50 protein-coding genes and 1 tRNA gene (1 of these 51 running past the window's edge) are annotated in these 57,671 nt (G+C 37.0%); 5 read left to right on the top strand and 46 right to left on the bottom strand.

What is annotated here, in order from left to right; translation table 11 throughout:
• The 13 genes from CBF33_RS01960 to rpoN all read right to left on the bottom strand — a co-directional run.
• Positions 1-449 carry the 5' end (the start) of a carboxylate--amine ligase gene (locus CBF33_RS01960; RefSeq protein ID WP_126761104.1) on the bottom strand. It extends 796 nt beyond the left edge of the window, so 449 of the gene's 1,245 nt are visible here — the first part of the coding sequence; it begins with the start codon at positions 447-449; the stop codon falls past the left edge of the window.
• Positions 446-1,963, bottom strand: a complete 1,518-nt coding sequence (murE, locus tag CBF33_RS01955; RefSeq protein WP_126761102.1) for a UDP-N-acetylmuramyl-tripeptide synthetase — start codon at positions 1,961-1,963, stop codon at positions 446-448. Before murE ends, CBF33_RS01960 begins: the two co-directional genes overlap by 4 nt.
• A gap of 81 nt (positions 1,964-2,044) precedes the next feature.
• Positions 2,045-3,928: an asparagine synthase (glutamine-hydrolyzing) gene (gene asnB / locus CBF33_RS01950; protein WP_126761100.1), complete on the bottom strand. Its 1,884-nt coding sequence runs from the start codon at positions 3,926-3,928 to the stop codon at positions 2,045-2,047.
• Between the two features lie 209 nt (positions 3,929-4,137).
• Positions 4,138-4,632 (bottom strand): dihydrofolate reductase, encoded by a 495-nt coding sequence (locus CBF33_RS01945; protein WP_126761098.1) that lies wholly within the window; start codon positions 4,630-4,632, stop codon positions 4,138-4,140.
• A 30-nt stretch (positions 4,633-4,662) separates the two neighbouring features.
• On the bottom strand, positions 4,663-5,610 hold the full coding sequence (locus CBF33_RS01940) for a thymidylate synthase (protein WP_126761095.1): 948 nt from the start codon (positions 5,608-5,610) through the stop codon (positions 4,663-4,665).
• A 31-nt stretch (positions 5,611-5,641) separates the two neighbouring features.
• Entirely contained in the window at positions 5,642-7,540 is a 1,899-nt protein-coding gene (locus tag CBF33_RS01935) for an ABC-F family ATP-binding cassette domain-containing protein (RefSeq protein WP_126761093.1), read from the bottom strand.
• A 111-nt stretch (positions 7,541-7,651) separates the two neighbouring features.
• On the bottom strand, positions 7,652-9,274 hold the full coding sequence (locus CBF33_RS01930; protein WP_126761091.1) for a glycoside hydrolase family 13 protein: 1,623 nt from the start codon (positions 9,272-9,274) through the stop codon (positions 7,652-7,654).
• 19 nt (positions 9,275-9,293) lie between these two features.
• Positions 9,294-10,925, bottom strand: coding sequence for an alpha-glucosidase (locus tag CBF33_RS01925; RefSeq protein WP_126761089.1), 1,632 nt, complete (start codon positions 10,923-10,925; stop codon positions 9,294-9,296).
• Positions 10,926-11,081: 156 nt separating this feature from the next.
• On the bottom strand, positions 11,082-11,537 hold the full coding sequence (locus tag CBF33_RS01920; protein ID WP_023606207.1) for a hypothetical protein: 456 nt from the start codon (positions 11,535-11,537) through the stop codon (positions 11,082-11,084).
• Between the two features lie 80 nt (positions 11,538-11,617).
• Positions 11,618-11,968, bottom strand: a complete 351-nt coding sequence (locus tag CBF33_RS01915) for a thioesterase family protein (protein ID WP_126761087.1) — start codon at positions 11,966-11,968, stop codon at positions 11,618-11,620.
• A 1-nt stretch (position 11,969) separates the two neighbouring features.
• The gene (locus tag CBF33_RS01910; protein ID WP_126761084.1) at positions 11,970-13,178 is read right to left on the bottom strand and encodes a CCA tRNA nucleotidyltransferase; all 1,209 of its coding nucleotides are present in this window, start codon (positions 13,176-13,178) and stop codon (positions 11,970-11,972) included.
• 13 nt (positions 13,179-13,191) lie between these two features.
• A complete protein-coding gene (locus CBF33_RS01905; protein WP_126761082.1) occupies positions 13,192-13,551 on the bottom strand; it encodes a nucleotide pyrophosphohydrolase in 360 nt (119 codons plus the stop codon).
• Positions 13,552-13,578: 27 nt separating this feature from the next.
• Positions 13,579-14,913 (bottom strand): RNA polymerase factor sigma-54, encoded by a 1,335-nt coding sequence (rpoN, locus tag CBF33_RS01900; protein WP_126761080.1) that lies wholly within the window; start codon positions 14,911-14,913, stop codon positions 13,579-13,581.
• Between the two features lie 84 nt (positions 14,914-14,997).
• Between rpoN and CBF33_RS01895 the strand changes: the two genes are divergently transcribed.
• Positions 14,998-15,069, top strand: a tRNA-Arg gene (locus CBF33_RS01895).
• 169 nt (positions 15,070-15,238) lie between these two features.
• On the top strand, positions 15,239-15,757 hold the full coding sequence (locus CBF33_RS01890) for an outer membrane protein assembly factor BamD (RefSeq protein ID WP_126761078.1): 519 nt from the start codon (positions 15,239-15,241) through the stop codon (positions 15,755-15,757).
• Positions 15,758-15,789: 32 nt separating this feature from the next.
• On the opposite strand, the gene CBF33_RS01885 is transcribed toward CBF33_RS01890, so the two are convergent.
• The 17 genes from CBF33_RS01885 to trxB form a co-directional block, all read right to left on the bottom strand.
• Positions 15,790-15,993 carry a CsbD family protein gene (locus CBF33_RS01885; RefSeq protein ID WP_023606201.1) on the bottom strand — a complete coding sequence of 68 codons (204 nt, stop codon included), beginning with the start codon at positions 15,991-15,993 and terminating at the stop codon, positions 15,790-15,792.
• A gap of 82 nt (positions 15,994-16,075) precedes the next feature.
• Complete coding sequence (locus CBF33_RS01880) at positions 16,076-16,687, bottom strand: DUF5052 family protein (protein WP_126761076.1); 612 nt, start codon at positions 16,685-16,687, stop codon at positions 16,076-16,078.
• A gap of 131 nt (positions 16,688-16,818) precedes the next feature.
• The gene (locus CBF33_RS01875; RefSeq protein ID WP_023606199.1) at positions 16,819-17,283 is read right to left on the bottom strand and encodes a MarR family winged helix-turn-helix transcriptional regulator; all 465 of its coding nucleotides are present in this window, start codon (positions 17,281-17,283) and stop codon (positions 16,819-16,821) included.
• Positions 17,284-17,411: 128 nt separating this feature from the next.
• Positions 17,412-19,232 carry an FtsX-like permease family protein gene (locus tag CBF33_RS01870; RefSeq protein WP_126761074.1) on the bottom strand — a complete coding sequence of 607 codons (1,821 nt, stop codon included), beginning with the start codon at positions 19,230-19,232 and terminating at the stop codon, positions 17,412-17,414.
• Positions 19,232-19,999: an ABC transporter ATP-binding protein gene (locus CBF33_RS01865; protein ID WP_126761069.1), complete on the bottom strand. Its 768-nt coding sequence runs from the start codon at positions 19,997-19,999 to the stop codon at positions 19,232-19,234. The genes CBF33_RS01870 and CBF33_RS01865 overlap by 1 nt, the downstream gene beginning before the upstream one ends.
• A 107-nt stretch (positions 20,000-20,106) precedes the next feature.
• Positions 20,107-21,489: an aldehyde dehydrogenase family protein gene (locus tag CBF33_RS01860; protein WP_170167729.1), complete on the bottom strand. Its 1,383-nt coding sequence runs from the start codon at positions 21,487-21,489 to the stop codon at positions 20,107-20,109.
• Positions 21,490-21,544: 55 nt separating this feature from the next.
• Positions 21,545-22,219 carry a beta-phosphoglucomutase gene (gene pgmB, locus CBF33_RS01855; RefSeq protein WP_126761063.1) on the bottom strand — a complete coding sequence of 225 codons (675 nt, stop codon included), beginning with the start codon at positions 22,217-22,219 and terminating at the stop codon, positions 21,545-21,547.
• Between the two features lies 1 nt (position 22,220).
• On the bottom strand, positions 22,221-24,524 hold the full coding sequence (locus CBF33_RS01850) for a glycoside hydrolase family 65 protein (protein ID WP_126761061.1): 2,304 nt from the start codon (positions 24,522-24,524) through the stop codon (positions 22,221-22,223).
• 7 nt (positions 24,525-24,531) lie between these two features.
• Positions 24,532-25,335, bottom strand: coding sequence for a hypothetical protein (locus CBF33_RS01845; RefSeq protein WP_126761059.1), 804 nt, complete (start codon positions 25,333-25,335; stop codon positions 24,532-24,534).
• A gap of 12 nt (positions 25,336-25,347) precedes the next feature.
• Complete coding sequence (locus tag CBF33_RS01840; RefSeq protein WP_126761056.1) at positions 25,348-26,196, bottom strand: sugar ABC transporter permease; 849 nt, start codon at positions 26,194-26,196, stop codon at positions 25,348-25,350.
• Position 26,197: 1 nt separating this feature from the next.
• Complete coding sequence (locus tag CBF33_RS01835) at positions 26,198-27,502, bottom strand: sugar ABC transporter permease (protein ID WP_126761054.1); 1,305 nt, start codon at positions 27,500-27,502, stop codon at positions 26,198-26,200.
• A 71-nt stretch (positions 27,503-27,573) separates the two neighbouring features.
• A complete protein-coding gene (locus CBF33_RS01830) occupies positions 27,574-28,842 on the bottom strand; it encodes an extracellular solute-binding protein (protein ID WP_126761052.1) in 1,269 nt (422 codons plus the stop codon).
• A 107-nt stretch (positions 28,843-28,949) separates the two neighbouring features.
• The gene (locus CBF33_RS01825; protein ID WP_126761049.1) at positions 28,950-30,722 is read right to left on the bottom strand and encodes a glycoside hydrolase family 13 protein; all 1,773 of its coding nucleotides are present in this window, start codon (positions 30,720-30,722) and stop codon (positions 28,950-28,952) included.
• A 128-nt stretch (positions 30,723-30,850) separates the two neighbouring features.
• Entirely contained in the window at positions 30,851-32,200 is a 1,350-nt protein-coding gene (locus CBF33_RS01820) for a Sapep family Mn(2+)-dependent dipeptidase (protein ID WP_126761047.1), read from the bottom strand.
• 80 nt (positions 32,201-32,280) lie between these two features.
• Entirely contained in the window at positions 32,281-32,616 is a 336-nt protein-coding gene (locus CBF33_RS01815) for a thioredoxin family protein (protein WP_126761044.1), read from the bottom strand.
• A gap of 7 nt (positions 32,617-32,623) precedes the next feature.
• Positions 32,624-33,799, bottom strand: coding sequence for a nucleotidyltransferase (locus CBF33_RS01810; protein WP_126761042.1), 1,176 nt, complete (start codon positions 33,797-33,799; stop codon positions 32,624-32,626).
• A gap of 77 nt (positions 33,800-33,876) precedes the next feature.
• Positions 33,877-34,794, bottom strand: a complete 918-nt coding sequence (gene trxB, locus CBF33_RS01805; protein WP_126761403.1) for a thioredoxin-disulfide reductase — start codon at positions 34,792-34,794, stop codon at positions 33,877-33,879.
• Positions 34,795-35,003: 209 nt separating this feature from the next.
• Here trxB and CBF33_RS01800 point away from each other — a divergent pair, with 209 nt between their 5' ends.
• Positions 35,004-36,362, top strand: a complete 1,359-nt coding sequence (locus CBF33_RS01800; protein WP_126761040.1) for an MATE family efflux transporter — start codon at positions 35,004-35,006, stop codon at positions 36,360-36,362.
• Positions 36,363-36,400: 38 nt separating this feature from the next.
• Here the strand turns inward: CBF33_RS01800 and CBF33_RS01795 are convergent, their stop codons facing one another.
• The 5 genes from CBF33_RS01795 to tyrS all read right to left on the bottom strand — a co-directional run bounded on the left by CBF33_RS01795 (position 36,401) and on the right by tyrS (position 42,631).
• A complete protein-coding gene (locus CBF33_RS01795) occupies positions 36,401-38,191 on the bottom strand; it encodes an ABC transporter ATP-binding protein (RefSeq protein ID WP_126761038.1) in 1,791 nt (596 codons plus the stop codon).
• Complete coding sequence (locus tag CBF33_RS01790) at positions 38,191-39,939, bottom strand: ABC transporter ATP-binding protein (protein WP_126761036.1); 1,749 nt, start codon at positions 39,937-39,939, stop codon at positions 38,191-38,193. Before CBF33_RS01790 ends, CBF33_RS01795 begins: the two co-directional genes overlap by 1 nt.
• 79 nt (positions 39,940-40,018) lie before the next feature.
• A complete protein-coding gene (locus CBF33_RS01785) occupies positions 40,019-40,243 on the bottom strand; it encodes a YneF family protein (protein WP_023606181.1) in 225 nt (74 codons plus the stop codon).
• A 108-nt stretch (positions 40,244-40,351) separates the two neighbouring features.
• Entirely contained in the window at positions 40,352-41,239 is an 888-nt protein-coding gene (locus CBF33_RS01780) for a deoxyribonuclease IV (RefSeq protein ID WP_126761034.1), read from the bottom strand.
• 129 nt (positions 41,240-41,368) lie between these two features.
• Complete coding sequence (tyrS, locus tag CBF33_RS01775; RefSeq protein ID WP_126761031.1) at positions 41,369-42,631, bottom strand: tyrosine--tRNA ligase; 1,263 nt, start codon at positions 42,629-42,631, stop codon at positions 41,369-41,371.
• 190 nt (positions 42,632-42,821) lie between these two features.
• Here tyrS and CBF33_RS01770 point away from each other — a divergent pair, with 190 nt between their 5' ends.
• Positions 42,822-45,194 carry a transglycosylase domain-containing protein gene (locus CBF33_RS01770; protein ID WP_126761029.1) on the top strand — a complete coding sequence of 791 codons (2,373 nt, stop codon included), beginning with the start codon at positions 42,822-42,824 and terminating at the stop codon, positions 45,192-45,194.
• Positions 45,195-45,253: 59 nt separating this feature from the next.
• Here the strand turns inward: CBF33_RS01770 and ccpA are convergent, their stop codons facing one another.
• Positions 45,254-46,255: a catabolite control protein A gene (ccpA, locus tag CBF33_RS01765; protein ID WP_126761027.1), complete on the bottom strand. Its 1,002-nt coding sequence runs from the start codon at positions 46,253-46,255 to the stop codon at positions 45,254-45,256.
• A 202-nt stretch (positions 46,256-46,457) separates the two neighbouring features.
• On the opposite strand from ccpA, the gene CBF33_RS01760 reads away from it, so the two are divergent.
• On the top strand, positions 46,458-47,561 hold the full coding sequence (locus CBF33_RS01760; protein WP_126761025.1) for a M24 family metallopeptidase: 1,104 nt from the start codon (positions 46,458-46,460) through the stop codon (positions 47,559-47,561).
• An 88-nt stretch (positions 47,562-47,649) separates the two neighbouring features.
• Here CBF33_RS01760 and CBF33_RS01755 read toward each other — a convergent pair whose 3' ends face one another.
• The 10 genes from CBF33_RS01755 to CBF33_RS01710 form a co-directional block, all read right to left on the bottom strand.
• Positions 47,650-48,183, bottom strand: coding sequence for a DUF2179 domain-containing protein (locus CBF33_RS01755; RefSeq protein ID WP_126761023.1), 534 nt, complete (start codon positions 48,181-48,183; stop codon positions 47,650-47,652).
• Between the two features lie 56 nt (positions 48,184-48,239).
• A complete protein-coding gene (locus CBF33_RS01750; RefSeq protein ID WP_126761021.1) occupies positions 48,240-49,175 on the bottom strand; it encodes a metal ABC transporter substrate-binding protein in 936 nt (311 codons plus the stop codon).
• Positions 49,176-49,282: 107 nt separating this feature from the next.
• On the bottom strand, positions 49,283-50,428 hold the full coding sequence (dnaJ, locus tag CBF33_RS01745; RefSeq protein WP_126761019.1) for a molecular chaperone DnaJ: 1,146 nt from the start codon (positions 50,426-50,428) through the stop codon (positions 49,283-49,285).
• Positions 50,429-50,570: 142 nt separating this feature from the next.
• Positions 50,571-52,397, bottom strand: a complete 1,827-nt coding sequence (gene dnaK / locus CBF33_RS01740; protein WP_126761401.1) for a molecular chaperone DnaK — start codon at positions 52,395-52,397, stop codon at positions 50,571-50,573.
• Positions 52,398-52,430: 33 nt separating this feature from the next.
• Positions 52,431-52,988, bottom strand: coding sequence for a nucleotide exchange factor GrpE (grpE, locus tag CBF33_RS01735; RefSeq protein ID WP_126761017.1), 558 nt, complete (start codon positions 52,986-52,988; stop codon positions 52,431-52,433).
• Positions 52,989-53,008: 20 nt separating this feature from the next.
• Positions 53,009-54,055 (bottom strand): heat-inducible transcriptional repressor HrcA, encoded by a 1,047-nt coding sequence (hrcA, locus tag CBF33_RS01730; RefSeq protein WP_126761015.1) that lies wholly within the window; start codon positions 54,053-54,055, stop codon positions 53,009-53,011.
• Between the two features lie 146 nt (positions 54,056-54,201).
• Entirely contained in the window at positions 54,202-55,341 is a 1,140-nt protein-coding gene (hemW, locus tag CBF33_RS01725) for a radical SAM family heme chaperone HemW (RefSeq protein ID WP_126761013.1), read from the bottom strand.
• Between the two features lie 3 nt (positions 55,342-55,344).
• Positions 55,345-56,292, bottom strand: a complete 948-nt coding sequence (ribF, locus tag CBF33_RS01720) for a riboflavin biosynthesis protein RibF (RefSeq protein ID WP_126761011.1) — start codon at positions 56,290-56,292, stop codon at positions 55,345-55,347.
• 12 nt (positions 56,293-56,304) lie between these two features.
• Complete coding sequence (gene truB / locus CBF33_RS01715; RefSeq protein WP_126761004.1) at positions 56,305-57,222, bottom strand: tRNA pseudouridine(55) synthase TruB; 918 nt, start codon at positions 57,220-57,222, stop codon at positions 56,305-56,307.
• Between the two features lie 170 nt (positions 57,223-57,392).
• Positions 57,393-57,671 (bottom strand): transposase (locus CBF33_RS01710; RefSeq protein WP_148112232.1); only part of this gene is annotated, 279 nt, incomplete at its 5' end.

The raw sequence follows: 57,671 nt of genomic DNA, 5'->3' as shown, positions 1-57,671 counted from the left end.
TCCATCATGTCCTTAGTAATAACCATTGTTTTAGGATAAGGTAAACCGTACTTCTCACACGTTTCATAGAATGACACCTTATTGGACAATGTCTGCTGTAATTCAGTGTCAATCGTCGGACAAACAAACCAAGATGTCAATTCATCTTTATGTCGTGCTAAAAGCTCCGTATAACCATCTCCACATGGAATTAACATTAGAATACGATGATCATTTTCATATTCCTTTGCTACTTTACGCATTGTTTCGATAAATGTAGGATCTTCATTAAAATGTGAAACCACATGTAAATTAACAATCTTACTATATTTCGTTGCCGCTAATTCAGCTGCGCCATACGCTTCAGAAACCATACCATAGGCTTCATAAAAAGAACGTGCCATTCCATAAACGTTAATATCACTACCAAGTAATATCGGCACAAATTTTTCTGTTAGTGACGTGTTCATTTTAATCCTTCTTTCTCTATCCATTTTTCTACGACAGTTTGGTCACCTAAGTAAGGAATGTGTTCGCCGTTAATAATTTGATAACGGTCTGAACCTTTCCCTGCAATAACTAAAACATCATGTTCGCTCATTTCCGATAACGCCATATTTATTGCTTTTTCTCGGTCTAATTCAATCACCATATCCACCGAACTCGTCACATTTTGTTTTATCGTTTCGGCAATATCAAGCGCTGACTCGCTACCAGGGTCATCCGTTGTAAGATAGGCTTTGTTAATGGACTCTGAGATAACTCTAGCAAAATCGTAACGTCGTGACTGCGCCTTATCTCCCGTACTGCCAATTACCAAATGCACTCGTTTTTCTGGATACTCACTTTTAACAAACCCGACCAGTGTTGCCAAGCTCAAATAATTATGCGCATAGTCGATATAAACCGGACTATTGTTAGGTAACATCAGTTTTTTCATGCGTCCATCAATCTGTGCGACCGCCAAACCTTCTTTTTGAGAACTAGCTTGCGCTCCGACTAAACTTGTTGCAATTAAGGCACTTGTGGCATTGCTATGATTAAAGTAACCTTCCATTGCTAGTTGATACGTGGTCGATTCAATCGGTAAAGAGGAATGGTTATCTATAGAAAATGAATGAGCATTGATTGATTGCCAATTAACATCGACATCCTCTTGTTCCCCAAACGTTATGATATCGGATGTATACTGTTTTGCGTATTCATATAAAAAGTCAGCATAGTCACTGTCAGCGTTTAAAATAATTTGGCGACTATTCGCTAATAATTGTCGCTTACAATAAAAGTAATCATCAAATGTTGGATGTTCGATATCACTAATGTGGTCTGGCGAAATGTTCAGAAAAACTCCGACGTCAAACGTAAGATTATATACGCGCTCTAATTTATAAGCTTGCGAAGAAACTTCCATGACTAGATGGGTCATACCATTTGTCACTGCTTGACGCATCATCCGATAAAGGTCAAGGGATTCCGGCGTAGTTAGCTTAGATTTAAACGTTTCACCCGCACCTAAATTGGTTTCCAACGTAGAGAAAAACGCGACATGTCCTTGCGTTTCTCTTTTTAAAATTTCATAACATAAATATGTGGAAGTCGTTTTGCCTTTCGTACCAGTATATGCCACAATTTTTAGTTCTTTTTCAGGATGATTGTAAAAGAGTTGACTAACGACAGCCATGGCTTTTTTAACATCTGTGACAATAATACCCAGCACGTTCTCATCTACTTCATAAGGTGTTTCGCTTATATAACAAGTTGCACCATCTTTAATTGCTTGTTCTAAATAAGAGAGATGAAAGTTCGCCCCTTTGCAAAAGAAGAGCGTATTTTCTTTTATATCACGCGAATCATATGTAATATGCTGGATTTCTGCCAATACATTGTCTACAGGTACGTTCGTATACCATTGATTATGAAAGATGATTTCTTTTAAAAGATTGTGCTTTTTTATTTCTTCCACCCAAGTGTTTAATTGTGTCATATTTTTACCACCTTTTTTTATACTATCTGAGTCATATATACAAAAAACTGGTAAGCATTTGCTTCCAGCTTTTTGTTTTGCTTACGCTACCGGGATAGCTTGTGGTTTTTCTTCATCGATAAAGTAAATCTTATACCATACTAAGAAAGTATAAATCGTCCAAATCTTACGACGATCATCATTTTCACCACGGAAGTTTCCGTCTAATAACGCCACAATTTTATCTTGCTCGAAGAACTCATTTACAAAATCTTCTAAGAAAAGTTGACGAATGTGAAGGTAGAAACGTTCTTCACGTAACCAGTCTTTTATCGGCACAGGGAAACCGAGTTTTTCACGGTCTGCCCATTCATCTGGCAGGTGACGATTCGCTGCTTTTCTAAAAGCATATTTTGTGTTTTCAGCATTGATAAGATGTTTCGTCGGGATGCGCTCAGCAAGCTCCATCATTTTAATATCGAGTAAAGGCACACGTATTTCTAGTGAATGAGCCATACTTAGTTTGTCGGCTTTTAATAAAATATCTTTTGGCATCCATTGATGGACATCCAGATATTGCATTTTTTTAACTTCAGGTAAATGTGGCACACGTTTGTATACGTCCATTACAATATCTTTCACCGTCTGACTCTTTTGATAATCTGATTTCAAGTAGTTATCCGCTTCTGCTTCTTTAAAGACTTCCGCTTGACCGATAAAGAATTCTTCTGCCGGTGCCAGTGACGTATATAAATGCAAACTACCTTTAAACGTTGGCATTTTATCAATTGTGCGTGCAATATTATAACGTGCTTTTTTAGGTAATTTCTTTAGTCCTTCAGCGACAACGCGGACCATTTTGGAGCCACTATTAAATCCATAGTTTTGATAACCCGCAAATAATTCATCGGCACCTTCACCTGACAAAACTACTGTTACTTTCTCACTGGCCATTTCTGACAAGAAGTATAAAGGCACACATGATGGATTAGAATCAGGCTCGTCTAAATGATATTGAATTAATGGGAAGTATTGAAATGCTTCTTCTCCTGTAACAAGTTTAGAATAATTTTTAAGTCCCAATTTGTCGGTTAAACGTTTCGCTTCGTGAGATTCATTATATGTTTTATCTCCAAATCCAATCGAGAATGTATAATCAGGACGTAGCGTCGCTGTCACATAACTTGAGTCGACACCACTTGATAGAAATGATCCGACTTTGACATCGCTAATAGCGTGAACTTCAACAGATTCTTTAACAGCTGCTTCGATTTCATCAACCGCTTGTTCTAAGGTCATATCTTCTTCTCTAAACTCTGGATCCCAATAACGCTCTATATTCAACTGACCGTTATGGTATGTATAGTAATGACCTTCTGGTATACGGTAGACATTCTTGAAGAAAGTCTCACTTAAAGCGGAATATTGGAACGTCATATAAGGTTTTAATGCTTCTTTATTTAATTCTTTTTTAAAATCTGGATGAGCCATTAGACTTTTAATCTCAGAACCAAACATAAATGTCCCGTTCATCTCTGTGTAGTAATATGGTTTGATACCAAAGTGGTCACGCGCGCCAAATAATTCGCCAGTAACCGTATCCCAAATCGCAAACGCAAACATACCACGTAAACGGTGTAAGATATCTTTTCCAAATTCTTCATAACCATGAAGAATAACTTCTGTATCCGTTTTTGTTGTAAAGATATGTCCTTTTTCTATAAGCTCATTTCTTAAGTTTTGAAAATTATAAATTTCACCATTAAAAATAATGACTTTTGTTTTATCTTCGTTATATAAAGGTTGTGAACCGCCCTCTAAATCAATAATACTTAATCTACGAAAACCTAGTGCTACTTGTTCATCTACAAAGTGACCCGAACTATTAGGACCACGATGAACAATCGTTTCCATCATATTATTAATTACGGTTGTTTTTTCATCGATAGTTTGAGTTGTGTTAACGAATCCTACAATACCACACATGTTGTCCTCACTCCAAAAAAACATCGCTAGACGATGCTTGTTTATTTTCACGCGATGATTTAATTATCTCACGATGAATCTAACTTATAGTAACACACCAAGTCACTATTTTAAAGTATTTCTACAACTTTCACGCGTCATCTTAACTTTTATATAATAAAATAAAAAAACTTAAAGCAGCTATCTTTCGGCTACTTTAAGTTAAAAATCTAATTGTTTTTTCGTTTATATGTTTCAAAGGTATGGGCATAACGATTTTCAGCATCCATCGTTCCTTCGCTTATATCAATCATACTCCAGTCATCCCAGTTAGGTTCTGGAATATAAGTATCCCCTTCAAAGATTTCATGAATGACTGTACGATAAAGAATATCCGCATGAGGAAAAAATTGTCGATAGACATTTGCCCCACCTGTAATAAAAACAATACCGTCATACGACTCAGCATAGGCAAGAACTTCCTCAACAGTATGCATAACTTGAATGCCTTCCGCTTGATAGGAAGTATCAGAAGTTAACACAATCGTGTGACGATTAGGCAACGGTCGCTTGTTCATTCCTTCAAAGGTCTTACGTCCCATCACAATCGTATTATTTTCTGTGGTATTCCGGAAAAAAGATAAATCGTTTGGTAGACGCCACGGTAACGCATCGTCCTTCCCTATCAACCCCTCTTCATCTTGTGCCCAAATAGCTGCTAACATAATAAAAATCCTCCTAAAATCTCTCGTTCTTTAAACCGCAATCGGTGCTTTTATAGCTGGATGCGGATGATAATGCTCAATCTGTATATCGGTCATATCAAAATCAAAAACTGACTGTTTATCTGGATTTAACCATAATGTTGGTTTTTCTTTTGGCTCGCGCGCTAACAATTCTTCTACTTGGCCGTAGTGGTTTGCATAAATATGAGCATCGCCAAGCGTATGAACAAACTCGCCTACTTCCAATCCTGTCTCATGTGCGATTAAATGCGTTAGCAACGCATAACTCGCGATATTAAATGGAACACCCAAAAAGATATCTCCACTTCTTTGATATAACTGACAACTTAGTTTACCATTTGCAACATAAAATTGGAAGAGTGTATGACAAGGTGGCAACGCCATTGACGGAACATCTTCAGGATTCCAAGCGGAAACTATTAAACGACGGGAATCAGGATTGGTTTTAATCATTTCAATAACATCTTTTAGCTGGTCGATTGTTTCACCTTTTTTCGTTTGCCAGTGACGCCATTGTGACCCGTAAACGTTGCCTAAATCACCAAATTGTTCGGCAAACTTTTCATCGTTTAAAATACGGTCACAAAACTGTTGTTTCTCTTTTTGATAAACAGTATTGAATTCGGCATCCTTTAACGCACGACGTCCAAAATCGGTCATATCTGGTCCTTTATATGACTCACTTTTAACGTAGCGTTCAAAAGCCCACTCATCCCAAATGTGGTTATTATGTTCTAATAGATAGCGGATATTGGTATCTCCTTTAATAAACCATAATAATTCACTTTTGATTAAACTAAAGGGGACACGTTTAGTTGTCAAAAGAGGAAAACCTTCACTTAAATCAAAGCGCATTTGATAGCCAAATATACTCTTCGTTCCGGTTCCTGTCCGATCTGTCTTTTCAATTCCTTCGTCTAAAACTTTTTGACATAAGTCCATATATGCACGTGTCACCTGTTACTCCTCCTTAAATTTTAACAAATTATCACTCTTCAGCAATTTCACTCAAATATTCCCAACGCTCCATCTTTTCAAGCAGTGCCTCTTCCGCTTCTTCTAAGGCGGTCTGTAAATTTTGTAACGCAGTAAAGTCAGAGCTTTGTTCCACCATCTCTTGTTGAATCTCTTCTATTTGTGTTTCTAACTTATCAATATCCGTAAGAATCGTTTCCCACTCTTTTTTCTCGTGATAAGACAGGCGTTTTTTCTTCGGCTTTTCTGGCACGATAGATTGAATGGCTTCTTTTTCAGATTTTACTTCTTTTCTTTTTTCTTTTTCTTGCTCTTTTTGATAGATCAAATAATCACTCATTGTACCATAATAAGAAGTGATGTTTCCATGCCCTTTAAAAACTAATAAACGTTTCATTATTTTGTCTAAAAAGTAACGGTCATGACTGACAGCAATCACTGCCCCATTGAATGTCGCCAAGTAGTCTTCTAAGACGGTTAATGTGTCAATATCTAAGTCATTAGTTGGTTCATCGAGTAATAGCACATTAGGTTGACTAATTAATAATTTTAATAAGTACAAACGACGTTGTTCGCCACCTGACAATTTATGCACGAGTGTTCCATGAGTGGCTCTAGGGAATAGAAAACGTTCTAACATTTCTGTCACACTGATAGCCTCTCCTGACTGTGTTGTGACTCTTTCCGCTGCTTCTTGTAAGTATTCAATCATTCTGACGTTGTCACTAATAGGCTCATTGTTTTGCGTATAGTACGCCATTCGCACAGTCTCACCGATTTCTAAAACACCACTGTCGAGCGGCAATTGTTGAGCGAGAACATTTAGTAAGGAAGATTTTCCTGCACCGTTCTTTCCAGTAATTCCCAAGCGCTCATTGGATTGAATCAATAAATCAACCTCTTTTAAAATCGGTTGATTATTTAAGTTTAAAGAAGCATTTTTTAATTCTAACACTTTTTTACCTAATCGTTTCGTCGCAATATCTATTTCAACGTTATCATCGTTTAGTCCTGGTTGCTTAACTTGATGTTCCAAATCTTTAAAACGATCGATACGTGCTTGCTGTTTCGTTCCACGTGCTTTAACACCTGCACGCATCCAAGCTAATTCTTGCTTGTATAACTGTTTTTGTTTATGTTGTTGCTTAACCGCTTGTTCTTCTCGTTCACTTTTTTGTTCTAAATACGTTTGATAATTCCCTTGATATTCGTGTATCCGTCCTCCAGATAACTCAAATATGCGATTAGTTACTTTATCTAAAAAGTAGCGGTCATGCGTGACCATGACAAGCGCACCACGATATTGGTTTAAATATTTTTCTAGCCATTCAATCGCTGCATAATCTAAGTGGTTCGTCGGTTCATCTAGTAAAAGTAAATCCGGTTCTTGAATTAACACTTGAGCTAACGCCACACGTTTTTGCTGTCCTCCAGATAAATCACACACGCGACGGTCTAACTCGCTAATGCCTAGTTGTTGTAAAATAATCTTGGCATTTGTATCTGCTTCCCAAGCGTCTTGTTTATTCATCATTTCTTCTGCTTGCGCATACGCTTTTTGAGCCTGAGCAGATTCCCCGTCTAGAGCTAATTGATTTAACGCGTGTTCATACTGTCTGACTGCTTTAAAAATAGGAGACTCCCCTTCAAATACTAATTCTAAAATCGAACGTTCATCTTGAAAAACAGTATCTTGACGTAAATAACTGACAGTATAATCATGTGGTTTTTCCAATTGACCACTATCAGCAACATCGACTTCTGCTAATATTTTTAACAAGCTACTTTTACCTGTCCCATTGATCCCGATTAAACCTATTTTATCTTTTGAATGAATTAAAAAAGAGATGTTATCAAACAACATCTTATCACCGTACGTTTTTGTTAATGTATCGACACGCAACTCTTTCATATTGTTACACCTGTCTTCCTTTTAATCATCCATTCATTTTAACAGAATGAACTATATTTTTCAAAAGTTCATTTTATTCAAAAAAAAGCTGCCTTGATAGACAGCTTTTTACTAGTTACGATATAGACGTGCTTCAAATGGTTCTAACGTCGTTAAGTTGTGACTTGATTGATTAGATAAAATCAAGTTATCCTCTTGATAATCTGATAGCCATGTTTCATGACATACTTTTTGACTTAAATTGACTACTATCGTAAAACATTCCTTGTCATCGAAACGTTGATAAGCAAAGACAACCTCATTATCCGTAGATAAGTCCAAAAACTTCCCGTCAATAAAGGCCGCGTGCGTTTTGCGTAATTGAATCAATGTTTGGTAAAAATGAAACAGTGAATCTGGTTGAGATAGGGCATCTGCCACATTAATCCAGTCTTTACTTTGATTGACGGCTAACCAAGGCGTCGTTTCTGAAAAACCTGCATAATGACTGTCATTCCACTGCATCGGTGTACGAGCATTATCACGTGTCGTTTCTGAAACAACACTCATTGCTTCAGCTTCAGATAGTCCTTCTTCACGTAATCGGTAATATAGATGACGCGAGTCAACAGCGTCAATATCCTCAATCGTTCGAAACTCGTTGTTAATCATCCCGATTTCTTGACCTTGATAAATAAAGGGGGTTCCTTGTAACAGCATATAAGCCATTGCTAATGCTTTCCCGGATTTTTCTCGCCATTCAGGCGCATCATTTCCAAACGCTGAGATGCTACGAGGCACGTCATGATTTTCCATATAAAGAGCATTCCAACCCTTATCATCTGCTACCGCGTGTTGCCAGCGGATTAACGCATCTTTAAATGGCTTAATCGCCACCCCTTCATCTGTTTTATCCCGCCATAGATTAATATGTTCAAATTCAAAAATCATATCAAAATAGCCATCATCTCCAACCCAAATCGGTGCTTCTGCAGCTGTCACACCTGAGGCTTCCCCTACAGACATCATCCCATGTTTTCTTAACAAAGCACTCAATTCATTGAGATACTTATCAATTCCTGTGACGTTTTGATAAGGAGCACTGACATTCGTCGGGTCAATCGGTGTATCCCAACTCGCTTTCTTAACGTGTGATATAGCATCAATACGGAAACCGTCTATTCCTTGAGCAATCCACCATTCAATCATTTCAAAAATATCTTGTTTCATTTGTTCGGATTCCCAATTTAGGTCAGGCTGTTCTTTTGCGAATGCATGGAAGTAGTATTCTCCCCTACCTTCATGATATTCCCATACAGAACCACCGAAAATAGATTGCCAATCATTCGGTTCTTTGCCATTTACAGGAGGATGCCATATGTAGTAATCACTATAAGGATTATCTTTTCCAAGACATGATTGTTTAAACCATTCATGCTGATTGGACGTATGATTAATCACTAAATCCAAAATGAGCTTGATGCCTAGCGCCTTTGCTTCCTTCACTAACTCATGAAAATCAGCCATCGTCCCAAATTCTGGCGCAATTGCTTGATAATCAGAGATATCATAACCATTATCAACATTGGGCGAGGCAAAAATGGGCGTTAGCCATATAAAATCTATACCTAACTCTTTCAAATAAGGCAGCTTAGCCGTTACTCCTTTTAAATCGCCAATACCATCTTGATTGACATCCAAAAAACTTCTTGGATAAATTTGATAGCCAACTGCTTCTTTCCACCACTTTGTCATAACTAACTCCTTTTATCTCTTAATCTTCATTTTTAACTTCCACGACAAACGCTTCCCAAGGGGCAAGTGTTTTATTTTCTAATGACGTTACCGTTTCTTCAGCATTGTGAATCACTGTCTGAATAACTTCATCTGTTGCGTGAAACGCCTGTTCTTCATTAGAAAAATTCGTCACAATTAACCAACGTGTATCGTTTAATGTGCGGTAATAACTAAAGACTTCGTCAGCTGTTTCCACTAGTTCAAAGTCCCCCCACACCATAACAGGATGTTCTTTACGTAAATGAACGAGCTTTTTATAAGTATAAAAAATAGAAGACTCATCTGCTAATGCTTGTGCGACATTAATTTCACTAAAATTAGGATTTAAACTGAGCCATGGTGTCCCTGTCGAGAAACCGCCGTTTTCAGAATCATCCCACGCCATAGGTCGACGTGCATTATCACGACCTTTGGTATTAATCGAACGAATAAGCTCTTCTTTTGAATAGCCGTTTGCCAAACGCTCGTGATACATATTGAGCGTTTCAATATCAGAAGCTTCACTAATATCATTAATAGGCGTATTTGTCATTCCAATTTCTTCGCCTTGATAAATATAAGGTGTCCCTTTCATCATGTGTAGTAAAATAGCTAACATTTTGGCACTCATCACGCGATGCTCATTATCATTTCCCCATCGTGAAATCATGCGAGGTAAGTCGTGATTGTTCCAAAACAGCGAGTTCCACCCTTCATTTCCTAACTCGATTTGCCATTTAGCTAAAACCTCTTTTAATTCTTTCTTATCTAATGGTTTTAAGTCCCATTTGTCTTTTCCTTCTTGCTGATCTAATCCAATATGTTCAAATTGAAAAACCATTGATAATTCATTACGGTCAGGATGTGAGTACCATTTGGCAATCTCAGGTGTTGCCCCCCATGTTTCACCAACAGTTAGTAAATCATGTTGACCAAACGTCGCTTGATTCATTTCTTGTAAATAATCATGGAGAAGTGGACCGTTACCCGTAATTTCTTTCATCGGCTGTTTTCCTATCAAATCAATCACATCTAAACGGAAACCACCAATCCCCTTATCTATCCAGTAGTTCATCATGTCATATACCGACTGACGCATTTCTTCATTTTCCCAATTTAAATCTGGCTGTTTTTTACTAAATAGATGTAAGTAGTACTGACCAGAATCCTCGTGCCATTCCCAAGCACTACCAGAGAAAATTGAACGTAAATCGTTTGGCGCACTACCGTCTGCTGCAGCGTCCGCCCATACGTAATAATCACGATACGGACTATCCTTTGATGATTTTGCTTCTAAGAACCAAGGGTGTTCGTCTGACGTGTGGTTCACAACTAAGTCCATAATGACTTTTATATTCCGTTGATTCGCTTCTTCAATAAATTTATCCATATCAGCCATCGTGCCAAACTCTGACATTATCGCCTCATAATCTGAAATATCATATCCGTTATCATCATTTGGTGATTGATAGACAGGTGATAACCAAATAGCCCCTATCCCTAATTCTGCTAGATAATCAAGCTTTTCAATCATCCCTGGAATATCACCAATTCCATCACCATTGCTATCTTTAAAACTTCGTGGATAAATTTGATAAACAACAACTTCTTGCCACCAGTGTTTTTCCATTGTCTCACTCTTTTCTATATCATAATTAAACTTACTTATCATAATTTATCATCTTTTATCATGAAATACATGAAATCGCTCGCTTTTCAGCAAAGTGTTAAGAAACTTTGGTCAAGAAGACAAAAAAAGCTGCCAATTATTTGGCAGCTAAAGTTGTTATTTATCTTGATAAAGTGTTTCGACTGTTTCTTTCGGATCGATGACGATGTATAAGTTTTTGTTCTTGCCAATTTTAGTCGTTTGATGTTTGTTATCCAAACCTTCTTGACCTTCTGTCATTTTATCTTCGTATGGGAAGTAAATTAAATCTTCAGTTCCATTGTCAAAAACAATTGCCATTTTTTCAATATCTTCGTATTTTAAAGCACGAGCAAACATTCCCATCTCAAGACCGCCCAAGTTGATATCATCCGTTTGTACATGATCAGCTTCTTCTAAAATTTCAATTCTTAAAGCTTCGCAAGGATTGATTTTTTGAAAATCACTGCCGTTAATTCGACCAAAGCTTGTTGAGATTTGTTTAATCCATAAGTCGCCAATATTTTCACGTTTTATCGTCCAAGTTTCACCATTGCGGAAGAAGAATTTTAATGCAGTCATTTGTTTTGTCATTTGAATCGCTCCTTTTATCTTTATAAGTTCATTATATCACAAACTTTTATAATAGCAAGAAATTTGTGAAATATTCTTTTTTATTTTATTGACGATAAAAAGCGGTCAACATCCACAACAGCACGTTGATGTTTGCCAGTAGCAATTAACTGAGAGGAATCTCTGATTTCGAAAATAAAAGAAAGGCGATTCCCTTCTCTCGTGACGTCTTTCACATCTACTTTGATTTCTTCTGGTATGCGCGACGCTTTTAAATGGTTTAATTCAATAAACGTTCCTACAGATGTTTCTCCTGCTGCTAACTCAACTAATTGGTGACAAGCATTTTCAGCAAAGGCAATTAAGGCAGGAGTAGCTACAACTTCTAACTCGCCTGACCCCATTGCACTTGCAGCATGTTGTGCTTCAGCTTGATAATTAAACACTGACATATTAATTCCTCTTTTCTTTTTCTATATAAGTCATTAATGCCACTTTATCATTTGCGACTTTACCACATAACACTGCTTCTTCAAGTTCATTTAGTGTTTCACCAAGCCATTTGCCCGGCTCTTTGTGTAAAAAGTTTAAAATATCTCGACCATTGATAGCTAAATCCGCCTTACTATGAATAGGCAAGTTATCATGTCGTTTAAGAGTGTCTCTTGAGCAATCAACGCCCGTTTTCAAATAACGAATGTTTTCGACTGTGGCAACTTCAAACGGTGACAAGCCATATAGTGTCATCGTATCCCAATCACTTATTTTTAAAAAGGTTAAGGCGTCCGTCACGTTAATAATTTGTAATTTTAATTGATTAGACAGTTTCCAGCTTTTAATAAAGTTTAAACGCGACTGACCTTTAAGTTCCAACGCATCGACCACCAGTCCCCACACAGCAAGTTCACTTTCAATCGGTACCGCCTCCAGTGTGATTAATGACATCAATCGTTGTTTTTGATTTGCAAAGCCGGGACACATTTCTGATAGGTTGCTATCTAGAAAACTCACGAGTCCTTTATTACGGTAATCCCCCATCATCATCTTAATCCATTCAATATGTGTTCTTTCGATTGATACATGGGCTAACAATGGATGATGTTTTTTAATCGCTTCAAAAGTTTTTGCTTCAATCTCAAATCCTAATTGACTCGCAAAACGAACCCCACGCAACATGCGTAAAGCATCCTCATAAAACCGTTCCGTCGGCTCTCCTACGGCACGTAATTGTTTATTTTCCAAATCGATTTGACCATCAAAATAGTCAATAATAGCACCCGTTTTAGTCATTGCTAGAGCGTTTATTGTAAAATCACGTCTTTTTAAATCTTCTGCTAAGCTTCGAACAAAGGTGACCTCATCTGGACGTCGAAAATCTTGATAGGTCGACTCCGTTCGAAACGTAGTGACCTCATACTGACCATAATCAGAAATGACAAGAACGGTTCCGTGCTCGATACCGACATCTATCGTTTGACTAAAAACCTGTTTGACTTCTTCAGGGTACGCACTTGTCGCAATATCAACATCGTGTATCGGCCGATTTAATAAATAATCACGAACACTTCCCCCTACAAAATATGCTTCAAAGCCTGCTGCTTCTAACTCTTCTATAATATGTAATCCTTTGATAAATTCTTCTGGTAATGGGTTACTTAACATTTGCCGTCGCTCCTCAACTTTTACTAATTTTATCTTGCTCTTTTCGCTCGAAACGATGAGCATCTCGCTGATTAAATTTTTCCATATTACGATTAAATATGTCGGTCATATCGAGGTCTAAAGAGTTCGCCATAATCAAAGTAGTAATTAACACATCTCCTAACTCCTCTGCTACTGACCCACTATTTTCAGTCGCTTTCTTTGGCTTTTCACCATAAACATCACTTACTTCTCGTGCCAATTCTCCAACTTCTTCAGTCAAGCGCGCTAGTTGTGATAGCGGGGTAAAGTAACCTACTTTAAATTGTTGAATATAGTCGTCCAATTCTTGCTGCATCACTTTTAATGTTTTGTCATTGCCTTCAATTTTCATCTATCTATCCCCTTTCCTTCTCTATCACTAATCAAATCGTTTTCTCTTTGTAGACGAAGGAATGGCGAGAATATCACGATACTTCGCAACCGTCCGACGTGATATTTCAATATCTTTTTCTTTTAGTAAGGATACAATTTTTTGATCAGATAGTGGTTTTCTTTTATCTTCTTCAGCTATTATACGAGCAATTTCTTTTTGCACACTGTCCGCTGACACGTCATCTTGAGAATCATCCCCTTGACTTAAACCAGTAGTAAAGAAAGAGCGCAATTCAAATGTACCTGCATCTGTCTGTAAATACTTGCCATTCACTGCTCGACTAACAGTTGACTCATGAACGTTAAGTACTTCAGCAATTTCTTTTAATTTCATAGGAACCAAAGGAGCACTATGATCTAAAAAGAAAGATTTTTGTCTTTTAACAATCTCTGTTCCGACATTCAAAATCGTGTCGCCACGCTGCTCCACGCTACGCTTTAACCATTCAAACTCTGCCTTTTTTTCATTTAAATACTCTTGTACTTCCGGGTCCTCGACTTGTGCCATTCGTTCAAAATAAGAAGACTGGAAGTCAACAGTTGGCTTGCCACTTTTTGTCGATAAAACCTCAATCTCCTGATGGTCATTTACTTTGACAATAATGTCTGGATATATCGTTTGCGAAAGAACTTCTCCATACCCAGCTCCTGGATTAGGCGTTAATAATTGGATATAATCAGATATTTTTTGAATTTCTGAAACAGAGATTTGATAATCTTTCGCAATCTTTTCCCATCGACGATGAGCAAAGTCTTCAAAATGTTCTTCTATCACAATATAAGCCATGCTAGGAGCAGATTCATCGCGTTCAATTTGCAACATGAGACACTCTTGTAAATCTCTAGCCCCGACACCTGCCGGTTCTAATTGCTGCAATAACGTCAGCGCATCTAAGGCTTGTAAAAACTCTGCCCCTGTTTGTGACATCATATCTTCTAACGTAATCGTTAAATAACCATTAACATCAATATACTCGACTAAGAAGAAGACTAACTGACGTAAATAAGTATCACGATAATTTAAATGAATCTGTTCAACCAGATGTTCAAACAAAGACGTTTGATTATCTGGAATTTGATTAAGATAGTTTAACTCTTCTTGGTCGTCTCCTTGATAGCCACGAGATTTATACGTCGGTTCAGCATAATCTCGAGTAATCTTTACATCTAAAAGAGGATTTTCTAATGCTTTAGATTCTAAAAACTTAAATAAATCTTCTGTATTATAATGCAACATCTGAATCGATTGTTGTAACGTTTGAGTCATTGCCAGTTTTTGGACTTGTTTTTGTTGTTGGGATAATTGTTGACCAAATTTCATTTGCTCGGCCTCTTTCTTTCGCAATAATCATTTTCAACTTGATATTTGTGTCTGTTTTAGGTACACTAATAACTGTGTCATTTGGCACCCTTAGTGTAGTGGATATCACGCAAGATTCCGGTTCTTGAAACAGGGGTTCGACTCCCTTAGGGTGCGTCATTAGTTTATCACGTTTATCAAGCCATAGTCAAAACGCTGCTCTGCATTGTTTTGGCTTTTTTATTTGCCTATCTTTCAAAAATGTAAGCTTTTTGTTAGTTTAATCAATAACATTATTTGAACCAATGAGATACAATTAAGATAACAAATAAAGGAGTGATTTTACATGAAAAAAATAGGACTAGTTATCGGACTTGTTGCGGTGGTAATGCTTGGAACTGGATGTGGACTAAAAGATAATCTTGAAGAAAATAATAAAAAATATGATGTTGCACAACAATCATATGATATGAACTTTGCAGAAGCGACAGATAAAGTAATCGAGCAATATTCACCAGAAACATCTGTTGAGAAAGTTGCATTTGATTTACCAGAAAATGATGAGTCAAGTCAAATTTCTTACATTTATCATTTAGTCGGTGAACCTACTTTTGTGATTAATGCTAAAAATAGTGAAATAACAGAAAAAACAGACAAAAGCAGTCAAGCTAATTTTACATTAGCAGACATTAAAACGCTAAAGGATCCACAAGAAGAAGCGAAGAAAATCATGGCTGAGCAAAAATCACCATTTGCTCGTATCTTAAATTGGACTTTGGTTAAGAAAAATGAAAAACTAATGTTTGATTATGAAGTGAAAACATTTAGTGGCTCAAAACACATTGAAATCGATGCAAAAGAATAAAAGAAAACTCCCTCAAAATTGAGGGAGTTTTTTTATGGTTGTTCTACATCATCTTTATGTTCTTTTTTATCTAAGAATTCGTTGGCTTTTTTTGCTACTTTGTCAACTTCTTCTTCGACTTTCTCTTTGGCTTTTCCAAATGCACCTTGTGCTTTACCTTTTAATTCTTTAGACTCGTCACCAGATACTTTACCTAGAGTTTCATTAACTTTGCCTTTTACTTCGTCTTTGTTCATATGAATTTCCTCCTATACGTTTCTGATTGTCTTACAATAATATTATCTCATAAACGTAGGATAAATAACAAGAAAAACGATTTTATTTTAATAACAAGTCAGCATCATAAATCGTGTAGTCACAGCGATAGATAAACAAATAATGCCCGTCAATAAGTAATCCTGTACTTTTTGGTACTTCTGTTTGATAGATAGAAACTTTGTCACCGGCATACGTTGCAAGAGGTGTACCGTTTTGACTACGGATTAAAATTACTTTCTTTTTACCAGTAAATGAGTTTTTAAATTGATTGACCAATTCATTTAACATAGGAATCCCACGCTGATGATTCTGAATATCAACTTCCTTAGTATAATCGTCAAACACATTTGTTAGCTTTTCTTCTTGAATAATCATTGATGACCCAACGTGATGAATTTCATTTCTACCAACTTCAATTTTGATGACAGGCGAATCTGCTGTATCTTCATTAGAATCAAATGTTTTATCGCGTTTAATCATAATAGATTTCCCTTTTATTTCATCCATCATCTGACTCTCTTCATCATACGTTCTCACAATCATATTTAGACCTTTAAAGCTTTCTTCAAATCCTTTAAATTTCAATTTAATGTTTTGACAGCCAGATAAAATTAAAACAGCACTTAAAGTCGTGAGAACAAGCAATATTGTCTTTCGTTTTCTATTTTTCATTTTAAACTCCCCCTTATTTCATTTTCATTGTACCCTTTTTAATTAAATTATTCTATGATAAACATCAAAAAAGCCACGGGCAAGTTCTGTTGCTGTAAACAGAACTGTTCCATGACTTTTTAAGTGACGCATTAATCATTAGTATCATTTTCCGCGACATGCTCGTCTAATTCATCGTAGTGACGCTCGACAAAGCGAATCGCTTTTAATAACTGATTTTTTTCAGCGGCGGATAAATCTTCTATCTCGTCTTCTAAAATATCTAAGTATTGTTCGTATAACGATTGCGATAGCTCTTTGCCCTCTTTAGTAAGAGAAAGATGAAATAATCGCTTATCCTCACTTGATTGATCTTTTGAGATATATCCCATTTCAGATAAGTTTTTTAAAATTCGACTCATATAACTTTTATCAAAATCTAAACGCTGTTCAATATCCTTGGCTGATAATTGTTCATTATCATGTAGTTCTAACATCACTCGGATTTCGTTGAACGTTAACATCTCGTTGGCCATTTTCTTTTCGAGTGAATTTAAATAGCTTGAAAAGATTCGAATAAACGAACTAATTTGCTTTACTTCTTCTTCCATGGTCATAGATATCATTCCTTTATCTAAAAGATCAGCCTACAATACTATCATACTTGAAATATAGCAAAACTACAATTACTAACCCTTTAAATAACCAAAATGATTAACGGATAACCATTCACTCACTTGGATTGTTAAGATTTTGTAGTTGGTAACACAATTCGCTCATACATTTTCACTGTGATAAGGTAATAGACGATATAAACAATAAAGAACATCGCAAACGGCATCAGTATTTGGCTATATGCATTTGGTAAAAATAACTCAAACATTTTCAACCCAAATAAAACATGGACGATACCTAAGATACTTGGTACAGCAAACAATGCTGCGATTTCTTGACGGATTGACCGTTTCAGTGCAGCTTGTGTTACACCAATTTTATGTAACATAACATAACGCTTTTCATCGGCATAAGCACCCGATAAAATCTTAAACATGAGTGAGCTTGCTAACATAGCTAAAAAGGCAATGCCTAAGAAAACGCCCATAAACATAAAGCCACCCGTAAAGACTTTAATTTGTTGATACATTTCATACTGACTACCATTAAAGATAACTTTTTCATGACGCTCTTTTTCTAAGTTATCTATTTTCGCCAATGTCGTTTCATTTTCCCGGAAGTTTTCAATTTTCACTGCCACATGCTTTTGTTCTGATAAAGGTAAATTTTCAAATTCCTCTCGTGAAACAATCTTAAATATTTTAGTTGTTGTTTCTTCTGTTTCATAAGGATCAAGTAATTCTTTCAACCCACGATAGATAAACTGTTGATTTTCGTCAAACGAGATAGTGTCCCCGACTTGCCAATCTGTCCAACGTTTCGGTTTAATCGTCATGTCAAAACCAGCCTGATACGTTACCGGTTCTTTTTTTAAATCATCTGCTAAAAGATAGTAAAAAGATTGGTCTTGTTTTATATGATAAACTGCTTGGCGTGTCACAGGTAAGTTATTTATTTCATCTACAATTTCAGGTGTCGGGTCTTGAGTTACGATGTCATATTGGTTTTCCGCCATAATATCATCGTTAAAATGATAAAACGCGTTGGCTGTAGTGACCGCACCTAGTGATAAAGCTAATAGCATGGCAACCATACCTAAGACACGTGTTAAACTATTCGCTTTAAAACTTAACTGTGATAAGGTGAAAACCCGTAAATTCTTCATCGCAAATGGACTATCTTTTAACTTAGTAATCGCCCATGGGAATAAAGCAGAAAAGAATAGAAATGTTCCAAAGGTAATCGTGATAATCGCTATAAAAATACCAATTAGCTGTAATTGTTTTAGATTCCATAGACTCATATAACCGATTGCTAGTAAGATAATAGAAAGAATAGTTTTAACAACTCTCCTGAAACGTTTCGTGTTAATATTTTCTACACTTTCTGCTTGATAGAGCAAATCGAGTGTTTTGGCTTTATAAAAACGTGAAATATTCAAGAAGCCCGTTATCATAAACATGACTAAGAAAAACACAAGGGTTGAAATCATTCCTTTTGAAGAAACCGCTTGATAGCTGGTCTCTCCCATACCCATTTGTGTCATTAAAAGGCGACTCAAGGCAGAGGATGATAGTATCCCTAGAAGAATCCCCGCGACCACTGATAAAAAGCCGATTACCATAGTTTCAATAAACATCATCTGACCAATTTTACTCTTCTTGGCACCGAGCGTCAGATACATTCCGTACTCTTTTTGTCGCATTGCGAGTAAAAAAGAATTTGCATATAGAATGTAAACAATTGTAATTAACGACAGTAAAAAACTACCGAGTTGGAAAATGACTGTAATCATCGCAAGTGTCGGAAAGCTTTCTTGGAGAAACTGACTGTTAAAAGCTAAAGATTGAAAAGTATAAAAAACACCTGAAGCAATAATCAATCCCATCATTAAAACAAGATAGTCACTCCATCTTTTTTTGACGTTGGTTAAAGCTAATTTTACTAACATTATTCAATCACCTGCTCTACTTCCGCTTCTGATAATACTTCTAAAATTTCTTGATAAAAGTCTTGTTGCGACTCGCCGCGCTTTAATTCGCGTTGAATTAAACCATCTTTTATAAATAAAATACGCTGGCAATAACTTGCACTCATCGGATCATGTGTCACCATTAAAATAGTCGTAGCTAACTCTTCATTTAATTGTTTTAACGTATTAAGTAACGTCCGCGCATTTTTTGAATCTAACGCGCCAGTCGGTTCATCAGCTAAAAGAATATCTGGTTGATGGACTAACGCTCTTGCAGCAGCGACACGTTGTTTCTGACCGCCTGATACTTCTGTTGGATAGTGGTGCATGATATGGCTAAGACCTAATCTATCTGCAAGTTCATCCACACGTCGTTCAATTTTAGCATTATGAATTCCTTGTAATGACAATGGTAACGCCATATTTTGACGCATCGTTAAATTTTCTAGCAAGTTAAAATCTTGAAAGACAAAGCCGATATGCTGACCTCGAAACTGGGTCAATTGTTTATCTGATAAATGATTCAATTTCGCATTAGCTATGGTGATATCGCCATTTGTGGGCTGGTCTAACGCTGATAGAATATTTAATAACGTCGTTTTACCAGAACCAGACGGCCCCATAATCCCCACAAATTCTCCTTTTTCCACTTCAAATGAAATGTCCTTTAATGCTTCATGTTTTTTTTCATTCTTTTTTCCATATATTTTTTTGATATGTTTTGCCTCTAATACTAATTCACTCATAAGTAATCCTCCCTATTTCTTTATACTACTTATTCTAATGGACTCTCATAAAAAAAGCCTTTGGATTACCTTACAATCCAAAGGCTGAATCTAACAACTTTGTCACATTACTTCAAAAACCATCTGATAATCCGTTCTTTCGATCGGCTATATGGGGCACGCATAAGTGAGTGGTCAAAAATATTGGTGCGTTTTAATATCGAACTACTATGAGTAAACGTATCGAACGTGGCTTTCCCATGATAGCTCCCCATCCCAGAAAAACCAACACCACCAAAAGGCAAGTGACTATTTGCCATATGCAGCAGGGTATCATTCACGGTCGCGTCACCGAATATAATCTTATCCATTAACACTTTTAATGTCTTAACATCACGAGTAAATGGGTAAAAAGCTAATGGCCGTTCATACTGTTGCACGTACGATACCGCTTCAGCTAATTCATCATAAACAATAATCGGTAAAATTGGGCCAAAAATTTCTTCCTGCATGCTCGCTAACGAGTCCTTAGTATTTGCTAATAAAAGCGTTGGACTCATGTACCTGTTTTGGTGCGTAACGTCGCCGCCATAAATAACAAAAGACTCATCTTGATTAAGCAACTGTCGTAACCTATCCCAACTTTTCTCGTCAACTATTTTTCCGTAATCTTCAGAATTCTTAGGTTCAGCACCATACATCTTTTCAATTGCCGCTACCAATGCTGTAATAAAAGTGTCTACGACTGAACGATGAACTAAACAGTAATCAGGAGCGACACATGTTTGCCCGTTATTCACCCATTTCCCCCACGCTACTCGCTTAGCAGCAGTTGTGATACTAGCTGTTTCTGTTACAATCGCAGGGGACTTCCCTCCAAGCTCTAAAGTCACAGGGGTTAAATATTGAGCAGCTGCTTGCATGACAATTTTTCCGACCTTAGTACTTCCTGTAAAAAATAGTTTATCAAAACGATAAGAGAGCACATTTTCATTCGTTTCTTTCGTACTAATATATGTGTCAACATAAGCTGATGGAAAGACTGTTTCAATGATTTGTTCAATCACCTTATTAACATTCGGTGTACTCGGTGATAATCCAACCAAAGCCGTATTCCCACCCGCTATCGCGCCTATTAAAGGGTCAAAAGCAAGAAGAACAGGATAGTTAAACGGCGCAATGATTAAGACGTTTCCATAAGCTACTGCGCGTCGATAGCTTTTAGCCGGTTGAAGATACAGTGGTGTTCGAACCGTTTCATCTTTAGCCCACGTTGGTAACTTCCATATCATCTCACTTAAATGTTGATAAAGTAATCCAACTTCTGTGATATAACTTTCCATTGATGATTTGCCTAAATCTAAAGCAAGTCCTTCTAACAATAATGCTTCATATTCTTTAATCGTTTTTTTAAGCTGACGTAAATAGTTTAAACGCGTGTTAATAGAGATAGGATGTTGTTTTGCAAAATAAGTACGTTGTGTTTCAATGATTTTTTCAATATCTAACATAGCCCTCATCCTTTCATTTTGTTTATCGTAACGCAAAAAAAAGCTAACGTCCACTTTAGACGTTAGCTTTTTCTACTTCCTTTAAAATTTGTTCTAGTGAAAGTTCAGCAGTTGACGTCACATAGTAATGAGCATCTTTCATCGCCTCTTCACTGCCTACACCAACCGAAAACATACCAGCTTTATTAATACTTTCAATTCCAGCTTCCGCGTCTTCTATTCCTACACAGGCATCAGGTTCAACCTTTAAAAGTTTTGCTGCTTCAAGGAAAATCGCAGGATCTGGTTTGCCTTTCGCGATTGTAGAAGGGTCAACAATCGCATCAAATTTTTCTTTTATTCCTAGATAGCTTAAAATGGCAGGAGCATTTTTACTTGCCGAAGCAATCGCTAATTGATAACCGTGTGATTTTAACTCATCAATAAGTGTTGCTATACCCGGTAAAATATCTTTTTCGCTGATTTGTTCTATCAATGTCACATATTCATCATTTTTTTTAGCAGCAAGTTGCTCCTTTTCTTTTTCTGAATAGCGGTCTTGTTGATTGCCATGAACTAAAATTCTTTCTAACGAGTCCATGCGACTGATTCCTTTTAATTTTTCATTAAATTCTCGGTCGATATTTATTCCTAACTCACTCGCAAGATTTTTCCATGCATGGTAATGATACTCTGCACTGTCCGTAATGACTCCATCTAAGTCGAAGATAAACGCTCTAATTTTTGACATTTTACGCCTCTCCTCTTTTAACAAGTGCTTCATGAACAGACTGTTCATTTGATAAAGTGTAGGCATGGTCATTCACAAAGACTTCTAGCGGTTGGCCTTCTGCTAATCTTAATGTCATACCGGTTTCATCTACTTCGACTTCTAATAGACGTTCGCGATAATTAATCTTAAATGCATAACGTTCCCAAGCAGATGGTAAAAACGGATGGAAACTTAGTTTTTCTTCCAGAGTTCTCATTCCTGCAAACCCATGCACGATTGATAACCAACTACCACTCATGGAGGTGATATGAAGTCCATCTTCAGTATCATTATTATAGTTATCTAAGTCTAAGCGTGCTGTACGAGCATAGAGTTCTACAGCTTTTTCTTCCATTCCTAATTCAGCTGCTAAGATACTGTGTACACATGGTGATAATGAAGACTCATGAACAGTTAAAGGTTCATAAAAATCAAAGTTTCGTTGTTTTTCTTCTGTTGTATATTCATGATTTAGGAAATACAACGCTTGTAACACATCCGCTTGCTTGATATATGGAGAACGTAAGACACGATCCCAAGACCAATTTTGATTTAAAGGTAAGTGTTTCTTATCCAACTCTGCAACGGGTGTTAAGTCTTTATCTAAGAACGTATCATGTTGAACGAAAATCCCTAGTTCTTCATCTTCAGGATAGTACATATTATCGATAATATCTTGCCAATATGCTAATTCTTTTTCCGTTAATGACAAAGCAGATAAACGTTCATCAGAAAGCTTTGCAATCGTTTCTAACGTATAACGCAATACCCACGTCGCCATTTGGTTAGTATACCAGTTATTGTTTACGTTGTTCTCATACTCATTAGGTCCAGTGACACCATGAATCATATATTGTTGACGGCGTTTTGAGTAATGAACACGGTCTGCCCAGAAACGTGAAATAGCAACCATAACTTCAATTCCCTTATCTAACAGATAACTTTCATCGCCAGTATAAGTTGTGTAATTAAAAATGGCGTGTACGATAGCGGCATTACGATGAACTTCTTCAAATGTAATTTCCCATTCGTTATGACACTCGATACCATTAAACGTCACCATTGGATAAAGCGCACCTGCTAGTCCTTGTTGCTGAGCATTGTGAAACGCTCCCGGCAATTGCTGATAACGATACTCTAGTAGTTGTTCTGTTACTTGCTTATCGGCCACAGATAGATACATAGGCACAATATAAGCTTCTGTATCCCAGTAAGTCGCTCCACCATATTTCTCACCAGTAAAACCTTTAGGCCCAATATTTAAACGTGCATCTTCACCATAGTAAGTCGCAAACAATTGGAATAAGTTAAAACGAATACCTTGCTGTGCTTCATCATCACCTTCAATCATGACATCCGCTTTTTCCCAGCGGTCTGCCCAGATGGCATCATGACGCTCACGCAGCTCTTGCCAATCTTTTTCTTCATGTTTATCTAACAAGGCTTTAGCTTCATTATAATGTTCCTCTTCAGGAATATCCCGAGTTGTTATGACCGCCACACGTTTCTCTAATGTTACGCTTTGATTGGTATCCAGTTCGGTAACATAAGATTCGCCAACAAACTTCTCATCCTCCGTATATGTAGGCGCAACATGGGAGCTAATACGATGACGCATCATTGTCGTGACGCTAAAACGTGGCGTTCCAAAATCATTTTTGATGGTTTCCATTGTTAAATATGCATGATTATCTTCAGTCGAATGTGACTTTTCTTCCCAAAACAGCTCATCATAGTTACTATCTTCATTTTTTACTTGTCCATCCAAAGTAGAACCAAAAATAATTTCAGCTGAACCTTTTAAAACAGACGCTTTAACTTTTACCAACGCTAGCTCCTGTTGAAAAACACTAACATAACGTTCAAACTCAAATTTTACCGATGTTTCGTTATCATGATACGTGAATTCGCGTGTTAAAACACCCGTTTTCATATCTAACTCCATGTAAAAATCATCAAAATCTACTTGGTTTAAATCAATCGTTTTTCCATTAACAGCGATGTCAATTCCGATAAAATTTGTCGCATTTATTACTTTTCCAAAATATTCAGGATAGCCATTTTTCCACCAACCGACTCGTGTCTTATCTGGATACCAAATACCTGCGATATAGGTTCCTTGGTGTGCGTCACCTGTATATTGTTCTTCAAAGTTTCCACGCATCCCCATATAGCCGTTACCAATCGATGTTAAACTTTCTTGTAAACGGCGGTTTTCACGATCAAGTGAGGTCGTTTTTACTTTCCATGGGTCAATATCAAATAAACGTTTAAACATGTTCATTCTCCTTTTATATATCTTGAAATTTTGTTTTCAAAAAAATCATTAGCAACATAATAATAAGACCGAGCGATTGAATACTCAAAACGATGGTCATATCAAAATACAAAAGACCTACAATAGTGGCTAGCAACGTGCTAAACCCTAGTGATAGTAAAATAATGGTTAGCGATTCTTGATACGATCTTACAGAGGAAAGCTGAAATGTTTTTCCTAAGTATAAGAAAAAGGCACCACCAATCACTAAAAATAGCATTGATATAAAAATCACAGATGCATTCATTAAAAATAATGTAAAGAAAACAAAAGATTGATTTTGTTTTAACCATTGTTCCGAGATAGCCTCGTGTAGTTCTTTTTTTGAGTTAAAAAACTGTGGTTGAAAGTCTTTGGTATAGTTAACTGAGAACTCATAACCAGACTTATCTTTTAGTAGCATTTTATTTATTTTAAAGTTGACACCACTATCGACCGCTTCGAATTGTTTTTCAGTTAGATTCACACCTACACTCTGTTCTGAGTTAAGGTAATGACGATTAGAGTTCATCATTTCTCCATGTTCCACAGGATAGTCTTTCAACTGAAGTAACACTTCGTCATCTAAATATTTAAACGTTTGAGGCATTATATCTTCTAAAGAGAAGGTTAAGTGATTCATCAAATTAACCGATACAGGAATGAGCAACGCCATGGTTAAAAAAATAAAAATCACTAACAACTGCCACTTTTTAAATTGATTGCGATTGAAAAAAATACGTTTCGGTGTCATCATCGCGTAAAAATAATTATTTGGAAATGGTAATGATGATTTCATAATCTATCCTTTCTAACCCTTAGTACCTCCAGCAATAAGTCCAGATACAAAGTGCTTTTGTAAAAAGAAAAACAGCGTGACGATTGGTACGGCAATCAGAATTGCTCCGGCCGCAAATAATGCCACTTTTTGATCACGAGCATTACTAATAAATGATTGCAAACCTACAGCGACAGTGATTTTTTCTTGAGAACGTAACAAGAATCTTGCCAACATATAATCTCCGAATGGTCCCATAAATGCCCACAATGCTTGAACAGCTATCATAGGTTTGACGAGCGGTAGAATAATTTGCCAAAAAATTCTAAAATGTCCAGCACCATCTAATTTAGCTGACTCGTCCAAATCTATAGGTACAGTATCAAAATAGCCCTTCATAAGCCAAGTATTCATCGGAATACCGCCACCAATGTAAATGAGTGTTAAAAACCAATATTGATCTAGTGCGTTTAATAATAATGCCATAACATAAAATGCTGTTAACGCCGCCATAGTAGGTACCATTTGAATAATTAAAAACAATTTCAAACTGTTCTTTCTACCTGCAAAGCGATAGCGACTGTATGTATAGCCTGCAAGCGTTACAATACTTACTTGACAAATCATTGTAAATACTGCAATTATCAACGTATTTTTATACCAACTGCCATACAAGGTTTCATCGAATAATCGACGAAAATTATTTAATGTCCATTTAGAATTAAAATCAAGACTGAAAGCACTCACGTTACCTGCTTTGAAAGCAGAACTAATTGTAATCAGTAGTGGGTAAATAATGATGATAGAAAGAACTATCATATAAAAATAAGTAAAGAACTTACTCCAAAATACAGTTCGTTTTTGAGATGAGATTTTCTTCATGTTACATACCCTCCATATCAAAAGCTTTCGTTTTCTTGAATACAATCATAGATACACTAATCACAATAGCTGAAATCAACAATGTTACAGCTGCAGCTACTGAATATTGAGGTGAATTACCAGTCGTTAATTTATAAATCCATGAAATAAGGATATCCGACGAACCAGCTCCACCACCAACACTACCTGGTCCCCCATTATTAAATAAATAAATCATACTAAAATTATTGAAGTTCCCTGTATACTGTGTGACGAATATAGGAGCGGCAACATATAAAATCATTGGTAACGTAATCGTCTTGAAACGTTTCATCGCATTGGCTCCATCCATCATAGCTGCTTCATATAACTCTCCTGGTATAGATTGTAATATACCTGTCGTCATCACATATATATAAGGAAATCCTAGCCAACCTTGAATCATGATAATCGCTACTTTCGTCCAAAATGGATCAGTTTTCCAAGGTATCGCACCAATTTCTACAAAAGGAAGATGATTTAAAAATGGAATAACTTGTGTGTTAATAGCTCCAATACTATCATTAAAGATATTTGAAAAACTCATAATCGTAATGAAAGCCGGAACTGCCCAAGGTAGTAAAAATATAACTCCGAATAATCTTTTCCCTTTAATAAATGATTGATTCGCAATAACAGCAGTTAACACGCCTAACACAATCTGAAGTGTTGAAGCACAGAGTGTCCAAATCACTGTCCAAGATAAGACAGACATGAATGTATCGCGATAAGAACTTAAGAAAAAGATATTAAAGAAATTTTTAAACCCTACCCAATCAATTAAGTTTGCTGGCGGTATATGATAGAAATCATAGTTAGTAAATGCCATAAACAATGTTACTAAAACGGGAAATACTATCGTGAAAATCATTACGATGTAAGCAGGCAGAGTCAAAAGATAAGCAAATCCACCGTCTAATACGTTATTTATCGTTTCTTTTGCTGTTTTGCTTATTTTTTCACCATATTTCACTTTTTTTGCTATTTTTTTTGCATCCATTATGTTGATAATATAGAAAAAAATGAAAATTGCTGTAATGATAATTTGTAAAGTTCCCTCAATCATTAAGAATAATGAATGATCGTCAATCGGTGTGCTTCCTAGTGTAATAAAGCCATAAAAAGCATCCATTCCAAATTGAATCATTTCAACTATAAAGAGTAAGAAAATAGATAAAAAGATAATGGCTTTAAAACGTTGTCCATTATAAAATTGTCCTAACCCTGGTATCAAAGAGAGTAAAGATGCTTTTTTGGGATTATGAGATTCAATGGCTTGTTCGTTCATGATTTCGTCTCCTTCTTAAAAAAATCGGCAGAGGAAGTTAGCCTTACTCTGCCGTTAGCTTCTAATACAAATTATTTTCCGTATTTTTGCTCAATAGCTTCTTCAATCACTTTTACAGCATTGTCAGCTGCTTCTTTAGGTGTTTTATCTCCTGATGCAGCATCAAACATCAAGTTTTCACCACCAGCCCATACTTCACCCATTTCTGGAATATTAGGCATTGGATCAGCATCAGCATATTGTTCTATCACAGCCTGTGTGATTTCATCATCAGTCGCCGCTGCAGCTGTTCTTGCTTTATTATTAGCAGGAACTTCATTCGTTAATTCATATAATTTAGTTTGATTTTCTTCAGTTGTTAAATAGTCAATAAACTTTTGAGCGATATCTTTATGTTTAGAGTAATTGCTAACTACCCATGCTTTACCGCCACCAAAAGCACTATATCCATTACCATTATTTAATGTTGGTATTTTTGCTACTCCATAATTTAATTCTGCTTCGTTATAAGAAGCAGCTGACCAAGGTCCATTAATAATTGCTGCCGTTTTACCATTTAAAAACTGGTCTTCCATGAAGTCACCTGAACTCTTAATATCAAGCATTCCTTTTGGCCACACGTTTTGGAACCAATCTCTTGCATATTCAATACCTTCAACAGCGCCTTTACTATTTAAACCAATGTCAGATGGATCAGTACCATCATTGCCAAATACGTATCCACCGTATCCAGAAATTAAACCATATGAGAAGTAAAAATCAGTCCATTTAGCTAAGAAACCAACATTTTTATCTTTTTCACCTTCAAATGCAAAGCGTTCATCTTGACCTAATTTTTCTAAATCAGCAAATGTTTTTGGTACATCAGTTATTAGATCTTTGTTATAAAACATCACAAGAGTTTCTATAATTGCTGGCTCTCCAAAGAATTTACCATCAACTGTAACTTGTGATTTATCTTTGTCATCATAATCTACTTCATTACCTAAAGTAACTTCAGCTAAATGACCTTGTTGACCTAATGGCCCTAAACGGTCATATGCAGACATCATAACATCAGGTGCCTTACCAGCCGGTCCGTCCAAAGAAAGGGCCTCAAGTTGTTCAAACATATCACGTTCAATTAGTTTCACTTTTACATCATTCTCTTTTTCAAAATCACCTTTAACATCTTCAAGGTACTTGATGTAACCTTTATCTACTGAAACTTCAAGTACATTATCATCTTTGCTTCCACTTGCTTCCTTATCATTTTTTTTCCCAGAACCACACGCTACTAAAGATAACGCTAATCCTGCAACTAAAACACTAAGACCAATTTTTTTCCAATTTCTGCTCATTTGTACATCCTCCTGATAGTTTGGTTTTTTTAAACAGCCTTTCTATAACAAGTATCATCTGTTACACGTAACATTGCAAGCGTTTTATTACTGTTACCGGTAACAGCTTATTTTTCTGACACAAAGACAATAAACCCTTTATATCCAATTGTTTGGTTTGAAAAATCAATATTTTGACATAGTTCTTCAACTGGCTGATAGCCTCCGGGAATATCGTATTTTTCTTTTTGATTTCCATTATTAAAGAACGCTTTAATACTCGTTGTTTGATATTTACGTGTCAAAGCTACCAACTCATTATTAGATGCGGTAAATTCAAGTGTTCCTTCAGACATTACTTTTTGATATTTTTTTCTAAAATTAATAATTTCTTTTGTAAAGGATAGTAAATGTAGGTCTTGTTCCTCTTCATTCCAAACCATACATTTGCGGCAATCTGGATCATTCCCACCTGTCATACCAACTTCTGTTCCATAATAGATACATGGTGAACCATGTTGTAAAAATGTAAACAGCAACGCACTTCTCAACTTATCTTTATCATTGTCAGCTAACGTTAACAAGCGTGCAGTATCATGTGAATCTAGCATGTTAAACATGACTTGATTTGTTTGATCTCGATATAACATCAATTGTTCATTAAGACGATAAGCTAGTGCTTGACTTGACATTTCTTCATGGACAAAGAAATTTAAAATAGTTTCTGTATAAGCATAATTCATCACAGCATGAAATTCATCACCATTCAGCCAGCTCTGTGAAGAATGCCAAATTTCTCCTAATATATAAAAATCGTCCTTAATCGCAGTGGTTTCTTTATAGAATCTTTTCCAAAAATGATGATCTACTTCATTGGCTACATCTAAACGCCATGCGTCAATATCAAACTCTTCTATCCAATATTTAGCAATTTTAAGTAAATACTCTTGTACTTCTGGATTGGCTGTGTTAAGTTTCGGCATTCTTGGAGTAAAAGCAAACGTATCATAAGATAATGTTTTAGCTCCTTCAACGTTCCCGTTTTTTCCATATTCTACCGGGAAACTACGAATATGGAACCAATCAACATATTTAGAATTTTGTTGATGTTTCACAACATCTTGCCATTCTTTTGACGCATACCCCATATGATTAAATACTGCATCTAACATAATACGGATTCCTCTTTTATGAGCTTCATCCACTAATTTTTTGAATAACGCTTTATCGCCAAAGTCGGGATCAATCTCAAAATAATCAATCGTATCATATTTATGATTTGAAGATGCTTTAAATATCGGACAGAAATAAATCCCATTAATACCTAATTCTTCTAGATAATCAAGGTTATCTAATACGCCTTGTAAATCTCCACCGTAAAAATCTTCTCTACCTGGATGTTCTTTACTCCCCCATGGTAGTACATTTTTAGGGTCATTAGTTTTGTCTCCGTTTGCAAAACGTTCTGGGAATATTTGATACCATATTGTATTTTTTACCCATTCTGGTGCTTTAAAGCGATCAATCTCTTGGAAAAAAGGCATTCTAAAATAATTCTCGGCTCGCTCAATCACATTCTCGTTAAAATCAAATATGCCCCTGTCTCCATAAAAGACAACTTCTCCATCATAACCTTCAACTTTAAAGGCATATTGTATCCTTCTAAAAGGAGCGTCCGTTTCAATCACCCAATAATCAAACTCTGCCGTTTGACACAAATGTCTCATCTCAGTTGATTCTTGATACCACTTATCCTCATGAATCAAATACGGGTCGCCTTTAATAATGTGAACATGTTTAACATCATCTTTTTTGGTACGTAAACGAATATGCATTTTTTCAGACTCATACAGATAGGCATACTCACTATCGGGACGGTGATAAAGTGCTGCTCTTTCCATTACATAACCTCTTTTCAATTTATTTAACTCTAGCATACTTATTTTTGAGTAGCTTTACAATCTTATTCCCCATGTTACCGATAACAAAAAAACTCCTATCGAATTAACACATTCGATAGAAGTTAAGTTTAACTTACATCAAGTTGTTGTAAGCGATAGATAGCTTCGGCATAGATTTTCATCGTCATCTCTAATTCATCTCGTCGCCATGTCTCATTTGGCTGATGCATCGTATCCTTTGTATCTTTAAACATCGCCCCAAAAGCGACACAATTTTTCATAGCCCGTGCATAGGTAGCGCCACCATTCACTTGTGGTTCACGTAAATCGCCTGTCATATCACGATATGTTTGGAGTAACGTTTGAACTAATTCGGACTCTTTTGGCACATATAAGGAAGCAAGATAGTCGTGCTCGTGACAAGTAAAACCAAATTTTTGCGCTATTTTCTCTAACTGAGTGAGAATAAGCTCTTTATCAGTAGTCACTGGCATCCGTATATCTAATCCTATGGTTGTTTTTTCGCTATCTGCACTTAATGTTGCGACATTAAACGTTAAATCTCCTGACATCTCATCAGAAACATGACCGAATAACGAGAGGCCATTAGCGTCCTCGCCAATTTTATTTCCTAACAACTGACTGAGAAAATCTGGCTGAATAGAATCAAGTGCAACCATCAAGCGACTAATCGCATTGACGCCATCCGGAGCACTTTTCGAATGAATCGCTCTGCCTTTTGCGATAAACACGTCTTCAGCCTCATCCACTTGATAAGGCCAGCCTTGTTTTTTAAAATAGGATACAAGTGCTTGATAATCGGATTTTCTAAATCGTGCTTCATCAGGCACAACATTTAAGGCACTTCCACCGCTCACTTCATACCCATTTACACTAGGTCCTTCAAAATAAACTTGTAATAAACCTTTTTCAGCATAAATCACTGGAAATTTAGAATCTGGTACAAATCCAAAATCAACTTGTTCTTCTTTTTCATGGTAGCGTGACATACAACGCCATAAGTTTTCCTCATCCGTACCGAAAATAAATCGTATTTTATGTTGGAATGTCACCCCTGCGTCACGTAACGCTTTTACTGCATAAAGAGCTGCCATACTAGGTCCTTTGTCATCTTGAACTCCGCGACCTATCAAAGATGTCTCAGTGACCACGGCTTCAAACGGGTTGGTTTTCCATAAAGAGAGGTCACCAGGTGGCACAACATCTAAATGACAAAGTATGCCCATTGTCTTTTCGCCTTGACCTATTTCTGCGTAGCCATAGTAACCTTTTGGGTCTTCGTATACCTCAAAGCCTTCTTCTTTGAAAAGAGCTAAACACTCGGTTAAACACTGCCGTACAGGCACGCCAAATGGCGCGTTCTCAACAGGTTCTTGTAAGTACGAAGGAATCGCTACCAGTCGCTCAATCCCTTTGATTGCCTGCTCTACATGTATATTTTCAATATATGTTTTCATCATCCAACCTCCACATTCGTATCAATGATAGTAGTACGATTATAACATAAAAAAGAATGTCCTTGACAGACATTCTTTTTTTACTCTGCTATTGATAAATAGCCAGTGACGATTTTTTCTACTTCTGATTTAAACTGCGCTGTTTGAATAATTCGTGCTTTTCTTAAGTATTCTTTTCCTTCGACAAAAAGTAAGACGACTGGAACGGTCAACACTTGAAATTCACCTGCAACTTCTGGAACATCCATCGCGTCTACTTCCATTGTATAAACATCTGGAAACTCGCTCATGATTTTTTGGATTTGTGGTTTTAAACCGTGACACACACTACAATTTTCTTGCCCAATGTATAACAATGATAATTTTTCATCAGCAATATGCTGTTTGACTGTTTCAATATCTTTTAAAAGTTCCATGTTCTCCTCATTTCCCCTCGATTAAGCGAGGACGTTGATAAAAATCTAATGTCTCTGTGCGATTTAAACCTAATTGATAGATGCGACTGGCTTTAATCTCAGTAGCCAGAAGTAGCCCTTCTCGTTTGGTGACATTGGTAATGATAGGTAGCGTGATTTCTTTTTTATGTTCTTTTAGATATAAACGTCCTTTTTTTGTCATACCTAACAAACGTATATATGGATGAGCATTGTTATCTACTATTTCTTCTTTTGTTATGTTTAATAAAACATAAACGCACAGACGTTGTAAACGGGTATATGTATAACGTTTGGATTTAATGCGTTGGATAAAGTCATCAAACCCCATTGCGGCTGATACTTCTTGTTTAAACTTATACTCCAACCCTTCAACCATTTGATAAATCTTTCTTAGTTCTTCATGCGTACTTGTTTCGATACGATACTTTAGATATGGCCATAACAATGTCCAATCATGATAAGGTCCATGTTGTAAGTCTTCCCAGACACTATTAGGGGTAAATGGCATTACATCTGTTGGCTTTTCTAATTTTAAGCCTTTCCGTAAAGCAGTTCCACTGGCAAAATGTTGATGAGAAATTTCACCATCATGGTGATGAGAACCAATACGGTCAATCGGCACTAGTTTTTTAGGACAAGCCAATTGATGATTGGCTTTCGCATACGACAATGCTAGCTGATGATTAGGTTGCGACTTAGACCAATCGTACGTAGGAAATAAGATTTGCTGTAACTTCATCATTTGTTGCGGATAACTTTGTCGCTTATCATCAAATATATCAGCATAATCCTCATTATCAATGGCGTTGAAATAACATTCAGCAAATCTTTCATAAGGGAAGTTAGTCGTTTCATCTGTTCCAAACGAAAGAGAAGAAACGCCTATTGCATCTAGCAATTGTATTGCCTTTTCTCCAAACAAATCTGCTGGTTGTACGCTAGCTGTAACCGGTAGCTCGATAACAATATCTGCACCGTTATTTAAAGCGTACGTCGCACGTCGCCATTTATCAACTATTGCAGGTTCCCCTCGTTGTAAAAAGGACCCACTCATGACCGCAATCATGACGTCTGCTTGAGATTTCTCTTTTGCTTCTTTCAACTGATACTGGTGACCATTATGAAAGGGATTATATTCTGCTACAATGCCACAACTTTTCATCCTACGACTTCCTTTATCTTTTTCCCTATTATATCACGACAAGTCTATAAAAGGCTGAGTTTCCTCAGCCTTCATTCTTAGTCTGCTAATGATTCAATGTATTTAAAGGCTTCTTGACCGGCAATACTTCCGTCACCCACAGCTGTCGTAATCTGACGTAAAACTGTTTCACGTACATCTCCTATCGCATATACACCTGGCACAGACGTTTCCATTTTCTCATTAGTTGGAATCCAACCTTCTTCATTTGTTACGCCTAGTGATTTAAATGGTTCTGTAATAGGATCTAATCCTACATAGATGAAGACTGCATCTACTGGATAGTCAGATACTTCACCTGTTTGTGTATCTTTAATGCGTAAATTATTAACCTTAATGTCATCTCCTTGAATTTCTTCAACGACATGATTCCAAACAAAGGTCATTTTTTCATTTTTAAATGCACGGTCTTGTAGTACTTTTTGAGCACGTAATTCATCACGACGGTGAATTACTGAAACTTTGTCTGCTACTTGTGTTAAGTAACTACCTTCTTCAACTGCTGAGTCGCCCCCACCGATAACTGCCACATGTTTGTTACGGAAAAATGGTCCGTCACAAACTGCACAATATGAAACGCCTCGTCCGCTAAACTCTTCTTCACCAGGTGCACCTAAACGGCGATGATCAGAACCTGTTGCAATTATGACGACCTTCGCATCATATTGTTCATCTTCTGTATGAACTGTTTTATGAGTGCCATGATCTTCAACTTTTGTCACAGAACCGTACGCATGTTCCGCTCCAAATGCGGTAGAATCTTTATAGATTTTTTCAGCTAATTCTGGTCCAGTTACAAGTCCAACTCCGGGATAATTCTCAACATCCGCTGTGTTTTGCAACTGTCCGCCATAGATTCCTTTCTCTAAAACTAATACGGATAAATCTGCTCGTGACGCATAAAGAGCTGCTGTCATTCCTCCTGGTCCAGCTCCTATTACGATTACATCATACATCATTCATTTCCCTCTTTCTTATCATTCTAGTATTACTTTAACTTGACAACCATTTTTTGTCTAAATTTTTGCCTAGTTGGTCTTATTAAGCAGATTGCCATGCTTTTCGGGCAAGGTGCTAAAATCAAAAAGCGTGGGTCTATATTATTAAAAACAGATTGACTTGTCACGGAAGGTCTATACAATAAAGCTATACATAAAGGAGTCTGATGTCTGTGAATGAAATGTTTAAAAGAAAACGGTCGCTTTCGGATCAAGAATTATTTTATTTAAGTTGGCCTATTTTCGTAGAATTATTTTTACGTGTAATAATTGGTAATATCAATGTGTTTATGATTTCAAATTATTCTGAGCCTGCAGTGGCAGCTGTAGGTGCTTCAAATCAGTTGCTGAATCTGACCGTCTTCATCTATGGCTTTGTCAGCGTAGGAACACAGATTATTATCGCTCAACTAATTGGCGCAAAAAAGAGAGAACAAATACCAAAAGTTATTACCACAGCTTTAGCAGGAGGAACTCTTTTAGGATTGTTAATCAGTGCAACATTTATTTTGTTTCCTCGTCAGTTGCTCTTTTTCATGAATTTACCTGAAAATATTGTCATTATTGGTGTAGATTACTTGCGGATTTTTGGTGGTAGTTTAGTTATTTCTGCTGTCACAGCTACTATCATTGCGATTTTAAGAAGTCACGGCGAAACAAAAGTCGGTTTATATATCCCTATGGTCGCAACGATTATCGCCGTTATTGGAAACTATATCGCTCTTTACGGTCCATTTGGATTACCACACTTAGGCGTCATGGGCTTAGGAATTTCAAGTGTTGTCGGCAATAGTATCGGTTTAATCATTGCCGTCCGATTGTTATATCTGAAAACAAATATTCATCTTTTTCATTTAAACGTTAGTGATTTTTCAACCGATGCCTTGAAACAAATTTTAGCACTTGGTTTACCTTCTTCTGGGGAATCTCTATCTTACCAAGCTTCACAAGTAGTCGTTACCATGATTGTCGCCTCACTCGGTCAAACGGTTTTAATTGCTAAATCTTACGTTCAAGCGATTACTCAGTTTGTTTATTTAATTGCCGCTTCAATTGCTCAAGGAAATCAAATCATTATTGGACGTAAAGTTGGAGCTAAGGAATTCGATTTTGCATACGAGCGTGGCAAACGAAGCATGCTGATTGCTAGTTTCGTCACAATTATTATCGCTAGCTTGACATATGTTTTTGCAGAGCCTTTAATGCAAATTTTTACATCCGATGCACAAATCATCGAAATGGCGAAAGTCGTATTTTTAGTCGATATTTTTCTCGAACTGGGACGTGCGATAAACATGGTATTGATTAGTAGTTTAAATGCGGCAGGAGATGTTAAATTTCCTCTAATGACTAGTCTTGTTGTTTTATGGCTCATTAGTCTCCCTTTCTCATACGGTCTGGCCATTGTCGCAAAACTTGGATTACTAGGCGTATGGCTGGCCTACGCGATTGACGAATTATTGCGTAGTGCTGTTTTAATTAGACGCTGGAAGTCGGGAAGTTGGCGAACAAAGAGTCGTATATAAAAAAGCATCTAATCGTTCAAACGATTAGATGCTTTTTCTTATTCATTTTCTTCACTTTTTTGCAAACGATACATATCATAGTATAGACCTTGATGAGCAATAAGTTCATCATGATTTCCTTGCTCGACGATACGACCTTTATCCAAAACAAGAATGGTATTGGCATCTTTAATAGTCGATAAGCGGTGAGCAATAGCTAACGTAGTGCGTCCTTGACGCATTCTTGCTAACCCATCTTGTATCAAACTTTCAGTTTCTGTATCGATATTAGCTGTCGCTTCATCGAGAATTAAAATTTTAGGATTCGTTACAATCGTACGCGCAAAAGAGATTAACTGACGTTGACCACTTGAATAACTAGCACCTCGTTCAATTACTTTTGCATCATACTGACCAGGTAGGGTCTTAATAAAGGCATCCGCTTGCACAAACTCTGCTGCTTCACGAATTTCAGCATCAGTAATCGTTGGGTCTAACATACGGATATTTCCTTTAATATCACCGTAAAACATAAAGGCATCTTGTAAAACAAGTCCCATTTTACGTCGTAACTCAGCAATAGGATAGTCACGAATGTCACGGTCATCAATTAAAATTTCTCCTTCATAAAATTCATAGAAGCGCATCATCACGTTAATAATCGAACTTTTACCACTACCAGTATGCCCGACTAAAGCCACAGTTTCACCTGGATGAGCAATGAAACTTATGTTTTTTAACACATGATGTTCACCGTCATAAGAGAAAGTCACATTTCGAAATTCAATTTTCCCTTCTTCTATCGTCGCCGTCGAAGCTTCGTTTTGTTGTGGAGCAATTTCTTCATGGTCCATAATTTTTAAAATACGACTTCCCGCCACGACACCGTCTTGAAAAATACTTAAGAAATCCATCATACTAATCATCGGTTGAAAGAACGTTTGAACGTAAGTAATAAACGCATAAATCAAACCAATCTCGACAAACTTGTCAAGCGATTGATAACCAAAATAGTACAAAACAATGGCCGTTGATAAAGCAACGAGCAAGTTGATAACTGGCGCTAAGAGCAATGAATTCGTACGTATCATTGCATATTTTGTTTTTAAATAATCATCATTTGTCGCTTCAAACTCTTCCTCTAAGCGTTTTTCTTGTCTAAATTGTTGAATGACAGACATACCAGAAATCGACTCATTTAGTTTTGTATTCAATTGACTCAATTTTTCACGCATTTGACGATAAACTCTCGAACTGAATTTCTGATAATACCAAATAATTAGCAATAATAATGGTAGGAACATCATGATAATAAGACTTAATTTCGGATCAATCGTCCACATCGCGATGAAAGCAGCAATGACGCCAAAAATCCCGGTCATAATACTTAAAAAGACAAACCAAAATTCAAAAAGAGTTTCGGTGTCATTCGTCACACGTGAAACAATAGAACCAGCAGGTGTTTGATCAAAATAACGCATACCTAGTCCTTGTACTTTTTTAAATAGACTCACACGAATATGTTGAAACGTACGGACAGACGCTTTTGAATAAAGATATGTTTGAAAAAACCACACGATACTTTTTAAAAGAACTGCCGCCAAATAAAGACCGGCAAAATAAAAGATAATCCGTTCTGTTGCATTTCCTACTTTTAAATAACCATCGATAAACCGTTGAATAATTCTCGGAAGGATCATATTAACAGCTGATAGTGCCATTGCAAAAAGGATAGCCGGAATAAAATAATTTAAATAGGGTTTTGTATAGACGAAAAGGCGCTTAACAACATGTAATTGTTCTTTCGCCGGCATCGACTTAGCCCAAGCTGATTCGCTTTGTTTTGCCATTATATTCCCCCTCCTTCAATTTTAGAAGCCAATTGCTGTTGTTCATACATCTTCGCATACCATCCATGTTGCGTTACTAATTCATGATGAGTACCTCTTTCAGCGATATGACCCTCTTCAATAACGACGATTTCTTCACTATGCATGACACTACTTAAGCGATGAGCGGTAATAACTGTCGTTCTGTCTTGACGCATTTGTTTCAAGTTCGTAAGAATCTGTTCCTCCGTCTTAGCGTCAACAGCTGATAACGCGTCATCCAATATTAATAACTCTGGATTCAGTATCAAGGCACGAGCAATCGAAATACGTTGCTTTTGACCACCCGACAATGAAACCCCACGTTCGCCAACAAGCGTGTCGTACCCTTCAGGAAACCCTAAAATATCATCATGAATGGCCGTCATTTTGGCAACCGCTTCGACTTCTTCTTGTGTGGCATCTGGTTTGGCAAAGCGAATGTTATCGCGAATCGTCATTGAAAACAAGAAGTTATCCTGGGCAACGTAACCAATCGTATTCAATAACGCATCTAGTGAATAGTCTTTTAATTCATAATCACCAAATAAGATTTTGCCGTCAAAATCATCATATTCACGCATTAAAAGTTTTAATAAGGTTGTTTTACCTGCACCTGTTTTCCCGACGATTCCCAACGTTTCACCACGTTTAAGATGAATATCAATATTTTCTAACGTCGGCGTATCTTCATCATGATAGCTAAATTGTGCAATATCTATCACAACATCGCCTTTAGCTGGTGTTTGAATGGCTGTCGGAGATTCGATAATAGTTGATTTTTCTGATAAAAGCTCTTGTACACGGTCATAACTCGCACTACCGCGCTCTAAAATATTAAACAAACGCCCAATAGCAAACATCGGCCAGACTAACATCGTGATGTAGCCAAAAAATGCGACCATTTCACCAATCGAAATGAACTCATTCATAACAAAATAGCCACCTGCTAAAATCGTAACCGCGTATGAAAGACCAATAATAAAAGTAATAATCGGATCGAATAATGAGTCCAAAAAATTGACGCGATTGATTTTAACGGTTGCTTCATCAACTTTTGTTTCAAAATCAACGATATCTTCTGCTTCTTGTCCAAATGTTTTAATAACTTTGATACCTGAGATACTCTCTTGAACTTTATCGTTAATTGTCGAAAAAGCTGCTTGCGAATCACGAAATGCAGTATGTAGTTTAGACCCTAGTTTTCGCGACGTTAAACCTAATAAAGGTAACGGTAATAAGACGATAAGCGTCAAACGCCAATCAATTAATAACATCGCAATGATAGTAACTCCCCCATTAAGTAACGAGTCTACCAACGTTAAAATACCAGCACCGGCAACCATTTGAATGGCATTTAAGTCGTTTGTCGCATGTGCCATTAAATCTCCTGTACGGTATGTTTGAAAGAAAATTTGGTCCATACGAGTGAAATGATGAAACAAGTTTTTTCTTAATCGTTTTTCTAAACGAGCTGCACTCCCCCAAATATTCGTACGCCATACATAACGTAACGCATACTGACCTATTCCTGCTACAACAATAATCCCTACCATTTTCCACAATCGACTAGACGTTAATGTCCCGATATTAATCGCATCGACAATCATCCCAATCATACGTGGGGTAATAACTTGTAAAAGCGCTACTAAAATTAAAGAGATAATTCCTAACGTGTAGGCCTTTTTTTCTTCTTTAAAAAACCAACCTAACTTTTTAAAAATTTGCATATGTCTACCTCCTTTTACCTAAATAAAAAAACAGGTGCCTAAAAAAGCAACCCGTTTTTCTATCATGAATAAACTGGGACTATTTTTTCCCAGTTTGTGTTTTCATGTTCGCCATCATTTGACGCAGTTTTTTCTCTGACGGTTTTTGACCCATCTGCATCATCATCATACGTAACATATCCTCATTAACGGGAGGATTTTTTTGTAAGTAATCTTCCATGTATTTGCGTGCTAAGAAAAATCCGCCTACCACACCGATTGCTAAAGCTATCACAGCAATTAAGATAACCCATCCTGTGCTCATATCTATTCGCTCCTTCCATTAAAACTTCTACTCTCAATCATTAATTGTACTACATTTTACAGTGATTGGGAAAGTTTTTTAATGAAATTTTCAAAAATAGCCTGACATCTATGCTTCTTGAATTTGCTCAAGTAAATTAGGCTCAAAAACGCCTTTTTTTAACATCGCAATTTCAAAACCATAAGGTGCTTTCGCTGTTTTCTTATCTGGACCAACATATGGTGTTTCTAAAATTTTAGGCAAGTCAACCAGTGCTTCATGATGAACGACACGATTTAACGCTTCAAATCCTATCTCACCAAATCCGATATTAGCGTGGCGGTCTTTTTGCGCCCCTCTAACATTTTTCGAATCATTGACGTGGATGACTTTTAATCGGTCTAAACCGATAATTTTGTCAAACTCTGTTAACACTGCATCAAAATCTTGAACATCATATCCCGCATCATGAATATGACACGTATCCAACGTGACCGATAACTTCTCGTTAAATGTCACACCATCAATAATCCGTGCAATTTCATCAAACGAACGTCCGATTTCCGTTCCTTTACCAGCCATTGTTTCCAACGCTATCTGTGGTACTTGTTCACGCGTCAACACTTCATTTAAACCTTTGACAATTTGTGCAATCCCAGCATCAGCTCCTGCTCCAACATGGGCGCCAGGATGCATGGTAATTTGCGTTCCACCTAACGCTTCCGAACGAGCGATCTCATCTCTTAAAAACTGTGTAGCAAAACCAAAATTTTCTGGTTTTTTAGTATTTCCTAGATTAATGATATATGGCGCATGAATCACCATGTGACTCAAACCATTTTCTGTCATATATGCTTGCCCTGCTGGTATATTCATTTCTTCTACCGCTTTACGGCGCGTATTTTGTGGGGCACCTGTATAAATCATAAACGTTGAAGCACCATAACTTGCTGCTTCTTCTGCTGAACCTAATAGCATTTTTTTGCCACTCATACTTACATGAGAACCTAATAACATCGACTTTCCTCCTCGTATCATCACTACTACCTTATTGTATCTTTTTTTGTAAAGAGACTCAACGAAACTGTTTGATTCAATCACAAAAAAGAAAGGACAATGTTCTCAGACATTGTCCTCTATGCTTAATTAAAATTTTAGCAAGAAATATTTCTTCTTACCACGTCGAAGTACTGTAAATTGATTATCAATCTTATCTGTTTCATCTAATTGATAATCTAAATCTTGTACGCGGTCACCATTAATATAAATCGCACCGTTAGTGACATCTTCACGTGCTTGACGTTTAGATGTGACGAGACCAGAAGTAACTAATAGTTCAACAATATTTAAGTCATCCTCTGAATCAACATTATAGTTAGGAACATCTTTAAATCCTTGTTTGATTTCTTCGGCATTTAACTCTTTGATATCTCCACTAAACAACGCCTCTGAAATCTTAAGTGCTTGTTCATACGCTGCTTCGCCATGAGCTAGCGTAGTGACTTCACGCGCCAATACTTTTTGTGCAGCACGTTGGTGTGGGGCTGCCATAAACTCTTTTTCAATCTCAGCAATCTCTTCTAATGATAAGAAAGTAAAATATTTTAAGAATTGAACAGCATCACGGTCATCAGTGTTATACCAGAATTGATAAAACTCATAAGGGCTTGTTTTTTCTGCGTCTAACCAAACCGCATTTCCTTCAGTTTTACCGAATTTTGTTCCGTCTGCCTTTTTAATAAGTGGCATAGTAAGCCCGTAACCTTGGACTTCTCGTTCGCGGCGCAATAATTCGATTCCAGATGTAATATTCCCCCACTGGTCACTACCACCTAACTGTAATGAACAATCATGGGTGTCATATAATTTTAGAAAATCGTATGCCTGAAGTAATTGATACGCAAACTCAGTATAAGAGATACCTGTCTCAATACGACGCTTAACACTTTCTTTACTCATCATATAATTGATGGTAAAATTTTTACCAACATCTCTTAAGAAGTCAATCAATAACATACTGCCTAACCAATCATGGTTGTTCGCAATAATTGCTGGGTTTTGATCATTTTCAAAATCAATAAATGATTCTAATTGTTTCCGTAAACTGTCTGCCCATGATGCTACCGTTTCAGTGGTATTTAAACTTCTCTCAGCATCTTTAAATGATGGGTCTCCAATCATCCCCGTACCGCCTCCAACTAAGGCAATGGGTACATGTCCTTGTAATTGGAAACGACGTAACGTTAAAATCGGCAAAAGATGTCCAATGTGTAAACTATCTGCAGTGGGGTCAAACCCAATATAAAGTTTAACAGACTCTTTATTTAATTTTTCTTGTAAGGCTTCTTCATCCGTAATCTGATAGACTAAACCGCGATCACGCAATTCTTGTAAAAAATCTGTGCTCATCTAACTTCCTCCTTGTAATCTATACTTCTTTATCTTATCTTATTCCCGTAGTAATGAAAAGACTTTCAACTGTTTTTAATCAAATTATCTACGACAAAAGTTGTATCTTGTAAAGAATCCTACCATTGAATAAAAGATTTTGTTATAATAAAGTGATTCTATCAAAGGAATTAGGGGTGATGAAACAAAAATGAATAAAGAACGGGTGTTTTTCGGACTAAATGTTTTCCTTAGCGTCTTACGTTCGCTAGGTTACTTTTTTATAACAGTCTTGATATTAGGGGGCACCTTGTCATTAGGGATTGGGTTAGGCTATTTTGCTTTTCTTGTTTCAGATACAGAAGTACCAGATAAGGAAACAATGGTCAAAGCAATCAATGATATTGAATTAGTCTCCTCCTTTACCTATGATAATGGAGAAAAAATCGCTGACTTTAAATCAGATTTAGTTAGAACGCGTGTCAATTCCGAGCAAATCTCACCAATTGTAGAACAAGCACTAATTGCGACGGAAGATGAATACTTTAACGTACATAAAGGCATTGTACCTAAAGCCTTACTTCGTGCCGTTATCTCAGATATTACTGGAATTGGCGGACAATCTGGCGGTTCAACCTTGACTCAACAGTTAGTTAAGCAACAAATTTTAACAGACGAAACCACATTCTCACGAAAAGCCAATGAAATCCTTTTAGCTCTTCGCTTAGAAAAAATGTTGTCGAAAGAAGAAATATTAACTGCCTATTTAAATGTTTCCCCTTTCGGAAGAAATAATAAAGGACAAAATATTGCTGGAATTCAAGAAGCAGCGCGAGGATTATTTGGAAAAAATGCTGATGATTTATCACTTCCTCAAGCAGCGTTTATCGCGGGCTTACCGCAAAGTCCTATTGTTTATTCACCCTACACTAATCTTGGACAAATCAAACCAGATGAAGGGTTAACTTATGGTCTAGAACGGAAAAATCAAGTGTTATATAGCATGTATCGTGAAAAATTTATTGATAAAGCACAATACGAAGAAGCTTTAAACTACGATTTAAAACAAGACTTCTTACCTCAAGAAATTATCACTGATCAGACGAATAACTACTTATACTATCAAGTAGAAAATGACACGATTGAAACGCTTATGACAAAGATTTACGAAAAGGATAACATTAGCGAAGCCGATATTAAAAAAGATGACAAGCTCTATGACAAGTACTATCAATTAGCTGAACGCGAATTACGACGTGGTGGATATGTCGTCCAAACAACGATCAACAAAAACATTTATGAAGCAATGAATAATACTGCTCAAAACAGTGGCTATATTTTAGATGATGGTTCAGGCAATACCGTTCAGCTAGGTAGTGTCTTAATGGAAAATCAATCAGGAAAAATCATTGGTTTCGTAGCAGGGCGAAATTACGAAGAAAGTCAAAATAACCACGCTTTTAATTCACGACGTTCACCCGGTTCGACAATGAAACCTATTGTAGCGTACGCACCAGCCATTGATACAGGAATGATTGGCAGTGAGTCACAACTTTCCAATCATGCTCGTAATTATCCGGGTGGTGGAAAACTCACGAACTACGGAGGACAGTCAGGAAATGAATTTAAGTCGGTTAGCAAAGCTTTAGCTGTATCAGACAACATTCCTGTCGTAAACTTGTACGAAAAACTAATCGAACGAACCAACGTTTATGATTATTTCCAAAAAATGAACAGTACAATTAATCCGGATAACTTCTCACACCTCTCTCTACCTCTTGGTACGGGAGAAGTGACGGTTGACGAACAGACGAATTATTATCAAACATTGGCAAATAATGGCGTTTATCAAAAAGGCTATATGATTCATAAGATTGTAGCGCCAAATGAAGAGGTTATATATGAACATCAAGATGCCGGTATTCCTGTTTTCAAACCAGCTACCGCCACTATCATGCAAGATTTAATGCGCCACGTCTTAAATGATAATAACGGAACTGGTCGCCCCGCGAAAGGCGCACTATATGGATTAGATAATAACTTAGCCAATGCCGACTGGGTAGGTAAAACAGGGACATCAGAATTAGAACGTGACTACTGGTTTATTGCATCAACACCCGGTGTGACATTAACAACATGGATTGGAAAAGAAGATGGACATTCTTCGATGGATTATCGTTGGGGTAATAATAATATGCAAATGTGGGCAATGATCGCAAACGCTGCCTATCAACAACAACCTGACTTATTTAAAGTCAATCAACGTTTTGAATTAGATAATAGCGTGATTAAATCAGAAGTATCTGATCTAACCGGAACAAAAATGGGGAATATCACTATAAATGGACGTAACATTAACGTACCAGGTAAAAAAGTACAAAGTTACTTCGCGCAAAATGGTGCGGCTAACCCTGACTTCCGCTTTGGTATTGGCGGGACAGATGCCAATTACCAACAGTTCTGGAATGCCCATTTACAACCTAAAAAAACACCCCCAAAACCAAAAAAAGAAACAAAACCGACTTCAAGAGAACCTGAAAAAGACGATGAAAAAGAGTCAGATAGTAAGGACGATGAAGATTAAAAAAACTTGGTATGTAAGTTGCCTGAACGGCGACCTTACATACCAAGTTTTTTATTATATTATTTTGTTGAATCTTTACGACTAATGCCATGAGGTAAAATAACTGTTTTTTCGTCATTTTCCTCTTTATTCATCATTTTTGTAAGTAGACGCATTGAAACGGCACCGATATCATATAAAGGTTGTGTTAAACTTGTCATTTTTGGACGTACAATGTCGGTTAATAGCGAATTATTTGTTGTAATAATTTCAAATTCTTCAGGAATCTTAACGCCTTTATCTGTTAATGCATTTGAAATACCTACTGCTAATAAATCATCGGCAACGTAAGCTGCTGTTGCGCCAGCAAAAAGTAAACGCTCAGCTAGGTCTTCCCCATTTTTATAGACGTATTCTGACTCGAATACTAATCCTTCAGTATACGTTAAGTCATGTTTTTTCAATGCTTCTTTGTAACCAGCTAAACGCTCTTTCCCATTAATCGGGTCAAGTAATGAGCCACTTACAAAGGCTACTTTTTCATTGCCATTTTCAATCAATAATTCAACGGCTTCTTTTGCTCCTTCGTGATAGTCAATATTAACTGAACCTACTTGCTCATCTGGATCAATAGATCCAGCTAACACAACTGGTGTTTTAGAGCGAGAAAACTCTCCACGAATCTCATCTGTAATATGATGTCCCATAAAGATAACGCCATCTACTTGTTTAGCAAGCAAGTTATTTAACACATTAATCTCTTTTTCGGCGTTTCCGTCTGAGTTCGCTAAAATAATATTATACTTATACATCGTTGCAACGTCATCAATACCACGCGCAAGTGATGAGAAGTAGATGTTGCTAACGTCTGGGATAATAACTCCGACTGTGGTTGTTTTCTTACTTGCTAGTCCTCTAGCCACTGCATTTGGTCGGTAATCCAAGCGCTCAATAACCTCTAATACTTTTTTTCTTGTCACAGGTTTTACGTTTTGGTTGCCGTTCACAACACGTGATACCGTAGCCATAGAAACATTTGCTTCACGAGCTACATCATAAATTGTAATTGTTTGTTTTTCCATTCTTCTTTTCTCCGTTTCTATTTACATTTCATTTCAGAAAATAACATATTCTATAACTACTGATAACATATCAGAAAAATAAAGCAAATGCAAGCGTTTTAGTACTGTTTTCATGAAAATGAAAAGAAAATTTAAAATTTGATATCGATTGAAAGAAATGACTTTATGTTCTATAGTTATATCATGAAAGGATGTGTTGTTAATGTATCAACAACGTATTAATGCTTTACAAGAATGGATGAGAGAAAATCAAATTGAAACAGCGTATTTGAATCATCCGAATAATATTTCTTATTTTACTGGTTTTGATAGCGAACCACATGAAAGAATTCTGGCACTGTTCATATCAGCTAATCATGAGCCTTTCCTCTTTACTCCGGGATTGGACGCAGAAGACGCTAAACGAAGCGGTTGGAATTACGATGTCGAAAGCTACTTAGATAGCGAAAACCCTTGGGCTATCATACGTCAAGCATTTGAGAAACGTCATTTTTCTGTCAATCATTTAGCGATTGAAAAAGATAACCTATCTGTCGCTCATTTTGATGCGTTTAGCGACCAATTTTCAAATGTACAGGTCAAAGCTGACCTAACCCCTTTTATTCAACGTCAAATGCTTATCAAAACAGACGATGAAAAACAATTAATGATTGAAGCTGGTGATTGGGCAGATGTCGCATTCGAAGTTGCCTTTAATGCAATTAAAGAAGGCGTCAAAGAGTTTGAAATCTTAGCAGAAATTGAATACCAGTTAAAACTACGTGGGGTTTCCTCAATGAGTTTCGATACGATTGTTCTTGCGGGCGAAAATGCAGCAAGTCCGCATGGCGTTCCTTCTGATAATACAGTCAAACCAAATGAATTTGTTTTATTTGACCTAGGTGTGCTTTGGAAAGGCTATTGTAGTGATGCCACACGAACTGTTTCTTACAAAGAACCCACGGCTCATCAAGAAAAAATTTATAATATTGTCTTACAAGCACAATTAGAAGCTGAAAAAGCTATCAAACCAGGTATTACAGCGGGTGAATTAGATAAAATTGCGCGTGATGTCATTACCGAAGCTGGATATGGCGAATACTTCAACCATCGTTTAGGACATGGTATTGGGACAAGTGTTCACGAATTCCCTTCACTTGTAGAAGGAAATGATATGGTCATTGAAAAAGGCATGTGCTTCTCAATCGAACCAGGTATTTATATCCCTGGAGATGTCGGCGTACGTATTGAAGACTGCTACTACGTTACCGAAGACGGTGCGATACCTTTTACTCAAACACCAAAATCTCTTCAAATTATTGAATAATAAACATACTGACAACATTATAACGACCCCCAACTGTTAGATATAAATCAAACGGTTGGGGGTCATTATATAATTTAATTAGAATAGGCTATTTTTTTATCCGTTTTGTCCAAAAGCCACCGGATATATATTTAGGTTCATGCGAAATCACAAACGCTTTAGGCTCGTCTTCTGATATTTGACGATACAGGACACGCTCATTTTTACGAGAAGTCAACACTTCTAAAATCATCCGCTCGCCTTCTCTTCCATATCCATAAGTGACTGTCACACCATAACCCAAATCTCGAAGTTGTTTGGCTAACATACTTTCAGTCTTAGGTAAAATTACTGTAACCATCATATAGCCGAGCGCGAGTTTTTCCTCAATTTTAATCCCGACAGCAATCCCCGTTCCATATCCAAGTGCATAGGCCATCAAGTTTAGCGGGTTATCCAAACGATTTAACACCATGCTTAAACCAACTACATAGACAGTAATCTCAAAAATACTAACAAGTGGCGCTAATAAACGGTACCCTTTCATCGTCAACATAAAACGAATGGTATTTAGCGTAATATAGACAAAGTTAATGCCAAAAATAAACAGTAATAATTTTAAATCCACGACTTTCCCTCCCATGTCTATTCATTGTAACGACTATTCGTTCTCAGGTAAATTTTTCTGAACGATCAGCTTTATTTGTTATGGATACTATAGGAAAGTGCTTTTAAATTTTCCTGCATAATAGAAAGATAGTCCTCTTTTTCTTCTCGTTCTTTTTTGCTCAAACTTTCAAGTGTGTGCAACGTTAAAATCTCCGCATTGGTTTCTTTCGCAATCGTTTCTGCCATTTTACTAGAGCCACCTTGCTCGGTATAAATCACAGTAATATTATTTGCTTCCATGAAATCTTTTAACTGTGCCAATGTCTTAGAACTTGGTTCCGCATCAGGTGTCAACCCGGCAATCGCAACGGGATGTAAGTCATAACGTTTCGCTAAATAACCAAAGGCAGCATGTTGTGTTACAAAAGTACGGTTTGGCGCATTTTGAAACGCTTGTCGATAATCCGTATCTAACTGCACAAGTTTTTCTTTGAAATTTGCTTGATTCTCTCTAAACACCTCTTTATTTTCAGGAAATGCTTTGCTCAATTCATCGGTAATATGTGTTACTTGTTGTTGTGCTAGCACGGGGTCTAACCATACATGCGGGTCATAGACATGATGATGTCCATCTTCATCATGTTCACCATGTTCATCATTTTTTTCCATTTGTAATGTTTCACTTGCTTCAATAATTTTAATCTCACTGTCCTTTAAAGAATCAAGTAAACGCGGCACCCATGACTCCATTTCTTTTGAATTGTAAATAAACACATCGGCATCTTGAATTCGTGCCAAGTCTTTAGCGCTCGGTTCGTAATCATGTGGCTCAACATCTGAATCAATCAGCATCGTCACATTTGCCTCATTTCCTACAATTTTTGAAGTAAAATCATACATAGGATAAAAAGTTGTTACAATATCTAATTTATCAGCATTTTTTGATGAATCATCTGTTTTTTTACACCCTGTTATCATCATCCCCATTAAAAACACTGCTGCTATTACTAGCCATTTTTTCTTCATAGTATCTTCCTTTTCATTAGAATCGTCATATTTATAATACTGTTTTATTATACAGATATAATTTAAGGATGCCATAAAAAAAAGAAAAAGTAAAATGTCGAAACATTTTACTTTTTCTTATCAAAATTAAACGCGTCTTTCATTTTATCAAAAAAACCTTCTTCATGTTCAAAATTATCGTCGCCACTTGCTTTAGCAAAAGCGTGGAGCGCTTCTTTTTGTTCATGGTTTAAGTTTTTAGGCGTAATGATTTTCACATTAACATGATGATCGCCGTTGTTAGAACCACGTAGACGCGGTGCTCCCTTGCCTCTTAAGCGGAAATTAGTTCCAGACTGTGTGCCTGCAGGAATTTTTAATTTAACCTTACCATGTACAGTTGGGACTTCTACTTCTGCTCCTAATGTTGCTTGTACAAAGCTAATCGGTAACTCATAAAATATATCGCTACCGTCACGATCAAAGATATCACTATCTTCAACATCAAAAATTACGTATAAGTCACCATAAGGGCCACCATTATAACCGGCTTCTCCTTGTCCACTTAAGCGCATTTGTTGACCGTCTTCCACTCCGGCCGGAACATTCACTTTTACAGAGTGCGTGCGAGCTTGTCTACCAGAACCATGACAATCTGAACATGGATCTTTAATGGTTTGACCAGAACCACCACATTGGTCACACGTTTGACGGCTCATGACACGACCTAAAGGCGTTTGTCGTTCAACATTAATAGTCCCTTGACCATGACATTTTGAACATGTTTCAGGATGTGTCCCCGCTTTAGCTCCGCTACCGCCACACGTTTGACAATTATCTTCACGACGGAACTTAATCGTCTTTTCAGCACCGAAGATAGCTTCTTCAAATGTTAAATCCAAATTGTATTGTAAATCGGCTCCTTGACGCGGTGCATTTGGATTAGCAGTACGACCACCGCCTCCAAAAAACGATTCAAAAATATCTTCAAAACCGCCGAATCCACCTGCGCCTCCAAAGCCACCAAAACCGCCGCCTGCGCCGAAGTTTGGATCAGTACTTGCATGACCATATTGATCATAAGCCGCTTTTCGTTGTGGATCACTTAATACTTCATAAGCTTCAGATACTTCTTTAAATTTATCTTCTGCATCAGGTTCTTTATTTATATCTGGATGATATTTTTTAGATAATTTACGGTACGCACGTTTTATCTCATCATCAGAGGCTGATTTTGATACCCCCAGCACTTCATAATAATCTCTCTTAGACATGGGTATTCCTCCATTCCCTATAAACTAATAAGCCTTTTAAATCATAACATAAATCACTTATATAGCAAACTACTATCATTTAAAAAGCTTACAAGTAGAGAAGCCAATCAAAACTGATTGGCTTCCTTAACTTGTTTCAAAATTATTTGTCGTCTACTTCTTCAAAATCAGCATCGACAACATCATCAGCGCTTCCTTGTGCGTCAGCATTTTCTGCTTGAGCTGCTTGTTCTTGTGCAGCTTGTTCATACAACTTAACGGTTAATGCTTGAACGATTTCATTCAATTCATCACGTTTTGTTTTCATTTTTTCTAAGTCATTTTCTTCAACCGCTGCTTTTAATTCATCACGAGCTGCTTCCGCTTTTTTCACTTCATCCTCGTCCACTTTACCTTCTAATTCAGATAATGTTTTGTCAACTGAGAATAATAAAGCATCCACATCATTACGTAAGTCAGCTTCTTCTTTACGCGCTTTATCTGCTTCAGCGTTAGCTTCTGCATCTTGAACCATTTTTTCAATTTCTTCATCTGTTAAACCTGAAGAAGATTTGATAGTGATTTTTTGTTCTTTTTGTGTGCCTAAGTCTTTAGCACTTACGTTTACAATACCGTCTTTGTCAATGTCAAATGACACTTCAATTTGAGGTACGCCACGTGGTGCTGGTGGAATATCCGTTAATTGGAAACGGCCAAGTGTTTTATTGTCCGCTGCCATTGGACGTTCACCTTGTAACACATGAATGTCAACTGCTGGTTGATTATCAGCTGCTGTAGAGAATACTTGTGATTTGCTTGTTGGAATCGTCGTGTTACGGTCAATTAACTTCGTAAATACGCCACCCATTGTTTCGATACCTAATGATAACGGTGTGACGTCAAGTAATACCACATCTTTGACATCTCCTGAGATAACGCCACCTTGGATAGCCGCACCCATTGCTACTACTTCATCCGGGTTAACTGATTTGTTTGGATCTTTATTTGTTTCACGGTGTACAGCTTCGACAACCGCTGGAATACGTGTTGAACCACCAACTAAGATAACTTCGTCTAATTCAGAAGCTGATAGACCTGCGTCTTTAAGCGCTTGACGAACAGGTGCTTTCGTACGTTCTACTAAGTCTGCTGTTAACTCGTCAAATTTTGCACGTGTTAATGTCATTTCTAAGTGAAGAGGTCCTGCTTCTCCTGCTGTAATAAATGGCAAGCTGATTTGGGTGCTTGTCACACCTGATAAATCTTTTTTCGCTTTTTCAGCTGCGTCTTTTAGACGTTGAACAGCCATTTTATCTTTTGATAAGTCGATACCATTTTCTTTACGGAATTCAGCGACTAAGTAATCAATCACTTTTTCGTCAAAGTCATCCCCACCTAGATTATTGTCTCCGGCAGTTGATAATACGTCAAATACACCGTCACCAAGTTCTAAAATAGAAACGTCGAATGTACCGCCACCTAAGTCAAAGACTAGAACGCGTTCTTCTTTATCTGTTTTATCTAATCCATAAGCTAAAGCTGCTGCAGTTGGCTCATTCACAATACGCTCAACTTCTAGTCCAGCAATTTTACCAGCGTCTTTTGTTGCTTGACGTTGTGAGTCATTAAAATAAGCTGGGACAGTAATAACGGCTTTTGTTACTTTTTCGCCAAGGTAATCTTCAGCAAAACCTTTCATGTATTGTAATACCATTGCTGAAATTTCTTGTGGTGTATACGATTTGCCTTCCATTTCTACTTTATAACCAGCTTGTCCCATGTAACGTTTAATAGAAGCAATCGTATTTGGGTTTGTTACTGCTTGACGTTTAGCAACTTCCCCTACTTGAATTTCGCCATCTTTAAACGAAATAACAGATGGTGTCGTACGATTTCCTTCTGGGTTAGGAATAATTTTTGCTTCGCCACCCTCTAAAACTGCTACTGCTGAGTTTGTTGTTCCTAAGTCAATACCAATAATTTTACTCATCATTAAGTTCCTCTTTTCTTTTATGTTTTATTTTTATTGTGCAACGATAACCATTGAAGGTCTTAAAACTCGGTCGTGTAGTTGATACCCTTTTTGTAATACGGTCACTACTTCGTCTGCTTGTTGCCCTTCTTCTAATGGTACAGTTTGTACCGCTTGGTGGACATTAGGGTCAAAAGTTTCGCCTAAAGCTTTGATTTCTTCAATGCCGGCATTTTTCAATGCAACAATAAAGCTTTCATAGACCATTTCAATTCCCTTTTTCAAGCTTTCTCCCGTTTCTTCTGACACTTCAATATCGAGTGCACGTTCTAAGTTATCTAATGCTGTTAAAAGCTCTTTACCTAAATCTTGCGAACGATACTTTAACAATCCTTCACGCTCTTTTTGGAATCGATTACGCATGTTTGCTATTTCTGCTTGCGCACGTAAAAACTTATCTTCCATTTCAGATAAAGATTCTTCTAATTCTTTAACAGGATCTACTTCTTCTACCGTTGTTTCTTCAACAATCTCCTCTTGTTGTTCTTCTTCAGCCGCCGTTACGTCTTCGTCGATAGGCGCTACATGTTCTTCGTTATGCTCTGTCATGCAAACCTTCCTTTCTCTTTCTAAGATGTGGAAAACGAGTCAATCAAACGATAATAATCGGTCAAATGATTCGCTAATTCATGGCGAAAGACATCCATTAAACCAAACATCTTAGCATAAGACATATTGGTTGGACCTAAAATTGCAATCGTTCCTTTTCCATGTCCAGGAACTTGATACGAGGCTGTCATCAGACTCATTCTTGCCAGTTCATCTTTTTCAAGTTCGTTACCAATCTTGATTTCTATGCCATCATCTGGTACCTCAATTAATGACACAACTTCATCGTGATTATCCATTAAAGAATAAATCGATTTAAATGAGGGTACATCTGAAAACAAATCAAAATCGAGTAAATTCATTTTCCCACTCACATATACTTTCTCTTCAAATGCCTGACCTAATGCCATTTCAAAAATATCCATGACACTGCCTGGCGATTGAAAATATCGTTGTAAAATCAATGGGATTTCTGTCCGTAATTTATGATAAACGGTAATCAAAGGTTCTCCGATTAGTTTATCATTAATAATTCGCACGATTTGTTCAATGTCCGAACTTGAAATCGATGGTGGTATCGTGAATATCTGACTTTCAACATTCCCCTTATCCGTTACAATAATAGCCATCAATTGTTGATTGTTTAAAGGAACAATTCTAAATCCTGTCAGTCGGCGCTCATTGATTTCAGGTCCCAATGAAAACGCCGTATAGCTTGTTAAATCAGAGAGTATTTTCGCTGATTGCTGAATAATATCGTTAATCTCACGAAAATCTTTACGAAATGAGGTTTTGATTCTACTTACTTCTGCTGGTGTCATCGATCTTGGCTGTAAAAGGTGGTCGACATAAAATCGATAACCTTGAACAGAAGGGATTCTTCCTGAAGAGGTATGCGTTTTTTCCAAGTAACCTTTTTGTTCTAGGGCGGCAAGGTCATTACGTATCGTTGCAGAACTCGCCTTAACTCCAGCGTTCATTAACGTTTTAGATCCTACAGGCAATCCGTCAGAAGTATAAAGTTGAATAACCAACTTTAATATTAACTGTTGGCGTTCTGTCAGCAAACTCTCACCTCCTCTGATTTTTTAGCACTCTTATTGCACAAGTGCTAACTACATTATCTAGTATAACAACCTGTGTTTTTTTTGTCAACAGAAAAGACCAACAGATTAGCACTCTTTATAATTGAGTGCTAATCTGTTGGTCGTTGTTATTTATCTAATAAGAAACGCTGAAAAACATTGTTCCCAAGTGCTAAGCCTCGACGCGTTAAGGCGATATGTTGCGTATCTTTCACAAGCAACTTTTCTGCAACAAGTTCTTCAATAACATTTCCAAAAACTTCATCTAGGGATTGGTTAAATTTTTCATAGAATAAGGCATATGAGACGCCTTCACGTTTTCGCAAACCTAAAAACAATTCTTCTTCCATACGAGCCTGTTCAGTTAAAATTTCTTCATCACGTATAGGCCTTTTCTGTTCTTTTAATGGCTGCATGTATTGCTGTATCGGACCGAAATTACGATAACGCACACCATCTAAATAACCGCTAGCTCCAGCACCTAGTCCATAGTATTCTTCGTTATTCCAATAGACTAAGTTATGCTGACTCTCTTTACCAGGAATCGCAAAATTACTGACCTCGTATTGTTTACGACCGTGCGCCTCCATAAACGATGCCGCAAGATCAAACATATCTCCTTCTTCATCTTCATCTGGCAAATGCAAACGTCCCTGTCTAGCTAGATTATAAAAAACGGTTTGATTCTCTAAGATTAGCGAATACAGAGAGTAGTGTGGTAAGTCTAACGAAAGAGCTTTATCCAATGAGTCTTGAAAGCTCTCTAGTGATTGGCCGGGTAGCGCGTAAATTAAATCAATGCTCACATTGTTTAAGCCGCTCTTCTCTAATAATCTCATCGTATCAAAAACATCAGAGGCTGTATGTTTACGCCCAATTTTTTTTAACAAACGGTCATCAAAACTTTGAACGCCCATTGAAAGCCGATTGACTCCATAATTTTTTAAGACAGAAATCTTATCCGCTGTTAAATCACCAGGATTCGCTTCCACGGTAAATTCGACTCCTGATGCTAGAGGTAATTGTTCATGAATCCCAATCATTAGTTTTTCTAATTGCTTGGCACTCAAGGAAGTCGGCGTACCGCCACCAATATACATGGTAGAGAGCGGATGAGCTGAAACTTCCTCTTTTAGAAAACTCATCTCACGAATGAGCATATCGATGTATTCATCAACAGGTTGTCCTTCTATAAAAACTTTATTAAAATCACAATAATAGCAAATATGCTCACAAAACGGGATGTGAAGATACGCCGATTTTATCATCTTCTAAGCGCCTCTCTTCTCAAAATATTCTCGAGTATCAATTTTATCTTGATTTAATTGTGCAATCAGACCTTCAGGGCCGTCAAATTTAATTTCGCCTCTGAGGTAATGACACCATCGAACGCTCACTTGTTCTCCATAAATATCAGCATCAAAATCTAAAATATTAACTTCCACAGTTTTTTCACGGTTTTTCTCAAACGTAATGTTGTAACCTATTTGAGCCATACCATGATACGTCTTATTAGCCACTTCAAATTCAACAGCATATACACCATTTTTTGGCAAACGTGCTTTTTGAGGGGTACGAATATTTGCGGTTGGGTAACCTAGCGTCCGTCCGCGCGCATCTCCATGAACGACAACTCCCTCAGTCTCGTAATCATAGCCTAATAAATGGGCGACTTCTTCCATTTTACCTGCTTCTAACGCAGCTCTAATAGCCGTCGAACTGATTTTATCACCTAAGGCTTCTTGTTTTTCGACTCGTACGACTTCAAAACGATTTTGACTATATGAAGGTAATTGCGCCATAGAGGCAATATCTTTAGGTCCATACGTATAGTCAAATCCTGCCACCGCTACTTGTGCATGTAATCCGACAATGTATTGGTCGACAAAATCTTGTGGCGCTAAACTTGCAAATGCAGAAGTAAATTCGACTACATATAGATAGTCGACCCCTAATTCTTCCATGCGGCGCGCTTTTTGTTCTACAGTTGTTAAGTATTTCATCGTACCAGGTTCTATTTTTTTAAAGACGATAGATGGATGTTGATTAAACGTCATGACAGCGAGCTTTAAGCCTCTCGCTTCTGCTTGTTTTTTTCCTTCATTTATTACGGCTTGATGACCTCGATGAACACCATCGAAAAAACCAAGTACCATCACCACTGACTCAGTAGGTATTTGTTTAGCATGATATGGATGATGTAATGTTATAACTTTCATGATAAGACTCCCTTATTCATTGATTCTTAATACTTTAACAGGCTTAAGCCAATCACTTTTTGTTGGATGTTGCTGATAGATTGCAACTATTTTTTCATGATAGTAGCAAGCAACCGGTGCATCCAATGAAACAAACGGATATTCAGACAAAGATAAAAAGCGTCCATTACGAACATCTTCATAACGCTCATTTGTTAAGTCAATACGTTGGAACTGCTCAAAAGCTAATTCAATCGGAAGTAAAAATGATCGATCATTCTGCTCCATCATTGTTTGAATATCTTGTAAACGATAACTTTTAGCGGAAGTTAATCCTCCGCTTGCAAGTCGTGTTAGGTCAGACATGTGAGCTGCTACACCTAACGCTTTTCCTGTATCAACAGCTAATGTTCGCACATAGGTCCCCTTACTGCAAATCACATTAAAACGCCAAGAGACCGTTTGCTTCTCAGCATCGTAAACAAGTGGACTAATTCGCTTAAAACTAGAAATAGTTGTCTGACGTTGGGGACGTTCAACCGGTATCCCCTCACGTGCATATTCATACAAACGTTTCCCGTTAACACGTACAGCAGAGTACATTGGTGGCACTTGGGTGATTGTCCCAATAAAACTAGCCATAACACGATCTACTTCTTCTTCAGATAATGGAGCTAAAATCGGAGTTACCTCAACCTTCTCTCCACTAATATCTTCTGTCGTCGTACTAAAGCCTAAGGTAATCTCACCCGTATATTGTTTATCATGTGTTTGTAAATACTCTATCGTCTTCGTCCCTTTGCCAACTGCAATAGGTAAGACACCGTCAACATCTGGGTCTAGCGTCCCACCATGCCCGATTTTTTTTGTCTGTAATATCTTTCTTAATTTAAATACGCAATCGTGGCTTGTCATACCTCGTTCTTTCCATAGCGCAATTATTCCATCCATTTTCGCACCTCTTCATCTCAAATAACTTATTTAGTATAGCATATAAATCAGATTTTCGTTAAAAAATGCCTAAAAAAACCCCTGACAAGGGATATGGGCTCTTTGTCAAATAGGACTGATGAGTCAAAATGAAGTCGAAAGATGAGTGGAACTCGTTCCATTCATCTTTTTTATTTTACTTCAATGAGACGATTCATCATGAATATTCTTAATTTCATGTTCTCAAATGATTTAAATCCATAGGATACCCGTTTTAAGGTTTTAATATGTGTGTTTTTAGCTTCAATCTTACCGTTTGAATAAGGATATATTAAGGAATTAAGAATCCCTTCTTCATAGTTTAAAAGGTTTTGAAGTTTCTTACGAAATTCTGAATCTAATGTTTCAGGTAGTTCTTTTAGTTGTTGGATAAATGACACGTGATTTTTGCTTCTGAAAGCATCCATAAT

The organism is Vagococcus lutrae (genome assembly GCF_003987555.1).
GTDB classification, from domain to species: domain Bacteria; phylum Bacillota; class Bacilli; order Lactobacillales; family Vagococcaceae; genus Vagococcus_A; species Vagococcus_A lutrae.
Note: the sequence above shows the minus strand (reverse complement) of the source record. Positions and strands in the feature narration are given on the sequence as shown.

Coding starts and splice junctions, on each gene's coding strand:
- murE (WP_126761102.1), bottom strand. CDS start 1,963: ATGACACAATTAAACACTTGGGTGGAAGAAATAAAAAAGCACAATCTT.
- asnB (WP_126761100.1), bottom strand. CDS start 3,928: ATGTGTGGTATTGTAGGATTCGTTAACACAACTCAAACTATCGATGAA.
- CBF33_RS01945 (WP_126761098.1), bottom strand. CDS start 4,632: ATGTTAGCAGCTATTTGGGCACAAGATGAAGAGGGGTTGATAGGGAAG.
- CBF33_RS01935 (WP_126761093.1), bottom strand. CDS start 7,540: ATGAAAGAGTTGCGTGTCGATACATTAACAAAAACGTACGGTGATAAG.
- CBF33_RS01930 (WP_126761091.1), bottom strand. CDS start 9,274: ATGACAAAGTGGTGGAAAGAAGCAGTTGGCTATCAAATTTATCCAAGA.
- CBF33_RS01925 (WP_126761089.1), bottom strand. CDS start 10,925: ATGGAAAAACACTGGTGGCAAGAAGTTGTTGTTTATCAAATTTATCCA.
- CBF33_RS01920 (WP_023606207.1), bottom strand. CDS start 11,537: ATGACAAAACAAATGACTGCATTAAAATTCTTCTTCCGCAATGGTGAA.
- CBF33_RS01915 (WP_126761087.1), bottom strand. CDS start 11,968: ATGTCAGTGTTTAATTATCAAGCTGAAGCACAACATGCTGCAAGTGCA.
- CBF33_RS01910 (WP_126761084.1), bottom strand. CDS start 13,178: ATGTTAAGTAACCCATTACCAGAAGAATTTATCAAAGGATTACATATT.
- CBF33_RS01905 (WP_126761082.1), bottom strand. CDS start 13,551: ATGAAAATTGAAGGCAATGACAAAACATTAAAAGTGATGCAGCAAGAA.
- rpoN (WP_126761080.1), bottom strand. CDS start 14,913: ATGAAATTTGGTCAACAATTATCCCAACAACAAAAACAAGTCCAAAAA.
- CBF33_RS01890 (WP_126761078.1), top strand. CDS start 15,239: ATGAAAAAAATAGGACTAGTTATCGGACTTGTTGCGGTGGTAATGCTT.
- CBF33_RS01885 (WP_023606201.1), bottom strand. CDS start 15,993: ATGAACAAAGACGAAGTAAAAGGCAAAGTTAATGAAACTCTAGGTAAA.
- CBF33_RS01880 (WP_126761076.1), bottom strand. CDS start 16,687: ATGAAAAATAGAAAACGAAAGACAATATTGCTTGTTCTCACGACTTTA.
- CBF33_RS01875 (WP_023606199.1), bottom strand. CDS start 17,283: ATGACCATGGAAGAAGAAGTAAAGCAAATTAGTTCGTTTATTCGAATC.
- CBF33_RS01870 (WP_126761074.1), bottom strand. CDS start 19,232: ATGTTAGTAAAATTAGCTTTAACCAACGTCAAAAAAAGATGGAGTGAC.
- CBF33_RS01865 (WP_126761069.1), bottom strand. CDS start 19,999: ATGAGTGAATTAGTATTAGAGGCAAAACATATCAAAAAAATATATGGA.
- CBF33_RS01860 (WP_170167729.1), bottom strand. CDS start 21,489: ATGTTAGATATTGAAAAAATCATTGAAACACAACGTACTTATTTTGCA.
- pgmB (WP_126761063.1), bottom strand. CDS start 22,219: ATGTCAAAAATTAGAGCGTTTATCTTCGACTTAGATGGAGTCATTACG.
- CBF33_RS01850 (WP_126761061.1), bottom strand. CDS start 24,524: ATGAACATGTTTAAACGTTTATTTGATATTGACCCATGGAAAGTAAAA.
- CBF33_RS01845 (WP_126761059.1), bottom strand. CDS start 25,335: ATGAAATCATCATTACCATTTCCAAATAATTATTTTTACGCGATGATG.
- CBF33_RS01840 (WP_126761056.1), bottom strand. CDS start 26,196: ATGAAGAAAATCTCATCTCAAAAACGAACTGTATTTTGGAGTAAGTTC.
- CBF33_RS01835 (WP_126761054.1), bottom strand. CDS start 27,502: ATGAACGAACAAGCCATTGAATCTCATAATCCCAAAAAAGCATCTTTA.
- CBF33_RS01830 (WP_126761052.1), bottom strand. CDS start 28,842: ATGAGCAGAAATTGGAAAAAAATTGGTCTTAGTGTTTTAGTTGCAGGA.
- CBF33_RS01825 (WP_126761049.1), bottom strand. CDS start 30,722: ATGGAAAGAGCAGCACTTTATCACCGTCCCGATAGTGAGTATGCCTAT.
- CBF33_RS01820 (WP_126761047.1), bottom strand. CDS start 32,200: ATGAAAACATATATTGAAAATATACATGTAGAGCAGGCAATCAAAGGG.
- CBF33_RS01815 (WP_126761044.1), bottom strand. CDS start 32,616: ATGGAACTTTTAAAAGATATTGAAACAGTCAAACAGCATATTGCTGAT.
- CBF33_RS01810 (WP_126761042.1), bottom strand. CDS start 33,799: ATGAAAAGTTGTGGCATTGTAGCAGAATATAATCCCTTTCATAATGGT.
- trxB (WP_126761403.1), bottom strand. CDS start 34,794: ATGTATGATGTAATCGTAATAGGAGCTGGACCAGGAGGAATGACAGCA.
- CBF33_RS01800 (WP_126761040.1), top strand. CDS start 35,004: ATGTCTGTGAATGAAATGTTTAAAAGAAAACGGTCGCTTTCGGATCAA.
- CBF33_RS01795 (WP_126761038.1), bottom strand. CDS start 38,191: ATGGCAAAACAAAGCGAATCAGCTTGGGCTAAGTCGATGCCGGCGAAA.
- CBF33_RS01790 (WP_126761036.1), bottom strand. CDS start 39,939: ATGCAAATTTTTAAAAAGTTAGGTTGGTTTTTTAAAGAAGAAAAAAAG.
- CBF33_RS01785 (WP_023606181.1), bottom strand. CDS start 40,243: ATGAGCACAGGATGGGTTATCTTAATTGCTGTGATAGCTTTAGCAATC.
- CBF33_RS01780 (WP_126761034.1), bottom strand. CDS start 41,239: ATGTTATTAGGTTCTCATGTAAGTATGAGTGGCAAAAAAATGCTATTA.
- tyrS (WP_126761031.1), bottom strand. CDS start 42,631: ATGAGCACAGATTTTTTACAAGAATTGCGTGATCGCGGTTTAGTCTAT.
- CBF33_RS01770 (WP_126761029.1), top strand. CDS start 42,822: ATGAATAAAGAACGGGTGTTTTTCGGACTAAATGTTTTCCTTAGCGTC.
- ccpA (WP_126761027.1), bottom strand. CDS start 46,255: ATGGAAAAACAAACAATTACAATTTATGATGTAGCTCGTGAAGCAAAT.
- CBF33_RS01760 (WP_126761025.1), top strand. CDS start 46,458: ATGTATCAACAACGTATTAATGCTTTACAAGAATGGATGAGAGAAAAT.
- CBF33_RS01755 (WP_126761023.1), bottom strand. CDS start 48,183: ATGGGAGGGAAAGTCGTGGATTTAAAATTATTACTGTTTATTTTTGGC.
- CBF33_RS01750 (WP_126761021.1), bottom strand. CDS start 49,175: ATGAAGAAAAAATGGCTAGTAATAGCAGCAGTGTTTTTAATGGGGATG.
- dnaJ (WP_126761019.1), bottom strand. CDS start 50,428: ATGTCTAAGAGAGATTATTATGAAGTGCTGGGGGTATCAAAATCAGCC.
- dnaK (WP_126761401.1), bottom strand. CDS start 52,397: ATGAGTAAAATTATTGGTATTGACTTAGGAACAACAAACTCAGCAGTA.
- grpE (WP_126761017.1), bottom strand. CDS start 52,988: ATGACAGAGCATAACGAAGAACATGTAGCGCCTATCGACGAAGACGTA.
- hemW (WP_126761013.1), bottom strand. CDS start 55,341: ATGATAAAATCGGCGTATCTTCACATCCCGTTTTGTGAGCATATTTGC.
- ribF (WP_126761011.1), bottom strand. CDS start 56,292: ATGAAAGTTATAACATTACATCATCCATATCATGCTAAACAAATACCT.
- truB (WP_126761004.1), bottom strand. CDS start 57,222: ATGGATGGAATAATTGCGCTATGGAAAGAACGAGGTATGACAAGCCAC.